Source organism: Pasteurella sp. WM03 (assembly GCF_004570945.1).
Taxonomy (GTDB): domain Bacteria; phylum Pseudomonadota; class Gammaproteobacteria; order Enterobacterales; family Pasteurellaceae; genus Rodentibacter.
This window is the reverse complement of record NZ_SPPO01000004.1, coordinates 1-57,671: the sequence shown is the minus strand read 5'-3', so window position 1 is coordinate 57,671 and position 57,671 is coordinate 1. Positions and strand designations below refer to the sequence as shown.

General features: G+C 40.9%; 60 protein-coding genes and 2 tRNA genes (1 of these 62 running past the window's edge). 47 read left to right on the top strand and 15 right to left on the bottom strand.

Translation table 11 applies throughout. From position 1 onward, the window contains the following. On the top strand, nt 1–1,069 hold the 3' portion of the coding sequence (gene citG, locus E4T92_RS05555) for a triphosphoribosyl-dephospho-CoA synthase CitG (RefSeq protein WP_135093758.1). It extends 320 nt beyond the left edge of the window; only the last 1,069 of its 1,389 coding nucleotides appear in the window; its start codon lies beyond the left edge, outside the window; it ends in the stop codon at nt 1,067–1,069. Between the two features lie 12 nt (nt 1,070–1,081). Continuing rightward, nucleotides 1,082–2,521, top strand: a complete 1,440-nt coding sequence (locus tag E4T92_RS05550; protein ID WP_135093757.1) for an anion permease — start codon at nt 1,082–1,084, stop codon at nt 2,519–2,521. A 237-nt stretch (nt 2,522–2,758) separates the two neighbouring features. Here the strand turns inward: E4T92_RS05550 and manA are convergent, their stop codons facing one another. The 5 genes from manA to rsgA all read right to left on the bottom strand — a co-directional run bounded on the left by manA (nt 2,759) and on the right by rsgA (nt 7,884). Then, a complete protein-coding gene (gene manA / locus E4T92_RS05545) occupies nt 2,759–3,958 on the bottom strand; it encodes a mannose-6-phosphate isomerase, class I (protein WP_135093756.1) in 1,200 nt (399 codons plus the stop codon). 55 nt (nt 3,959–4,013) lie between these two features. Beyond that, entirely contained in the window at nt 4,014–4,514 is a 501-nt protein-coding gene (crr, locus tag E4T92_RS05540) for a PTS glucose transporter subunit IIA (RefSeq protein WP_077542163.1), read from the bottom strand. A 59-nt stretch (nt 4,515–4,573) separates the two neighbouring features. Beyond that, nucleotides 4,574–6,301: a phosphoenolpyruvate-protein phosphotransferase PtsI gene (ptsI, locus tag E4T92_RS05535; protein ID WP_135093755.1), complete on the bottom strand. Its 1,728-nt coding sequence runs from the start codon at nt 6,299–6,301 to the stop codon at nt 4,574–4,576. 102 nt (nt 6,302–6,403) lie between these two features. Then, a complete protein-coding gene (gene ptsH, locus E4T92_RS05530; protein ID WP_077414172.1) occupies nt 6,404–6,661 on the bottom strand; it encodes a phosphocarrier protein Hpr in 258 nt (85 codons plus the stop codon). 182 nt (nt 6,662–6,843) lie between these two features. Next, entirely contained in the window at nt 6,844–7,884 is a 1,041-nt protein-coding gene (gene rsgA, locus E4T92_RS05525; RefSeq protein WP_135093754.1) for a small ribosomal subunit biogenesis GTPase RsgA, read from the bottom strand. Between the two features lie 70 nt (nt 7,885–7,954). Between rsgA and orn the strand changes: the two genes are divergently transcribed. The 8 genes from orn (at nt 7,955) to glnE (ending at nt 16,690) form a co-directional block, all read left to right on the top strand. Continuing rightward, complete coding sequence (gene orn / locus E4T92_RS05520; RefSeq protein ID WP_135093753.1) at nt 7,955–8,503, top strand: oligoribonuclease; 549 nt, start codon at nt 7,955–7,957, stop codon at nt 8,501–8,503. Nucleotides 8,504–8,596: 93 nt separating this feature from the next. Next, nucleotides 8,597–8,672 (top strand) — tRNA-Gly (locus E4T92_RS05515). A 16-nt stretch (nt 8,673–8,688) separates the two neighbouring features. After that, a tRNA-Gly gene (locus tag E4T92_RS05510) sits at nt 8,689–8,764 on the top strand. Between the two features lie 161 nt (nt 8,765–8,925). Then, a complete protein-coding gene (tsaE, locus tag E4T92_RS05505) occupies nt 8,926–9,396 on the top strand; it encodes a tRNA (adenosine(37)-N6)-threonylcarbamoyltransferase complex ATPase subunit type 1 TsaE (RefSeq protein ID WP_135093752.1) in 471 nt (156 codons plus the stop codon). A 20-nt stretch (nt 9,397–9,416) separates the two neighbouring features. Then, the gene (locus E4T92_RS05500; protein ID WP_135093751.1) at nt 9,417–10,916 is read left to right on the top strand and encodes an N-acetylmuramoyl-L-alanine amidase; all 1,500 of its coding nucleotides are present in this window, start codon (nt 9,417–9,419) and stop codon (nt 10,914–10,916) included. Further along, complete coding sequence (mutL, locus tag E4T92_RS05495; RefSeq protein ID WP_135093750.1) at nt 10,906–12,810, top strand: DNA mismatch repair endonuclease MutL; 1,905 nt, start codon at nt 10,906–10,908, stop codon at nt 12,808–12,810. The genes E4T92_RS05500 and mutL overlap by 11 nt, the downstream gene beginning before the upstream one ends. Continuing rightward, nucleotides 12,811–13,746, top strand: coding sequence for a tRNA (adenosine(37)-N6)-dimethylallyltransferase MiaA (gene miaA / locus E4T92_RS05490; RefSeq protein WP_135093749.1), 936 nt, complete (start codon nt 12,811–12,813; stop codon nt 13,744–13,746). Between the two features lies 1 nt (nt 13,747). Beyond that, on the top strand, nt 13,748–16,690 hold the full coding sequence (glnE, locus tag E4T92_RS05485) for a bifunctional [glutamate--ammonia ligase]-adenylyl-L-tyrosine phosphorylase/[glutamate--ammonia-ligase] adenylyltransferase (protein ID WP_135093748.1): 2,943 nt from the start codon (nt 13,748–13,750) through the stop codon (nt 16,688–16,690). Between the two features lie 24 nt (nt 16,691–16,714). Here glnE and E4T92_RS05480 read toward each other — a convergent pair whose 3' ends face one another. Further along, nucleotides 16,715–17,668 (bottom strand): sigma 54-interacting transcriptional regulator, encoded by a 954-nt coding sequence (locus tag E4T92_RS05480; RefSeq protein ID WP_135093747.1) that lies wholly within the window; start codon nt 17,666–17,668, stop codon nt 16,715–16,717. Between the two features lie 121 nt (nt 17,669–17,789). Then, nucleotides 17,790–19,238: a murein DD-endopeptidase MepM gene (gene mepM / locus E4T92_RS05475; RefSeq protein ID WP_077542153.1), complete on the bottom strand. Its 1,449-nt coding sequence runs from the start codon at nt 19,236–19,238 to the stop codon at nt 17,790–17,792. A 190-nt stretch (nt 19,239–19,428) separates the two neighbouring features. Between mepM and znuC the strand changes: the two genes are divergently transcribed. The 6 genes from znuC to E4T92_RS05445 all read left to right on the top strand — a co-directional run bounded on the left by znuC (nt 19,429) and on the right by E4T92_RS05445 (nt 25,071). Then, entirely contained in the window at nt 19,429–20,223 is a 795-nt protein-coding gene (gene znuC, locus E4T92_RS05470) for a zinc ABC transporter ATP-binding protein ZnuC (RefSeq protein ID WP_135093746.1), read from the top strand. A gap of 9 nt (nt 20,224–20,232) precedes the next feature. Next, on the top strand, nt 20,233–21,018 hold the full coding sequence (gene znuB, locus E4T92_RS05465; RefSeq protein WP_135093745.1) for a zinc ABC transporter permease subunit ZnuB: 786 nt from the start codon (nt 20,233–20,235) through the stop codon (nt 21,016–21,018). A gap of 88 nt (nt 21,019–21,106) precedes the next feature. Then, nucleotides 21,107–22,054 (top strand): acetyl-CoA carboxylase carboxyl transferase subunit alpha, encoded by a 948-nt coding sequence (gene accA, locus E4T92_RS05460; protein ID WP_077542150.1) that lies wholly within the window; start codon nt 21,107–21,109, stop codon nt 22,052–22,054. Between the two features lie 167 nt (nt 22,055–22,221). Beyond that, on the top strand, nt 22,222–23,088 hold the full coding sequence (gene pdxY / locus E4T92_RS05455) for a pyridoxal kinase (protein ID WP_135093744.1): 867 nt from the start codon (nt 22,222–22,224) through the stop codon (nt 23,086–23,088). Further along, a complete protein-coding gene (gene tilS / locus E4T92_RS05450; protein WP_135093743.1) occupies nt 23,088–24,362 on the top strand; it encodes a tRNA lysidine(34) synthetase TilS in 1,275 nt (424 codons plus the stop codon). Before pdxY ends, tilS begins: the two co-directional genes overlap by 1 nt. A gap of 91 nt (nt 24,363–24,453) precedes the next feature. Continuing rightward, complete coding sequence (locus E4T92_RS05445; RefSeq protein ID WP_077542147.1) at nt 24,454–25,071, top strand: MarC family protein; 618 nt, start codon at nt 24,454–24,456, stop codon at nt 25,069–25,071. Nucleotides 25,072–25,538: 467 nt separating this feature from the next. Here the strand turns inward: E4T92_RS05445 and mutH are convergent, their stop codons facing one another. The 3 genes from mutH to E4T92_RS05430 form a co-directional block, all read right to left on the bottom strand. Then, nucleotides 25,539–26,201: a DNA mismatch repair endonuclease MutH gene (gene mutH, locus E4T92_RS05440; protein ID WP_077542146.1), complete on the bottom strand. Its 663-nt coding sequence runs from the start codon at nt 26,199–26,201 to the stop codon at nt 25,539–25,541. Beyond that, nucleotides 26,198–26,737, bottom strand: coding sequence for a methylated-DNA--[protein]-cysteine S-methyltransferase (locus E4T92_RS05435; RefSeq protein WP_135093742.1), 540 nt, complete (start codon nt 26,735–26,737; stop codon nt 26,198–26,200). The genes mutH and E4T92_RS05435 overlap by 4 nt, the downstream gene beginning before the upstream one ends. 70 nt (nt 26,738–26,807) lie before the next feature. Further along, nucleotides 26,808–28,115, bottom strand: coding sequence for an outer membrane protein transport protein (locus tag E4T92_RS05430; RefSeq protein WP_135093741.1), 1,308 nt, complete (start codon nt 28,113–28,115; stop codon nt 26,808–26,810). Nucleotides 28,116–28,315: 200 nt separating this feature from the next. On the opposite strand from E4T92_RS05430, the gene E4T92_RS05425 reads away from it, so the two are divergent. The 3 genes from E4T92_RS05425 to purN all read left to right on the top strand — a co-directional run bounded on the left by E4T92_RS05425 (nt 28,316) and on the right by purN (nt 30,477). Continuing rightward, a complete protein-coding gene (locus tag E4T92_RS05425) occupies nt 28,316–28,603 on the top strand; it encodes a YfcZ/YiiS family protein (RefSeq protein ID WP_135093740.1) in 288 nt (95 codons plus the stop codon). Between the two features lie 139 nt (nt 28,604–28,742). Then, nucleotides 28,743–29,780, top strand: a complete 1,038-nt coding sequence (gene purM, locus E4T92_RS05420) for a phosphoribosylformylglycinamidine cyclo-ligase (RefSeq protein ID WP_077542142.1) — start codon at nt 28,743–28,745, stop codon at nt 29,778–29,780. A gap of 58 nt (nt 29,781–29,838) precedes the next feature. Continuing rightward, complete coding sequence (gene purN / locus E4T92_RS05415; protein ID WP_135093739.1) at nt 29,839–30,477, top strand: phosphoribosylglycinamide formyltransferase; 639 nt, start codon at nt 29,839–29,841, stop codon at nt 30,475–30,477. A gap of 57 nt (nt 30,478–30,534) precedes the next feature. On the opposite strand, the gene E4T92_RS05410 is transcribed toward purN, so the two are convergent. Next, nucleotides 30,535–31,200: an OmpW family protein gene (locus E4T92_RS05410; protein ID WP_135093738.1), complete on the bottom strand. Its 666-nt coding sequence runs from the start codon at nt 31,198–31,200 to the stop codon at nt 30,535–30,537. Between the two features lie 278 nt (nt 31,201–31,478). Here E4T92_RS05410 and E4T92_RS05405 point away from each other — a divergent pair, with 278 nt between their 5' ends. The 7 genes from E4T92_RS05405 (at nt 31,479) to mtgA (ending at nt 36,937) form a co-directional block, all read left to right on the top strand. Further along, complete coding sequence (locus E4T92_RS05405) at nt 31,479–32,228, top strand: hypothetical protein (protein ID WP_135093737.1); 750 nt, start codon at nt 31,479–31,481, stop codon at nt 32,226–32,228. Further along, nucleotides 32,229–32,789 carry a septation protein A gene (locus E4T92_RS05400; RefSeq protein ID WP_135093736.1) on the top strand — a complete coding sequence of 187 codons (561 nt, stop codon included), beginning with the start codon at nt 32,229–32,231 and terminating at the stop codon, nt 32,787–32,789. It begins immediately after the preceding gene. After that, complete coding sequence (yciA, locus tag E4T92_RS05395) at nt 32,789–33,259, top strand: acyl-CoA thioester hydrolase YciA (protein ID WP_135093735.1); 471 nt, start codon at nt 32,789–32,791, stop codon at nt 33,257–33,259. Before E4T92_RS05400 ends, yciA begins: the two co-directional genes overlap by 1 nt. Before the next feature lie 11 nt (nt 33,260–33,270). Beyond that, on the top strand, nt 33,271–33,567 hold the full coding sequence (locus tag E4T92_RS05390; protein WP_077542136.1) for a YciI family protein: 297 nt from the start codon (nt 33,271–33,273) through the stop codon (nt 33,565–33,567). A gap of 130 nt (nt 33,568–33,697) precedes the next feature. Beyond that, on the top strand, nt 33,698–35,869 hold the full coding sequence (locus tag E4T92_RS05385; RefSeq protein ID WP_135093734.1) for a transglycosylase SLT domain-containing protein: 2,172 nt from the start codon (nt 33,698–33,700) through the stop codon (nt 35,867–35,869). Between the two features lie 32 nt (nt 35,870–35,901). Beyond that, nucleotides 35,902–36,207 (top strand): trp operon repressor, encoded by a 306-nt coding sequence (trpR, locus tag E4T92_RS05380; RefSeq protein ID WP_135093733.1) that lies wholly within the window; start codon nt 35,902–35,904, stop codon nt 36,205–36,207. Next, the gene (gene mtgA / locus E4T92_RS05375) at nt 36,194–36,937 is read left to right on the top strand and encodes a monofunctional biosynthetic peptidoglycan transglycosylase (protein ID WP_135093861.1); all 744 of its coding nucleotides are present in this window, start codon (nt 36,194–36,196) and stop codon (nt 36,935–36,937) included. The genes trpR and mtgA overlap by 14 nt, the downstream gene beginning before the upstream one ends. A 240-nt stretch (nt 36,938–37,177) precedes the next feature. Here mtgA and E4T92_RS05370 read toward each other — a convergent pair whose 3' ends face one another. The 3 genes from E4T92_RS05370 to E4T92_RS05360 all read right to left on the bottom strand — a co-directional run bounded on the left by E4T92_RS05370 (nt 37,178) and on the right by E4T92_RS05360 (nt 42,060). Then, complete coding sequence (locus tag E4T92_RS05370) at nt 37,178–38,599, bottom strand: sucrose-specific PTS transporter subunit IIBC (RefSeq protein ID WP_135093732.1); 1,422 nt, start codon at nt 38,597–38,599, stop codon at nt 37,178–37,180. Between the two features lie 677 nt (nt 38,600–39,276). Then, nucleotides 39,277–40,284, bottom strand: coding sequence for a phage portal protein (locus E4T92_RS05365; RefSeq protein WP_135093731.1), 1,008 nt, complete (start codon nt 40,282–40,284; stop codon nt 39,277–39,279). A 9-nt stretch (nt 40,285–40,293) separates the two neighbouring features. Continuing rightward, nucleotides 40,294–42,060, bottom strand: coding sequence for a terminase family protein (locus tag E4T92_RS05360; protein ID WP_135093730.1), 1,767 nt, complete (start codon nt 42,058–42,060; stop codon nt 40,294–40,296). Between the two features lie 281 nt (nt 42,061–42,341). Between E4T92_RS05360 and E4T92_RS05355 the strand changes: the two genes are divergently transcribed. The 13 genes from E4T92_RS05355 (at nt 42,342) to E4T92_RS05295 (ending at nt 49,263) form a co-directional block, all read left to right on the top strand. After that, nucleotides 42,342–42,971: a BRO family protein gene (locus E4T92_RS05355; protein ID WP_135093729.1), complete on the top strand. Its 630-nt coding sequence runs from the start codon at nt 42,342–42,344 to the stop codon at nt 42,969–42,971. 186 nt (nt 42,972–43,157) lie between these two features. Next, a complete protein-coding gene (locus E4T92_RS05350; protein WP_135093728.1) occupies nt 43,158–43,985 on the top strand; it encodes a GPO family capsid scaffolding protein in 828 nt (275 codons plus the stop codon). Between the two features lie 21 nt (nt 43,986–44,006). Beyond that, nucleotides 44,007–45,062 (top strand): phage major capsid protein, P2 family, encoded by a 1,056-nt coding sequence (locus E4T92_RS05345; RefSeq protein WP_135093727.1) that lies wholly within the window; start codon nt 44,007–44,009, stop codon nt 45,060–45,062. Nucleotides 45,063–45,066: 4 nt separating this feature from the next. Next, nucleotides 45,067–45,717, top strand: a complete 651-nt coding sequence (gpM, locus tag E4T92_RS05340) for a phage terminase small subunit (protein ID WP_135093726.1) — start codon at nt 45,067–45,069, stop codon at nt 45,715–45,717. Between the two features lie 434 nt (nt 45,718–46,151). Further along, the gene (locus tag E4T92_RS05335; protein WP_135093725.1) at nt 46,152–46,661 is read left to right on the top strand and encodes a head completion/stabilization protein; all 510 of its coding nucleotides are present in this window, start codon (nt 46,152–46,154) and stop codon (nt 46,659–46,661) included. Then, on the top strand, nt 46,661–46,870 hold the full coding sequence (locus E4T92_RS05330) for a tail protein X (protein ID WP_077540699.1): 210 nt from the start codon (nt 46,661–46,663) through the stop codon (nt 46,868–46,870). The genes E4T92_RS05335 and E4T92_RS05330 overlap by 1 nt, the downstream gene beginning before the upstream one ends. A 2-nt stretch (nt 46,871–46,872) precedes the next feature. Further along, the gene (locus tag E4T92_RS05325) at nt 46,873–47,100 is read left to right on the top strand and encodes a phage holin (protein WP_077540697.1); all 228 of its coding nucleotides are present in this window, start codon (nt 46,873–46,875) and stop codon (nt 47,098–47,100) included. Continuing rightward, nucleotides 47,081–47,599, top strand: coding sequence for a lysozyme (locus E4T92_RS05320; RefSeq protein ID WP_077540695.1), 519 nt, complete (start codon nt 47,081–47,083; stop codon nt 47,597–47,599). Before E4T92_RS05325 ends, E4T92_RS05320 begins: the two co-directional genes overlap by 20 nt. Continuing rightward, on the top strand, nt 47,584–47,934 hold the full coding sequence (locus E4T92_RS05315; RefSeq protein ID WP_135093724.1) for a chemotaxis protein: 351 nt from the start codon (nt 47,584–47,586) through the stop codon (nt 47,932–47,934). Before E4T92_RS05320 ends, E4T92_RS05315 begins: the two co-directional genes overlap by 16 nt. After that, on the top strand, nt 47,849–48,118 hold the full coding sequence (lysC, locus tag E4T92_RS11215; protein ID WP_135093723.1) for an Rz1-like lysis system protein LysC: 270 nt from the start codon (nt 47,849–47,851) through the stop codon (nt 48,116–48,118). Before E4T92_RS05315 ends, lysC begins: the two co-directional genes overlap by 86 nt. Beyond that, the gene (locus tag E4T92_RS05305) at nt 48,111–48,323 is read left to right on the top strand and encodes a TraR/DksA C4-type zinc finger protein (RefSeq protein WP_077540689.1); all 213 of its coding nucleotides are present in this window, start codon (nt 48,111–48,113) and stop codon (nt 48,321–48,323) included. Before lysC ends, E4T92_RS05305 begins: the two co-directional genes overlap by 8 nt. Nucleotides 48,324–48,337: 14 nt before the next feature. Continuing rightward, complete coding sequence (locus tag E4T92_RS05300) at nt 48,338–48,805, top strand: phage tail protein (RefSeq protein WP_135093722.1); 468 nt, start codon at nt 48,338–48,340, stop codon at nt 48,803–48,805. After that, the gene (locus tag E4T92_RS05295; RefSeq protein ID WP_135093721.1) at nt 48,805–49,263 is read left to right on the top strand and encodes a phage virion morphogenesis protein; all 459 of its coding nucleotides are present in this window, start codon (nt 48,805–48,807) and stop codon (nt 49,261–49,263) included. The genes E4T92_RS05300 and E4T92_RS05295 overlap by 1 nt, the downstream gene beginning before the upstream one ends. Before the next feature lie 5 nt (nt 49,264–49,268). On the opposite strand, the gene E4T92_RS05290 is transcribed toward E4T92_RS05295, so the two are convergent. After that, nucleotides 49,269–49,739, bottom strand: a complete 471-nt coding sequence (locus tag E4T92_RS05290; RefSeq protein ID WP_135093720.1) for a hypothetical protein — start codon at nt 49,737–49,739, stop codon at nt 49,269–49,271. 72 nt (nt 49,740–49,811) lie between these two features. Between E4T92_RS05290 and E4T92_RS05285 the strand changes: the two genes are divergently transcribed. From E4T92_RS05285 to E4T92_RS05250, 8 genes are all read left to right on the top strand, one after another. After that, nucleotides 49,812–52,721, top strand: coding sequence for a phage tail tape measure protein (locus E4T92_RS05285; protein WP_135093719.1), 2,910 nt, complete (start codon nt 49,812–49,814; stop codon nt 52,719–52,721). A gap of 82 nt (nt 52,722–52,803) precedes the next feature. Beyond that, nucleotides 52,804–53,187: a type II toxin-antitoxin system RelE/ParE family toxin gene (locus E4T92_RS05280; RefSeq protein ID WP_135093718.1), complete on the top strand. Its 384-nt coding sequence runs from the start codon at nt 52,804–52,806 to the stop codon at nt 53,185–53,187. After that, a complete protein-coding gene (locus E4T92_RS05275) occupies nt 53,180–53,482 on the top strand; it encodes a DNA-binding transcriptional regulator (protein ID WP_077496867.1) in 303 nt (100 codons plus the stop codon). Before E4T92_RS05280 ends, E4T92_RS05275 begins: the two co-directional genes overlap by 8 nt. A gap of 137 nt (nt 53,483–53,619) precedes the next feature. After that, a complete protein-coding gene (locus tag E4T92_RS05270; protein ID WP_135093717.1) occupies nt 53,620–54,213 on the top strand; it encodes a phage baseplate assembly protein V in 594 nt (197 codons plus the stop codon). A gap of 2 nt (nt 54,214–54,215) precedes the next feature. Then, nucleotides 54,216–54,554 (top strand): GPW/gp25 family protein, encoded by a 339-nt coding sequence (locus E4T92_RS05265; protein ID WP_135093716.1) that lies wholly within the window; start codon nt 54,216–54,218, stop codon nt 54,552–54,554. Next, nucleotides 54,551–55,465, top strand: a complete 915-nt coding sequence (locus E4T92_RS05260) for a baseplate J/gp47 family protein (RefSeq protein WP_135093715.1) — start codon at nt 54,551–54,553, stop codon at nt 55,463–55,465. The genes E4T92_RS05265 and E4T92_RS05260 overlap by 4 nt, the downstream gene beginning before the upstream one ends. Continuing rightward, on the top strand, nt 55,455–55,994 hold the full coding sequence (locus E4T92_RS05255; RefSeq protein ID WP_135093714.1) for a phage tail protein I: 540 nt from the start codon (nt 55,455–55,457) through the stop codon (nt 55,992–55,994). Before E4T92_RS05260 ends, E4T92_RS05255 begins: the two co-directional genes overlap by 11 nt. A gap of 2 nt (nt 55,995–55,996) precedes the next feature. Then, the coding region (locus tag E4T92_RS05250; RefSeq protein ID WP_194199155.1) for a phage tail protein at nt 55,997–57,671 on the top strand (1,675 nt) is incomplete at its 3' end.

Genomic DNA, 57,671 nt, shown 5'->3' with positions numbered 1-57,671 from the left:
ACGAGCAATGATTGAGCTCGAAGAGAGTAGCTCTCTTGCCCGTCTTTGGGATTTAGATGTCTGGGATGCAGAAGGGCGTCTATTCAGTCGAGCAGATTTTAACAAAGCTCCCCGTACCTGTTTGATATGTGGTGAGAATGCTAAAAACTGCACACGTAGCCGAAAACATCACATTAATGATATCCTTTTAGAGATGCAACACCGTACACTGGCTCACTATTTTGCCGAGCAAATTAGCGAAAAAGTTTACCAGGCTTTGTTGCAAGAAGCGCGGCTATCACCGAAACCAGGATTGGTCGATGCCCTTACAAATGGCGCTCATCAAGATATGGATTTACACACCTTTGAACACAGTGCATTAGCTTTAAAACCTTTTTTTGTGGACTTTGTGTTGAAAGGGATAGAAACCGCTGCGTTACCGGAAAACCAAGTGTTATCGCATATTCGCCCTATTGGTCTATTAGCAGAACAAGCAATGTTTCGGGCAACACAGAATATCAATACACACAAAGGTGCAATTTTTTCTTTCGGATTAATTTGTGCCGCAATCGGTCGATTGGCGAAATTGGCTTACTCTAATCCCGATGGTCTAATTTTTAGTGTTGAGACTATTTGTTCTCTCAGTGCAAAATTCGCTCAAGATCTCACGAAAGAACTTGAACATTACCCAGACCACTTGCCTATTACTGCCGGTGTACGTTTATACCGTAAATACGGTTTAACAGGTGCTCGTGGTGAAGCAGAAAGTGGTTTTCAACAAATTCAAATGTTGTTGCCATTGTTGGATGAGTATCACCAACTTGATTGGGAACATCGTTTGTTAATTGCTTTGTTGCATTTAATGGCGGAAAACCCTGATACCAATGTGGTTCATCGTGGTGGGTTGGAAGCCTTACAATTCGTGCAACAAAGTGCGATTGATTTACTTGAAAATCAATCACTTGTGTTAGATAAAACAAAACTGGCACAAGCCTTACTGAAATTTGATTCTGCCTGTATTGCCAAAAACTTAAGTCCGGGCGGAAGTGCTGATTTATTAGCACTGTCGATTTTCTTTTTATTTTTTTAGAGGTAACTAAAAATGGCATTATCCAAAAATGCAAAATTAGTGATCTTAGCGGCGATTCCGTTGATCACCTTTTTACTGCCGGCTCCTGAGGGACTCTCTCTCATTGCATGGCGTTTGCTTGGCGTGTACATTGCAACAATCGTTGGGCTTGTTCTTAAACCTTATGGTGAGCCGATTATTTTACTTGCCGCTATTGCTGTTTCCGGCGCAATTATCGGTAATACCGAAGGTGCAAAAGAATTTGTCAAAGCCGGCGATATTCTTAATGGCTACAAATCCGGTACAACTTGGCTGATTTTTACCGCTTTCACGCTAAGCTCGGCTTTTGTTATTACGGGATTAGGTAAACGTATTGCCTACCATATGATCGGCGCAATGGGAAGTACCACGCTACGCTTAGGCTACGTGACTATGTTTTTGGATTTACTCCTTTCTCCGGCAACCCCTTCTAACACGGCACGTTCCGGTGGAATTATCTTCCCAATCATCAATAGCGTGGCGGTCGCATTAGGTTCAGATCCGGAAAAAAGCCCGAAAAAAGCCGGTCGCTATTTAATGATGAACGTATATATGGTGGTAAAAACAACCTCATATATTTTCTTAACCGCAATGGCGCCCAATGCCCTCGCCCTTTCATTAATGGCACCAATTTTAGGTTTCAATATTGACTGGTTACATTGGTTCTTAGCCGCCTCTGTACCGGGTTTACTCTGCTTATTTATCATTCCATTAATCTGCTATTGGGTATCCCCGCCAGAAATGAAAGAAGTAGATAATAAAGCCATTGCGAAAAAAGGTCTGGAAGAATTAGGCCCAATGTCTTTCCGTGAAAAAGCCCTTATTGTGTTATTCATCATCGCATTATTCGGCTGGATTTTCTCCTCTGCACTTAATGTCAATGCAACTATCGTGGCATTAATCGTGATGGTGTGCTGTGTGGTGCTAAGTATCGTTTCTTGGGATGATATTTTAAAAAATAAAGGCGGCTGGAATACCTTAATTTGGTACGGCGGTATTATTGGGATGTCCGGTTTACTTGAAAAAGCCAAATTCTTTGAATGGTTAGCCGACTCCTTGAAAACTCTCCTCCAGTTTGAAGGACAAGGCACATTAGCCTTAATCGTTATCCTCACTTTAAGTGTCGCAGTACGTTATCTCTTCGCTTCGGGCGGCGCTTACGTTGCCGCAATGGTACCTGTATTTGCGACAGTTGGACACGTCGCCGGCGCACCGGCAGAATTACTCGCCCTTGGTTTGTTATTCGCTAACTCTTATGGCGGTTCGGTTACCCATTACGGTGGCGGCCCGGGCCCAATCGCATTTGGTGCAGGCTATAACGACATTAAATCTTGGTGGATTGCCGGCGCAATTATCGCATTTGGTAGCTTAATTGTTCACTTAACCATCGGTATGGCATGGTGGGAATTATTAATGAATCTCGGTTGGTTATAATCTAGACTTCATAGGTTAAAAGTGCGGTTAAAATCAACCGCACTTTTTTATTTTTGGGGCATTATGTAGCAAATGCACAAAAGTAGAAATTTCAATGATATTTAGTGACACGCCACATGTGTCCGTTATAAAATCAAATCATTTCAATAAGTTAAAATTCAGACACACAATATATCCCGACAAGATAACCTAAAAATTAGGTTTGTTCAGCTCTATATAATATCGCATATTATAGAATCAAGGTAACTTAGCTACGACTGCATATCCTTCATCTAAACCTTCTATTTCATAAAAAGCATCAGCGCTAATAAACGCCGACTCTCCTGACTTAAGAGCAAATACGCTAGTTTCTGAGCGTAAATTGAGTTGTCCTTTCATCACCATTAAAATTCCTGCACTCTGAATTTTTAAACGATGGGTTTCACCACATTCATATTGAATATTTTGCAAGGCAAAATCTTTTGCCGGTGTGGAATAAGTAAAGACACGTGCATCATGAGGAGCAGCAGAGATTATTTGTGGTTCTACTTCACGACAATCCACCACTTTCAATAGCTCCGAAATATCTACGTATTTTGGCGTTAATCCGCCACGAATGACATTATCGGAACATGCCATCAATTCAATATTTTGCCCACGTAGATAAGCGTGTGGGATACCTGCTTCTTGATAAATCCCCTCGCCTTTTTTAAGGTGAACAATGTTGAAAAGATAAAAACAGAGTAAACCAGCATCAAGTTTTTCCAGAGGAATCTCCATTGCTTCCATAGTATAAAGCAGCCAATAATCGGGATTATTTAGCCTGAGTTCATTTGCACTATAAGCTTCACGCTTTTTATCAATAATAGGGGCAAGCCATTGATATAATTGGGCTTGATCCGCTTGCATGACATCTGCGTAAAATGAATGTAGATCCTGATTACCTAATTTTTCTGCTAGCGGTGCAAGAGAAGGATGCTCATTAAGTGAAGAAAGAATTTTTTCTTTCGCCTTAAATCCGTGTAACAACCAAAAATCGGACAATGCAATCATCATTTCCGGTTTGTGATTATTATCTTTATAAGTCCGTTTTGAATCTTTTAGATCAATACCCTTCTCATTTTCCTTTGCGAAACCGATTTCTGCCTGTTGTTTTGTTGGGTGCAACTGGATAGAAAGTGGCTTTTCCACATCAAGAATCTTCAATAGGTAGGGTAACTCTTCACCAAAAATTTCTCGACTTTTCTCACCAAGTGCGGTCGGATTTTGTTGTAAAAATTCAGTCAAAGGTAAGTTTTTGCCCTCAACCTCAATTATGGAAGGTGCAGAAGTATGCGCCCCAAGCCACCATTCTGCATAATGTTGATTTTCTTCTACTGAAATATTTAATAATTGTGGAATGTAATACTGTCCGCCCCAGACATAATGCTGTAAAACGCCGGTTAATTTATAAATCATTTTCTCTCCAAACAAAAAATCCGCACAACGGCGGACTTTTTCATTCTATATAAAATTATTTTTTAAGTTTTAAAACCACAGATTCACCCGCAACAACCTCACCTGCTTTTTTCTCAATACTTGAGATTTCATCCATATTAGAAATCACAACCGGTGTTAATACCGATTTTGCTTTTGCTTCAAGCAGTTCAAGATCGAATTCAATGACTGTATCGCCACGTTTTACAGATTGCCCCTCTTGTGCAACACGAGTAAAACCTTCACCTTTTAATTCAACGGTATCAATACCAAAGTGAACAAATAATTCCACCCCTTCTTTTGATTCCATTGAAAAGGCGTGGTTAGTCTCAAAAATCTTACCAATCACACCATCAACCGGTGCAACAATTTTGTTGCCTGTTGGGCGAATAGCTACGCCATCACCCACAATTTTTTCAGAAAACACAACATCCGGTACATCTTCGATATTGACAATTTCACCGGAAAGCGGTGCATAAATCTCAACTTCGACCGATTTGTTCTCTTTGGAACCGAATAACTTGTCAAATAAACCCATTTTAATCTCCTATCCATTAAATATGGTTGATATTTTAGCTGAAAATACTGATTTTGTATCTAGTTCAGTGCTTTTGCTGACAAAAATTCTTCAATTAATTGTTCAATCTCCGAAGCAGTTGGTTTCTGCAATGCTTTATTTGCAAGTTCTTTTGCATCTTGGAAATTCACGCTACGGATAAGTTTTTTAATACGAGGTACAGAAATCGCACTCATACTAAATTCATCTAACCCCATACCTAACAGGAGCAAGGTTGCACGCTCATCACCGGCTAACTCACCACACATCCCCGTCCATTTACCTTCTGCATGAGAAGCATCAATAACCTGTTTAATTAAACTAAGTACGGACGGTTGCATTGGGTTGTAAAGATGAGAAATTAATTCGTTACCACGGTCAACCGCAAGGGTATATTGCGTTAAGTCATTCGTACCAATACTAAAGAAATCAACCTCTTTCGCTAAGAATTTCGCATTTACCGCAGCAGATGGGGTTTCCACCATCACACCAATTTGGATATTTTCATCAAAGGCTTTGCCTTCTATACGTAATTCTGCTTTCAGCGTTTCAATCACCGATTTTAATTCACGAATTTCTTCTACCGAAATAATCATCGGGAACATCACCGCTAATTTGCCAAATGCAGAGGCACGCAACACAGCACGTAACTGAGCATGGAGAATTTCACGGCGATCCAGTGCAATACGAATTGCCCGCCATCCTAAGAACGGGTTCATTTCTTTTGGAAGATCTAGGTATGGTAAATCTTTATCACCACCGATATCCATCGTACGAAGCACAACCAAACGCCCCTCCATTGCCTCTACAACTTCTTTGTAAGCAATAAATTGTTCTTCTTCCGTTGGTAGTTGATCGCGATCCATAAAGAGGAACTCTGTACGGTATAAGCCTACGCCTTCTGCTCCGTTACGATTTGCTCCATCACAATCACGAATGGTACCAATATTTGCCACCACTTCAACTTTATGCCCGTCTAATGTCACGGCAGGCAGATCTTTTAATTTTGCCAATTCGGCTTTTTCTTCTGCTAATTTTGCTTCTAAGGACTTTAATTCATCGATTTGGGCTTGGGTTGGATTAATATAGACTTTGTTATTTACGGCATCAAGAATCAGGAAATCCCCGGTATTCACTTTTTCAGTCACGTTGTTAGTTCCAACAATAGCCGGTAATTCCAAGGAACGTGCCATAATTGAAGTGTGGGAAGTACGACCACCAATATCTGTAATAAAACCAAGGACTTTGTCGAGGTTTAATTGTGCTGTCTCCGATGGTGTTAAATCGTAAGCAACAAGAATAGATTCTTCGTTAATATCACCTAAATCAACAATATGCATACCTAGAATATTCTTGACCAAACGGTTACCAATATCACGAATATCACCGGCGCGTTCTTTCAGATATTCATCGTCAATTTCAGACAACATTGCCACTTGTTGGTCAATGATTTTACTTGCCGCGACACCGGCATTCACTTTATGTGAACGCAAATAGTCAATAATCTCTTCTTCAAGTTCTTCATCTTCAAGAATCATTAAATGACCTTCAAAAATCGCCGCTTTTTCTTCGCCTAATGAAGCAAAAGCGCGATCTCTGATTGAATTTAATTGCTCAACGGCAGCACTACGGCCTTCATAAAAACGCGCAACTTCAGCGTCAACTTGGTCATCGGTAATTTTTGTAGTATCAAGAACAATTTTTTCTTCTTTAAGAACTAATGCTTTACCAAAAACAATACCGGGGGATGCAGGAATACCTGAAATCATGTTTACCTTCCGAAATGTGAATAGGAGTTAAACAAAAAATAGCCACAAAATACCGCACTTACCGGAGTAACTTTAAAACGGATTTTATGGCTATACTCAAAATTATTCTAAAGTAGGAATTAACGCAACTAAATGCTCAACAGCTTGTTGTTCATCTTCACCTTCTGCTGAGATGGTAATAACTGTTCCTTGTGTTAAACCTAAAGTTTGTAACTTAAACAAGCTTTTAGCACTCGCACTTTTTCCTGCTGATGTGACAGTAATATCAGAAGCAAAGGCTTTTGCCTCTTTTACAAACTGTGCAGCCGGGCGTGTGTGTAAACCATTAGGGGCTGTAATTTCTACATCTTTTGAAAACATAATGTTACCTCTATTATTTTAGTCATTGTTTAATTTTAAAACGGTTAAATCCAAACTTTTGATTTGCCGATAGTATCCTTGTTAAACACGAAATAATCAAGGAAAAAGGCAAAAAAAGTTGAGCTAAGTCATAAAAAAATCACGTGATTTCTTGAGTAAATCAAATTAATCTTAACGTTTAGCTAGGTTACTGAAAAATGCCGCTGTGATTTTGTTTCAGATAAACTTTCGATCAGTTTGTGATAATTCTCATAACGCACCGCCGAAATTCTCCCTTCTTCAACCGCTTCCCTCAACGCACAGCCGGGGTCGGTCAAATGCTTACAATCACGGAATTTACAAGTGCCTAATACGTATTTAAACTCACGGTATCCTCTCGTAATTTGATCGATATCTAAATGCCATAGTCCAAATTCCCGAATCCCTGGTGAATCAATTAAACTCCCCCCTTGAGGCAAATGATAAAGACGGGACGAGGTTGTCGTATGTTGCCCTAAACCTGAAGTTTCACTTACCTCTCCAACTTGGGCATTCACAGTGGGAAAAATATGATTGATAAGACTTGATTTCCCCACACCGGATTGCCCCACAAAAATGGAAGTTCCTTCACTTAAAAGTGCGGTCAATTTTTCCATATTCTTTCCATTTTGGGCGGAAATAATTAAGGTTTGATAACCAATCTCACGATAAATTTGTAATTGCGTCTCCACCTCTTTTTCTTGTGCCGATGTCAGGAGATCAGCTTTATTCACCACAATGATCGGTTCAATGCCCGCCGTTTCACATACAACAAGATAACGATCAATAATATTGAGTGAAAGTGTTGGCAATACCGCTGACACAATAATGATACGATCAATATTCGCCGCAATCGGTTTCAAGCCATCATAATAATCTGGACGCGTAATCTCGTTCACTCTCGGATGAATTGCTTCTATTACCCCGCTAACCCCCTGTAATTGCCCGTTTCCTTTCCGCCAAACAACTCTATCCCCCACCACCAAACTTGAAAGGGTTCGGCGTAAATTACATCGGAAAATTTCCCCCTGTGAATTCTCCACATCTGCGTGTACAGAATAACGGGTAACCACAATCCCTTCTTGCGACTCCCCTAACATCTCATCTTGCCATTCAATGTCTTTTTTTTGATGGCGATGAAGAGTACGAGCGTGGTTGGATTCAATTCTGCGAGACTGGTTTTGAGTTAGTTTACGTTTAGCCATAAAAGTGCGGTCGTTTTTTACTGTGATTTTGATAAAATGGAGAAAATTTTCACATAGGATACCTTATATTATGCAATTAGATAAACAAAATCTAATCTGGATTGATTTAGAAATGACAGGATTAGATCCGGAAAAAGAGCGCATTATTGAAATCGCGACGATTATCACAGACAAAAACCTAAATATTCTTGCGGAAGGACCGGTGCTTGCTATTCATCAAAGCGATGAATTATTAGGGAAAATGTCTGAATGGTGCGTGAAAACCCATACAGCAAACGGCTTAGTGGATCGGGTAAAAGCCAGTAAACTTACCGAACGGGCGGCGGAATTACAAACCTTAGATTTCTTAAAACGTTGGGTTCCCAAAGGGGCTTCCCCCATTTGCGGCAACAGTATTGCACAGGATAAACGTTTTCTTTACCAATATATGCCGGATTTAGCCGATTATTTCCATTATCGCCATTTGGATGTCAGCACATTAAAAGAACTTGCTGCTCGTTGGAAACCTGAAATTTTAGAGGGTTTTAAAAAGGAGAATACCCATTTAGCCCTAGATGATATTCGAGAATCCATTAAAGAACTCGCCTATTATCGTGATCATTTCATTCAATTAGATTGATGAAAACTTAGTCAGGTAAGCCATTTTGAAAAATTTGCCCTTGCAAGACATCGAAATATTCGTATAATGCCACCCCATTCACTGATGTGAACTGCGGGAATAGCTCAGTTGGTAGAGCACGACCTTGCCAAGGTCGGGGTCGCGAGTTCGAGCCTCGTTTCCCGCTCCATTCATTTATATCCCCAGCGGGAATAGCTCAGTTGGTAGAGCACAACCTTGCCAAGGTTGGGGTCGCGAGTTCGAGCCTCGTTTCCCGCTCCAGATTTTATCCATCTCTGAAGAAGGTGATGGATTTTTTGTTTCTAAACCAAATGGAACATTTCCCAAAAAAACAACCTCTAATATGGCTAAAATCCCCTTAGCGAAAAACTCAAAAGTGCGGTAGAATTTCGGCTAGTTTTTAACTTCAAGAATCACAGCCAATGAATGAATTAACCCAATATATTCCTGATGAATCCACTATGCTTCGCTTTGGTAAAAAATTGGCAGAAACTATTGTTCAATGCCAAGCCGATCGAGCGGTGATGTTATACTTTAATGGCGATTTAGGCGCAGGAAAGACAACCCTTACCCGTGGTATGGTTCAAGGGTTGGGGCATAAAGGCAATGTAAAAAGCCCGACTTATACCTTAGTGGAAGAATACAACATTGCCGGAAAAATGATTTATCATTTTGATTTATATCGTCTTGCCGATCCTGAAGAATTAGAATTTATGGGGATTCGGGATTACTTCACCAAAGATGCCATTTGCCTGATTGAATGGGCAGAAAAAGGCGAAGGCATTTTGCCACCAGCTGACTTATTAGTGAATATTGATTATTACGATGATGCGCGAAACATCACATTAATCGCACAAAATGCGTTAGGCGAACAAATTCTTCAACAACTATAAGCTTTTATCTGTTTACAACAATGAATACAAAATTTTCATTTTTTTTAGGAATAATACTCTCTCTTTTTTCTTCCACCGTTTTCTCTGCTCAATGGACGATCGCCATTGATCCCGGTCATGGTGGTAAAGACCCCGGTGCAATCGGACGCAATCTCGGCATTTACGAAAAAAATGTTACCTTATCTATTGCTCGTGAACTTAAAGCCTTACTGGATAAAGATCCCAATTTCCGTGGTGTCCTCACCCGCAATGGGGATTACTACATTTCTGTGCCGGATCGCTCAGAAATCGCCCGCAAATTCAAAGCCAATTATTTAGTTTCTATCCACGCTGATTCCTCCCTCAACCCAAATCAACGGGGGGCGTCCGTTTGGGTACTATCCAATCGCCGGGCAAATGATGAAATGGGGCAATGGTTGGAAGATGATGAAAAACGCTCCGAATTATTGGGGGGGGCCGGAAAGGTTCTCTCTCATAATAACGACAAATATTTAGATCAAACTGTGCTGGATCTCCAATTTGGGCATAGCCAACGTACCGGCTATGAAATCGGTAGAAGTATCTTACGCCGTTTTGCCAAAGTCACGCCACTAAGCCGAAGCACGCCACAACACGCCAGCCTTGGCGTATTGCGTTCACCTGATATTCCTTCCGTCTTGGTGGAAACCGGCTTCCTCTCAAATGCTGAGGAGGAGCAAAAACTCAATTCCCCGACCTATCGTCGCCGTATCGCTTATATGATTTATGAGGGCTTAGTAGCATACCGAAATGGCAATTTGAAATCTCTTGTTTCCTTTGAAAATGATAGTAAAGAGAAGGAAGCAAAAACCAACCGCACTTCGTTGACGAAAGAGAGTTTAATTCACCACAAAGTAAAAAATGGTGAAAGCCTTGGCAGTCTTGCCAACAAATATGAGGTGAAAATGGCAGATATTGTGGCACTCAATAATTTGAAACGAAAAGAATTATGGGTGGGAGAGACCATTAAAATTCCGGATAACGGAAAACATAAAAAACCGGAAGAAACCGGTTCTGCCGATAAAAAAATAAACGAGAAAAGCACCGATAAAACTGACCGCACTTCAGAAGTAAAAGACAGCGGTATTCGCCATAAAGTAAAAAATGGCGAAAGTATTGGCAGTCTTGCGAATAAATATGATGTCAAAGTGGCAGATATCATTGCCCTTAACCAATTGAAACGCAAAGAATTATGGATTGGGGAAACTATCAAAATCCCAAATAACGGTAGAAATCAAAAAATTGTTGAAACCCTAAAAACAGAAAAAATAAAATCAACGGATAAAAAAACTGATAAAGACGAAAAGAAAAACATTAACACTAATGGAAAAAAAGCGGCTATTCCGCTCTATCACACCATTAAAAAAGATCAGACAATTTATGCGGTTTCACGGGAGTATAACATTCCGGTTAGTCAAATTTTGAAACTCAACCCGACATTAAAAAACGGTAAAGTCGTGACTGGTCAAAAAATTAAACTAAGGGAAAATAATGGCAATTAAAATTCTTTCCCCCCAACTTGCCAACCAAATTGCTGCCGGTGAAGTGGTAGAACGTCCTGCTTCGGTGGTGAAAGAATTGGTAGAAAATAGTCTAGATGCCGGCGCCAATAAAATCCAAGTGGATATTGAAAATGGCGGTGCAACACTTATCCGAATTCGTGATAACGGCAGCGGTATCCCGAAAGAGGAGCTAAGCTTAGCCCTTGCCCGTCACGCCACCAGTAAAATTGCGGATTTGGAAGATCTTGAGTCCATTTTAAGTTTAGGCTTTCGTGGCGAGGCGCTGGCGAGTATCAGCTCCGTTTCCCGTTTAACCCTCACCTCTCGCACCGCTGAACAAAACGAGGCTTGGCAGGTGTATGCCCAAGGACGTGAGATGGAAACCACTATCAAACCGGCATCCCATCCTGTTGGTACTACGGTAGAAGTGGCGAATTTATTTTTCAACACCCCTGCCCGCCGTAAATTCTTACGCACCGATAAAACCGAATTTGCCCATATTGATGAGGTCATTCGCCGCATTGCACTAGCAAAATTTAATATCGCTTTTACCCTCACCCATAATGGCAAAGTCATTCGTCAATATCGCCCGGCATCAGATCTTAACCAACAACTCAAACGGGTTTCGGCAATTTGTGGTGATGAATTTGTCAAAAATGCCCTACGTATTGATTGGAAACACAACGATCTCCATCTTTCCGGCTGGATTGCCACCCCAAACTTTAGCCGTTCACAAAATGATTTAAGTTATTGCTATATCAATGGACGAATGGTGCGTGACAAAGTCATTACCCATGCAATTCGCCAAGCTTATGCCGAACATTTACCCAATGAAAGCTACCCTGCGTTTGTGCTGTTTATAGACCTCAATCCTCATGAAGTTGATGTGAATGTTCATCCAACAAAACACGAGGTGCGTTTTCATCAACAACGCCTCATTCACGATTTTATTTATGAAGGCATCAGCCACGCATTGGAAAGCCAACACACCATTCCACTCACCGACACAAAAGAAAGTGCGCTTGAACACCCGCAAGAAAATGCCGTGAGAGAGCCGATTCCTACTTATCACCGGGATTGTTCCCCTAAGCCCAATCGTGCAGCAGCCGGACAAAATATCTTCGCACCGAATTTTTCTATGGAAAAAGGCGAGCAAAACCCAACACAAAATCCACCGCACTTTTCTTCCCAATCTGTTCGTTCGGTAAGTCAAGGATACCGTGATTATCGGGAAAATTATCGTGCCGAACAGCCGGGCAAAATTGAACAAAAGCTCTATGGCGAACTACTTGGTGTACCAAAACATCACAAAAAAACGGACATTTCGACACAATCTGAAATCATTGTATCTACAGAAATAAGTGAAAGTCCGTCACATTTACGTGCCTTATCTCTCATTGAAAACCAAGCACTGTTACTCCAACAAAACCAAAATTATTTTTTACTTTCCTTGGAAAAATTACAGCATTTGCAATGGAAACTCGCTTTACAACAAACACAGATTGAGCAGCAACCTTTGCTAATTCCCATTGTATTTCGTTTAACGGAAAGCCAATTTAGCGAATGGGAAATAAAGGCAACGGATTTTGCACAAGCAGGCTTTGAATTTATCGAAAACAAAGCACAATTACGCTTAACCCTTAACCGAGTCCCCGTGATTTTACGCACTCAAAATTTACAAAAATGTGTGATGAGCTTACTCAATAATTCAGAAAATGCCACCCCATTTTTAACCGCACTTTGTGCCCAGTTAGAAAGTAAAACCTTTAGCGTACTCGCCGATGCAGTCAAATTATTAAGTGATTCGGAACGCTTAATCAATAACACCAATCGAGATAAATTTAATCAATTACTTAAGCCGATTAATTGGCAACCTTTACTAGATGAACTCTAAATGAAACCAACCGCAATTTTTTTAATGGGCCCCACCGCCTCCGGTAAAACGGATTTAGCCATTCAACTGCGTCAACAATTGCCGGTAGAGGTGATTAGCGTAGATTCCGCATTAATTTATAAAGGAATGGATATTGGCACGGCAAAGCCTTCCAAAGAAGAATTGGCTTTAGCTCCCCATCGGCTCATCGACATTTTAGATCCGGCTGAAAGCTATTCAGCAATGAATTTTCGTGATGATGCACTACGAGAAATGGCAAACATTACCGCACAAGGAAAAATCCCTCTTCTTGTAGGGGGAACGATGCTCTATTACAAAGCCTTGCTTGAGGGGCTTTCCCCTTTACCTTCCGCCGATGAGGCAATCCGTGCTGAGATTGAACAAAAAGCTGCCCGGCAAGGTTGGGCGATGTTGCATAATGAACTGGCAAAAATTGACCCAATTTCCGCACAACGTATTAATCCCAATGATTCACAACGAATTAATCGTGCACTGGAAGTGTTCTATATAACAGGAAAGTCCCTCACCGAGCTAACCGAACAAAAAGGGGAAGCCTTACCCTATGACATTATTCAATTTGCCATTGCCCCTGAAGATCGCCATATTTTGCATAATCGAATTGAACAACGTTTCCATAAAATGATTGAATTGGGTTTTCAAGAAGAAGTGGAAAAACTCTTTGCTCGTGGTGATTTAAACGTCAATTTACCAGCCATTCGTTGCGTTGGTTACCGCCAAATGTGGGAATATTTACAAGGTGATTATGATCACGATGAAATGATCTTCCGTGGTATCTGTGCCACCCGCCAGCTTGCTAAACGTCAAATTACTTGGCTGCGGGGCTGGAAAACACCGCTTCAATGGCTAGATAGTTTACAACCCGATCAAGCCAAAGAAAAGGTGTTACGCCAAATCACACACATAAAAGGTGAGTAAAATGTCCGCACTTTCTTCTCTTATAGAACAAAAACTTACCTCACTTGGCACTATTCTGTGCCAATCTTTTCCTGAAATGGATTCGGATAGTATTTCTCAACAAATTCAGCAATATCAACAAGATAAAAACCACCCAATCGGAAAATTAGGCTATGCGGTGGCGATGTCGGATTTTGTGGAAAAAGTCTTGCAAAAACAACCGCACTTACTCGCACAATGGTGGGAAAAAAGCCCGACTTTTGCCGATTGTGAGCAATATTCAGCACGTTTAAACAATCAATTATCCGGCATTTCCCATGAGGCTGAATTTTATAAAGCCCTGCGTGTTTTTCGTAATGCAGAAATGGCGAAGTTAAGTTTTTGCCAAAGTCTCAATCTTGCCACTGTCGAAGAAATTTTTATCCATCTTTCACAGCTGGCTGAAAGCCTTATTATTGGTGCACGTGATTGGCTTTATCATCAAGCCTGTACAGAAATGGGGACACCACTGGATGAACAAGGTAAACCACAACAGCTTTATATTCTAGGCATGGGGAAACTCGGCGGATTTGAACTTAATTTTTCTTCCGACATTGATTTGATTTTTACTTATCCTACTCAAGGAGAAACTCACATTGCGGGGAGCAATGCGAGAAAATCCGTGGATAATTCAAAATTTTTTACTCGTCTGGGACAACGTTTAATCAGTGCATTGGATGATTTCACGGTGGATGGTTTTGTTTATCGCACAGATATGCGCCTACGCCCTTTTGGTGAAAGTGGTGCGTTAGCATTAAGTTTTACTGCGATGGAGCAATACTATCAGGATCAAGGTCGGGATTGGGAACGCTATGCCATGATCAAAGGACGCATTTTAGGCACGCAAGTCAATGATCCTAATGTGGCGTACTTAGAAAAAATGCTACGCCCTTTTGTTTATCGCCGCTATATTGATTTCAGTGTCATTCAATCCCTACGTGAAATGAAAGGAAAAATTGAACGGGAAGTTCGCCGACGTGGGCTAAAAGATAATATCAAACTGGGGGCAGGCGGAATCCGTGAAGTGGAATTCATCGCCCAAGTTTTTCAATTAATTCGTGGCGGTCGGGAAGTTGCTTTACAACAACGTAGTTTGCTTAACATCTTGCCTGAAATTACCAAATTAGGGCTTATCACTCAAACACAATATCAGCATTTACGGGAAAGTTATGTTTTCTTACGTCGGGTTGAAAATAGCTTACAAGCTATAAATGATCAACAAACCCAAACCCTACCAACTAATGAAATAGATCAATTACGCTTAATTGAGGCTTGCCGACATTTCACTTGCTTAGATGGACACAATCATCAAATTGAATGCACCTATGCGATAGAAAACTGGCAAGATTTCTACCGCACTTTGCAACAAATGCAAGAAAAGGTGCGTGCGGTTTTTAACCAACTTATCGGTGAGGAAACGGAAGAAAAGGCGGAAACAGAAAATCAATGGCAAGATTTTCTTGAAGCGGATTTTGATGAAATCGTGCAAATGCTGGAAGAAAGCCATGTTCAATCGGAATACATCAATGAAATCTTAGATAAATTATCGCAATTTAAAGAAAGCCTGAAACGCCGTATTATTGGAAACCGTGGACGGGAGGTGCTAACACAATTAATGCCAACGGTGTTTTCGCTCATTTTTAAACAAGAAAGCTACCGCACGTTGTTACCACGAATGCTACACCTGATTGAGAAAATTTCCAGCCGCACGACCTATTTAGAACTCCTACTCGAACATCCACAAGCGTTACGCCAAGTGATCGAGCTTTGTGCAAAATCTCAACTCATTGCAAATCAGCTTGCACAACACCCTATTCTGCTAGATGAATTCCTCAATACAGAGAACCTGCGTCATCCCTTACCTTTCACTGAATATGCCGATGAACTCCAACAATATCTATTGCGGCTCCCCCAAGATGATGAAGAACAATTTATAAACGCATTACGCCAATTTAAACAAGCGACCTTATTGAGAGTTGCCGCTGCCGATATTTTAGGTGCCCTCCCCGTGATGAAAGTCAGCGATCACCTCACTTACTTAGCAGAAGCCATTATTCAATCGGTAGTAAATTTAGCGTGGAAACAGGTTTCCGCCCGTTTCGGTATTCCTCAACATTTACAAAATGGCGAAAAAAACTTCTTGGTTGTAGGCTATGGAAAACTCGGGGGGATCGAATTAGGCTATAAATCCGATCTCGATCTCGTTTTTCTCTATGAGGCTGTGGAAGGTCAAACCGTGGGTGGAAAAAAAATCATTGATAGCAATCAGTTTTACCTCAAACTTGCCCAAAAAATCGTGAGCATTTTTAGCCTGAATACCAGTGCCGGCATACTTTATGATGTCGATATGCGCCTACGTCCATCCGGTGATGCTGGCTTACTCGGTTGTAGTCTTTCCGCCTTTGAAAACTATCAACTGAATGAAGCTTGGACTTGGGAAAAACAAGCCTTAGTACGAGCCCGCCCGGTTTTCGGCGAGCAATCATTACGGGAAAAATTTGAGGCTATTCGCCAACAGGTACTTTCCACCCCGAGGGATATGGCAACGCTAAAACATGATGTCTCAGCAATGCGTGAAAAAATGTTTACCCATTTATCCCATTCTCAAGAAAATGAATTTAATATTAAAACAGATCGTGGCGGTATCACGGATATTGAATTTATTGCACAATATTTAATGCTTGCCTATGCCCCTCAGACCCCTGAATTAACCAAATGGTCTGACAATGTCAGAATTTTTGAGTCAATGGCCGACTCGGGCATTATTCAGCAAGCTGATGCAATTCAGCTCAAACAATGCTACGTGCATTTAAGAAATAAAATTCATCATCTCAATTTGCTTGGTAAGAATGCTGTCGTACCAAATGATGAATTCATTAATGAAAGAGCATTTATCAAGATATTCTGGGAAAATTTATTTAAATAAGAATCACATAGTCCCAGAACAACTTTACTTACCAATCTCATACTGCTTTAATTTATTTGCAATAGCAGTATGGGATACCCCCAAGCGTTGAGCTAGTTTTCGAGTGCTAGGATACTCTTTATAAAACGCACGTAAAACTTTTGCCTCATATTGACCGATAATTTCCTCAAGGGTTTGATTTTCAAATTCATCTACTGAAATAACCACACCTTTCGGCATAGTGAGATTTAAACTTGCCACACTTAAATGATTTTCTTCCGATAAAGAACAAGCACGATATAACGTATTATAGAGTTCCCGCACATTACCTTGCCAATCATATTTCTCAAGATAAGAGAGAAAATCATCATCAAAAGTCGGTAATTGAATTTTTAACGTATCACTAATTTCCTGTAAAAAACCTTCGACTAAAGGTGGGATATCCGCCCTCCGTTCACGCAATGGTGGAACATTAATCGCCAACACATTGAGACGATGAAATAAATCCGCACGTACTTTCCCCTGTTCAACCAACTGATAGAGAGGCACTTGAGAAGTACAAATCACCCTCACATTCGCATAATGTTCCTTCTCTTCCCCCACTCGGCGGAATGACCCATCTGTTAAAAAACGCAGTAATTTTGCTTGTAAATTAAGTGATAACTCAGCAATTCCATCTAGCAACACCGTGCCTTCATTTGCGTACTCAAAAAAACCAATGGTTTCACTTTCCCCCACTTTCCGACCAAACATCTCACTTTCTGCATCTTCATCCGGCAACCCGGCACAATTTACCGCAATAAATTTTTTATCACGGCGTAAACTTTGATAATGGCAAGCTTTCGCCAATAAATCTTTTCCTGTGCCGGTTTCACCTTGAATCAATAAGGGCACATCAAACATCGCAAAACGTTGCGCATTTTCTACCGCACTTTTCATCATCTCACTTTGTGTCACAAAGCAAGCAAAAGGATGTTGAGGATCGAATTTAAACGTCATTGAAGGTCGTAAAAAATGAATTGAAATTGGTCGCTATAATAAATTGTTTACAGAATGGTGTAAAGATTATTTTACAGACAATAAAAAAGTGCGGTTAAAATCAGCCGCACTTTTTCTAAAATTATAATCTTAGCATCCTTATCGCTTCTTTTGCTCTAATAAGGAATTGTTTACGTTCCGCTGTTGCCATACCACTACTTGTTCCCGGTAATTTCACCGTGAGCGGGTTCACCGGGCGACCATTGATATGAAACTCATAATGCAAATGTGGTCCTGTTGAAATACCGGTATTGCCGGAAAGTGCGATACGCTCACCTTTTTTCACCGTTTGTCCTGCCCGCACCAATGGACGGCTTAAATGCATATAAACAGTTTGATATTCACGGCCATGGCGCAAAACAATATAGCGTCCTGCCCCTCCGGCTTGGTAAGCGACCTTTTCCACCAGCGCATCTGCCGGAGCAATCACCGGTGTACCTTGTGGCACTGAGAAATCGACACCTTTATGCGGACGAACACGCCCCGTAACAGGATGTCGGCGACTTGGATTAAATGGTGAAGAGATTCTAGCTTGACGTTGCAAAGGATAACGAGCAAACCCCTTGCCTAGAGTTTCTCCTTGTTGATTATAATAACGACCATTTGAAGCTTGAATGGCATAATAACTTTTGCCGTTAGCGATAATATGAATACCTTCAACATTACCTTGACCGGTCAATTTTTCACCGAGATATTCCCTTGAAACCAATACCGCAAACTGCGTGCCTTTTTTGAGTTTTTGCAAACTCACTTGCCATTGTAATGCGGAACTTAATTGTGAGATTTGGCGGGAATCCAACCCTAACCCACGTAAACTCGCTGCAAATGAACCATTCACTTGGCCTTTCAATACTTCTTTTTTCCAAACACTTTGTTTTTCTAGGATTTGACGTTTAAACTTGCCTTCCGAAACATACTCATAGATCCGCTCTTCTTTCTCGGAAACCAGCCAATTTAAGTATTCCAATTGATCATTTTTATCTAAAATCCAATAGAACTGCTGTCCTGCGCGCAGATTTTTTAATTCCGGATAAGAGGCAATTAATTCTTTTGCAGTTTCATCGCCTAAACCGGAAAGTCCTAATACATCACTTAATGTATCGCCACGTACTACCGTATGACTAAATTGATCTGTAATACGCAGTGCCTCATCAGCAGCATCAAGTAAACGGCTTAACGCATCCTGTGCTTCTTGTGGAAGCTCATCTAGATCATCAAATTCAGGTTTGACCTCTTCAACTTCATCATCTTGTGCTTGTAGTTCATCATCATAAGAGGTCGCATCTTCAGCCGATGTGTTTTCAGATAAAGATGAGGTTTTGACGTTTTCTTCCGGTATGAGGGATTGATATTGCACATCATCAACCATTTCGGGCTCAAGATTACTTTGAACAGAAGCCTCTGATTCAACATCATCTTTTAAGCCCAACATGACGCCGCTAAAAATTAACGCTAACGAGACAAAAAAAATCACCGCTTTGATACGGGATTTTCTTTTTCTTCTATCTCGGGCTAATTTAACATGTTGCAAAATAGGTTACCTAAATGAAAATAATATCGTCTTTCAGACTACAAATTATTAAAGAGGTTCATTCTACCTTAAAAACCACAAAAAGAGTGATGAAATATTCGTCATAAAGTGAGAACATCTTGAGAAATAGACTAAAATCAGCTAAGGTTAGCCACCAAATTTGACTCTGATCAGTATTTAGCCGAGTACTATGCAAATTCATTCCATTCAACATGATCCGCTCTCACCATTAATTGAACTCAAAAATATTAATGTCGTGTTTGAACAAAAAACAGCGTTAAAAAATATCAACTTAAGGATTTTCCCCAACGCTATTATTACCCTTGTCGGCCCAAATGGTGGCGGAAAATCAACATTGCTGAAAACCTTACTAAAATTACAGCCGCCGACCTCCGGCGAAGTCATTTATGGAAAAAATGTATGTATTGGCTATGTGCCACAAAAAATTCATTTAGATCATAGCCTACCCCTCACGGTAGAACGCTTTCTGACCTTAAAAAAAGGGGTAAAAACGCACGAAATTTCAACCGCACTTGAGCAACTTTCTATTACGCATTTACGCAAAAATAATATGCAGAAACTGTCCGGTGGGGAAATGCAGCGAGTGTTACTTGCCCGTGCCATCTTAAACAAGCCGAATTTATTAGTATTGGACGAACCTACCCAAGGCGTGGATATCACCGGTCAAGCAGAGCTGTATCAACTTATCCGCCAAACACAACAAAAACTCAATTGTGCGGTTTTAATGGTCTCTCATGATTTACATATTGTGATGGCAGATAGCAATGAGGTGCTTTGTATTAACCAACATATTTGTTGTGCCGGCACACCTGAAACGCTCTCAAATGATCCTACCTTTATCCGTTTATGGGGCAATCAATTTTCTCAAAATGTGGGATTTTACACGCACCATCATAATCATCACCATAACCTACATGGCGACGTGTGCGACTGTAACGACTCATCAACACATTGTCAAAATTAAGGATACTGAATGTTTGAAATTCTTTTTCCGGCATTTTTAACCGGTATTTTATTATCATTGATCACCGCACCTCTTGGTGTGTTTGTGGTATGGCGTAAAATGGCATACTTTGGCGATACGCTTTCCCATTCTGCCTTGCTTGGCGTTGCCTTAGGTATTTTTCTACACGTAAACCCTTACTTAGCGATTGTCGTGCTAACATTAATATTAGCCATCTTGATGGTATGGTTAGAAAACAATACGCCATTTTCGATTGATACATTATTAGGCATTATTGCACACAGCTGCTTATCACTCGGTGTCGTCACTGTTGGATTATTAAAAAATGTGCGAGTAGATTTAATGAATTATCTATTCGGCGATTTACTGGCAATTAATTACTCAGATTTAATCTACATAGGCATCGGAGTCATTATCGTCGTAACAACATTATTGTATTTTTGGCAAGCCTTGCTTTCGACGACGGTATCACCCGAGCTCGCCCAAGTAGAAGGGATTAATATCAAGAAAATGCGTTTTATTGTGATGATCTTAACCGCTCTTACTATTGCCTTGAGTATGAAATTTGTCGGGGCATTAATTATCACCTCTCTTTTAATTATTCCGGCGGCTACTGCCCGTCGTTTCGCTAAAACACCGGAATCAATGGTGGGCTTTGCAGTGATAATTAGTATCCTTTCTATTGTTGGCGGTCTAATGCTCTCTGCATTTTATGATACGGCAGTCGGGCCTTCTGTTGTTATTTGCTCGGCATTTTTATTTATGTTGTCGTTATTAAAAAGAACGAGTTTGTAAGCTCCCCCAACCAGTGAAAACTATTTGCGCCCTCTGTTAATTCTTGATAAAGTGCGGTGGATTTTTACGGTGTTTTTAGGATAAGAAAATGACCCAAGAATATTTAGATTTTGAATTACCTATTGCAGAGCTGGAAGCCAAAATCGAAGCGTTACGCACTGCCTCTGATGATAAAGTAGACTTAACTGACGAAATTACACGCTTACAAAAGAAAAGCGATGAATTAACGAAAAAAACCTTCGCCAACCTTGATGCTTGGCAAGTTTCACGTATGGCACGTCACCCAAACCGTCCTTATACCCTTGATTATATTGAGCATATTTTTACCGAATTTGAGGAACTTGCCGGTGATCGCGCTTTTGCAGATGATAAAGCCATTGTGGGCGGATTAGCGCGTTTAGATGGTCGCCCTGTGATGGTTATCGGTCACCAAAAAGGTCGTACGGTGAAAGATAAAGTCAAACGCAATTTTGGAATGCCCGCACCGGAAGGCTACCGCAAAGCCTTGCGTTTAATGGAAATGGCAGAGCGTTTTAAACTCCCAATCATCACTTTTATTGATACTCCCGGAGCCTATCCCGGCATTGGAGCAGAAGAACGAGGCCAAGCCGAAGCTATTGCCCGTAACTTACGTGAAATGTCGCAATTAACCGTTCCGGTCATCTGTACGGTGATTGGCGAAGGCGGCTCAGGCGGTGCCTTGGCAATCGGCGTGGGCGACAAAGTGAATATGTTACAATATTCCACCTATTCCGTTATTTCACCGGAAGGTTGTGCGTCTATTTTATGGAAAAGTGCAGAAAAAGCCTCAACCGCAGCAGAAGTGATGGGTTTAACCGCCTCACGTTTAAAAGAACTGAATTTAATTGATAATATTGTAGCGGAACCATTAGGCGGTGCTCATCGTAATTATGCCTTGATGGCTGAAAATTTGAAAAAACGATTAAACGAAGATTTGGCTGAACTTGATGGCTTAAATAAAGAGGAATTATTAACCAGACGCTACCAGCGTTTAATGTCTTATGGCTATTGCTAAATTGAATCTAAAAAAGAGCGGTTATTTTTCGCTCTTTTTTTCGCTTAAAATTATCGAATACCAAATTTAACCCTATTATTTTAGTCTTACATCAAATAACGTTTCCTCCATCTTGCAAATTGATGTTGGGTTCAATAGACAAAATGGCATTTAAAAAGGAGATAAATATGAAAAACGTACTTTCCATTCAATCCCACGTGGTGTATGGCTTTGCCGGAAATAAGTCCGCCACTTTTCCAATGCAATTATTAGGTATTGATGTATGGGCACTCAATACCGTGCAATTTTCCAATCACACACAATACGGGAAATGGACAGGGATGGTGATTCCACAGGAGCAAATCCGTGAAATCGTCACCGGCTTAGATAATATCGAAAAATTGAAAGAGTGCGATGCATTACTTTCCGGTTATTTAGGCTCACCGGAACAAGTGGATCAAATCCTCTATGCCTTAGAACAAATTAAAAAACACAACCCTAATGCCCTTTATTTATGCGATCCCGTCATGCCGAATCCGGAAAAAATTTGTGTGGTGGCAAATGGCGTTCGAGAAGCACTGATTGAGAAAGCGATTCCTGTTGCGGATATTATGACACCAAACCTTAATGAGCTACGCCAACTCAGCGATTTCCCCATCAATTCTTTTGACGATGTATTAAAAGCAGTGCGGGCCTTATTAAATAAAGGTGTGAAAAAAGTCCTAGTGAAACATTTAGGTAAGGTAGGGAAAATCAATGATCCTGACACCTTTGAAATCATTATGGCAACACAGGAAGGCATTTGGCATTTAAGTCGCCCGCTGTATCAATTTAATTTTGAACCTGTGGGGGTAGGCGATTTAATTGCCGGTACATTCCTCGCCAATTTACTCAATGGCAAATCAGATGTGGAAGCCTTTGAAGCAATGAATAATGAGGTCGCTGGCGTGATGAAAACCACCTTCGAGCTCAATTCTTACGAATTACAAACTATTGCGGCACGTTTTGAAATTCTTAATCCGAGCGCCCAATACAAAGCAGAAAAAATTGCCTAATGGATTTGTTTTCGGCTTTTGAACAACAACTTAAACAAACCACCGCTCAACACTATCTTATCGCCTTGAGTGGTGGTTTGGATTCGACTGCCCTCCTTGCTTTATTTGCAAAACACCGTGAAAATCGACCGCACTTTAATCTTCGAGCCATTCATATCCACCATGGTTTAAGTCCAAATGCCGATAGCTGGGTTAAACATTGTCAATCTTTATGTAAGCAGTTTCATATCCCGTTAGTGGTCGAATATGTTCAAGTGGATAAAACTAAAGGTATTGAAGCAAGTGCGCGTGAGGCTCGTTATCAAGCAATTCAGCGACATATTCAAGCCAATGAAGTACTTGCGACCGCCCATCATTTAAACGATCAAACAGAAACCTTTTTCCTCGCATTAAAACGTGGCAGCGGTTTACAAGGGTTAGGTGCAATGCAAAATCAAAGCGAATTATTCGGTATGACGATTTTTCGCCCATTACTTTCTTTTCCCCGAGAACAACTAGAACGCTATGCACGAACTGAAAATTTGGCTTGGATTCACGATGAAAGTAACGAGGATAATCATTATGAGCGGAATTTTTTACGTAATGAAATTCTGCCAAAACTCCGTGAACGTTGGACACATTTTGATCGCACTGTTCAACGCACTGCACAGCATTGCTTTGAGCAACAGCAGCTAATTAACGAACTCTTGCAAGAAACTTTTCTTGAGCATTGCAAAGTGCCAACGGAATTTCAACTTCACCATTTCAATCAATATTCATCGCCAAAACAGACCGCACTTTTACGAATGTGGTTTTCTCAAAATCAATGGGAAATGCCAAGTAAACGCCAACTTGAACAGTTGATAAGTGATGTTGTATTAGCAAAAGAAGGAGCGAATCCGCAGTTTCATTTAGGAAAACAGGTTGTTCGCCGCTATCAGTCCGGTTTGTACCTCACTCCCGATTTTGCAGATTTAATAGATATTCAGCTTGAAATGCGAGATACACCTCTTCTGCTTCCCGATAATCTTGGCGAACTTTATTTACACCGAACCGCTCAGTCTTTTATTTTTTCTTGGCAACAGCATACTGTTATATTGCCTCCAACAGATTTACCAATTCAAATCCGTTTCACCTATTCAGGAAAAATTAAATATCACCCTAAACGCCCAAGAGAAGATATCAAGAAAGTTTGGCAAGAATTGGGCGTTCCGCCTTGGCAACGACGTCGTATCCCACTGATTTTTTATGGAGATCAACTAAAAAGTGCGGTTGGTTTCTTTAATGTTTTTTGAATATCCTGAAAAATAACCAAAACACACCGCACTTTGTTGTCTTTATCTGATAGAATAAGTCAGGTTTGTTGTTTTTATAAAAGGAAAATAAATGTTTGATTCTTTGATTGTTCAGTTTGTTGTACTTTGGGCTGTAATTGATCCCATTGGCTCGATTCCCGTTTATCTTTCTAAAACAATTGGTTTTTCCCTTGAGGAACGCCGAAAAATTGCACGTAATGCCGTGATTATTTCTGCCGGTATTTTGCTTTTCTTTTTAGTCGGCGGACAAATTCTTTTTGAAGCCATGCAAGTGCCACTACCTGCTTTCCAAATTGCGGGAGGATTGGTTCTTTTCCTCTTTGCACTAACAATGATTTTTGGTGAAAGTAAACCGGAACAAGAAATTAAAATGAGAGCAAATATTACCGAAATTGCCGTTTACCCCCTTGCCGTGCCGTCAATCGCCTCACCGGGTGCGATGATGGCGATTGTGCTTTTAACAGATAACCACCGTTTTAATTTTACCGAACAATTTATTACCGCAGGAATTATGTTAGCGGTATTGCTAATCACCTATATTTTACTACTTGCAGCTAATCGCATTCAGCACTTTATTGGAAATTCCGGTGCGGCAATTATCAGCCGTGTAATGGGATTAATTTTGGCTACGGTGGCGGTGAATAATGTATTAATCGGATTGAAGGACTTTTTTACTCAGGTGGCATAAAGAATTTAAATAAAATTGATATTGGAAAAAGGTTTCTGTAGTAGAAACCTTTTTCTTTTAGGGATATTAATATCGGGTTTCGCCGATGGCGACCTACTTTCTTTTACTCGTGTAAAAGAAAGTAGGCAAAGAAAACACTCCCCAGTTAAATCGCTGCTCTTTACTTTATTGTCATTTTCTTAACGCTAAATTTGTAAACTCGCTACGCTAAAACAATAAAAATTTAGCTAAAAATGCCAAGTCGTAAAGGCGATTTATATGGGGCACTGTTTCATTCAAATATTAAAAAAGTGCGGTTGATTTTGAGATTGTTTTTCTTTAATTAACCATCACTGACAATAGAAAATTTTCGTCTGTTTGAGCAGCCTGTGGCGAGTTCAGAAAATTTCTGTTAATCCAATTTAATTGAACAAAGGAAACAAGGAAAAAGAGTCGTGCAGAAAAAAGTAAGCTACCATCGGAAAAACTCATCGTTCTAAAAACTCCCTTAATATCCCCGCCGTAAACTCCTTGCGTAAATAAAAGCCTAACGGCAATGTTTCCACCACTTCACCATTTTTTCCAATGCCTTTCGTGATGGCTCTACTATTTGCACCTTTTGGTCGTAGCTGCATCACTTCCCCGATACGGGCTGTAATTTCATTTAGTCTTCCCAAAGTGATATATTCCATCAATTCTTCCCAATCTTGCTTTAATCGGTGTTCTTGTTCAGGATTAGGTTTCCATAAAATCGGTGTGCCAATATGACGTTCACGCAAAGCGATGTCTCTGCAGCCTTCAATGGGGATCCACAACACACAAGATAATTTATGACGGACATGAGAATTTTCCCATTGCACACCGGAATTTTGTATTAACGGAGCGAGGCTAACAAAGGTGGTTTCCAACGGAAAACCCTGTTCATTAATCGGTAAGGTTTTGAGTTCCACGCCAAGATGGGCAAAATCTTGTTCGGCTTTACTGCCGGCTGTCGCCCCTAATGCGGTTTCCAAAAGCATTCCCACCCAGCCTTTATCACGTTTCAAATCAGGAGGAACAGGAATACCTAAATCATCGGCAAGCTCACCAAAAGTCAAACCGGCGATGGATTGTGCCCGCTCAAGAAGTTGCGTTAATGTATGTGGAATCATTCGTGATATTTCTTGAAAAAACGGGGTTTCGTGTCTTCAGTGCCTTTATCAATATAAGGAATATTTTCCAATTGGAGTAAAAAACGTTTTGCCGCCAGTCCGCCACCAAAACCGGTGAGAGTTTTATCTTTGCCTAAAATACGGTGGCATGGAATGATAATACTAATTGGGTTACTGCCAACTGCACCGCCCACAGCTCGCACCGCTTTCGGGTTATCAATCATTTTTGCCAATTCACCATAACTTGAGATTTCACCATAACTAATTTTTCGCAATGCCTGCCAAATGGCTTGCTGAAATGGTGTTCCCTCCGTTTTTAAGGGAATATCCGCAAATGTCTCTATTTCGCCGTTAAAATAACGATCGAATGCCAACCGCACTTTTTGGAAAAGTGGCAAATTATTTTCTTCAACCCATTTAGGATTCGGCTCAAACTGCTCTTTTTCAAAATCAATATGCGTGATATGTTCACCGTCAGATAGAACCAAAAGTTTCCCCACTGGGGAAAGATAATAGGTGTAGTAAAGTGCGGTCATTTTCTGCCTCATTTTTAACATAAAAAAAGCGTACCGAAGTACGCTTTATTATGCGGAATTTTTAACTAAATTAGAAACGATAATTTACATTTAAACCGTAAAGATTAGCACTGGATTTGCTCGTATAATTTACTGCAAAAGGAATATTTTCTTGCTGTTCTTTAAATGTAATTTTCTTACCTTTTAAATGTGCATAGGCAACATCAATTGATAAATCAGGTGTCACTTTATAGGTTGCCCCTAAACTATACCAAGTCCGATCTGTATCTGGGATCGAAGCGGAATGATACGAATCAGCGGCTGTTTCATCGTAGGCAATCCCACTACGTAAAGTCAGTTTATCTGTCGCATCATAGGAACCCCCTAGAGCAATACGGGAATTGCCACGGAAATATTCGTCTTTTTGTAATGCGGTTACCCCATCATTAGTATAATTTGCTTTCAACTCTTTAAAGCGTTTCCAATGGGTATATTTATAGCTGTAATGGAACGCAAATTTATCTGTAACTTTATGGTAACCGGAAATTTCCCAATAGCCCGGTAAATCAAGATCCAATTTTGCCGTGTCTGTACGATTTAACGTACGATTAAAAGCAGAGTGATCTTTATAACCTACTGTAATCGGTGAGTGATAAGCTACACCTAAGCGGTTACGCTCATTAAATTCATAGACCAAACCGGCATTCCAACCAAATCCCCATTCATTATCCTGCAAACGTGTCACCACATCGCTGTTATCCAATACTTTCACTGCACGACCGGCTTGAGCACTTGCCCGAGCATTAATCAAATCAGCCCCGACACCTGCAGTACGTTCTAATTTAGCCTTGGTATATAACGCATTAATACCTAAACCAAAACTCAGCCCTTCTGAAATGCGATAAGCACCACTAAGGTTTAAATTAATCGCCGTTAAATCCGTTTTCCCACCAAAGACACCTGCTGTATAATCCGAATCAAATTCTGTTTTTAAACCAAAAGGAACATTCATTCCTCCACCAATAGAAAATTTCTCATTAACGGGATAAACAAAATAAGCATTTGGGACAAAGGCAGAAGGTACAACATTATTTTGATCTGCATTTTTATTAGCCAATAATCCACTAATTTGTGGTGAGTTTGACGCAAATTCCCCTTTTAAATTAACCTTAGCATCAACATAAACACCCCCAAAAGAAATTTCAGGGCGTTTAAATAACGTCATCAATGCAGGGTTCGTTGCCACCACTGAGGCATTATCCGCTATCGCGGCTTCACCGGCATAGGCACGTCCTAAACCGGAGGTAGAAACTTCCGCTAATTGGAATGCAGCGGCATTTGCACCACCGGCGGCAAATAACATTGCAGTTGTTAATAAGGATTGGTTAAATTTTTTCATTGAAAACCCTTTTTTATTTATGATTTATGTAAAAAAACTGGGGAATTCTAAAACTCCATTCCATCAAGTGCAAATTCATTTTGTTTACTTTTACAGAGTTCCGACCAGTGATGTTTTTCAATTTAACGTGCGGTGAGTTTTCATCTGCTTTTTAAAAGTGATAAAATAACGCTAATTTAATTTTAAAATAAGGACAAAATATGAGCGTAAAATGCAAAGCAGAAGAATCATTGACTTGTAGCTGTGTGGATGTGGGCGCCATTATTGACGGTTCCGACCGTACCGTTAACATTGAGCAAATTTATGCAAATCAAGCAGAAGCGGAACAATCCCTGGCCCGTCTCACGGAGAAAGCACGTAAAACAGAAAGTGAGCCTTGTGAAATAGTGAGTGAAATATTGCCTATTGAAGGCGGCGTACAATTAAATGCAAGTTTTACCTTCTGTTGCCAAGCCGAAGCCATGATTTTTGAATTAGCGAATCGCTAAAAACTTTATTCAAAAAAGACCGCACTTTTATAAAGTTATAAAGTGCGGTCTTTTTTTCATATAAAATTTATCGCAAACGTTTGCCTAAACTGATACAATCCGCGCTGATTTTTCATTTAATTAACATGGGAAAAACATTGTGAGTAAACCATCATTAAGTTACAAAGACGCCGGCGTTGATATTAATGCGGGTAATGAACTTGTCGAACGAATCAAACCACATGTAAAACGCACGACACGTCCTGAAGTGATCGGTGGCTTGGGCGGATTCGGCGCATTGTGTGCCATTCCAAGCAAATATAAAGAGCCTATTTTGGTTTCAGGAACTGACGGAGTTGGAACAAAATTACGCTTAGCCATTGATTTGAAAAAACACGATACCATTGGTGTTGATCTCGTGGCAATGTGCGTCAATGATTTGGTGGTACAAGGTGCCGAGCCTTTGTTTTTCTTAGATTATTATGCGACCGGAAAATTAGACGTTGATGTAGCAGCGGACGTGGTAAAAGGCATTGCTGAGGGGTGCGTGCAATCAGGTTGCTCACTCGTTGGGGGAGAAACCGCTGAAATGCCAGGAATGTATCACGAAGGTGATTATGATTTAGCAGGTTTCTGTGTTGGCGTCGTTGAAAAATCCGAAATTATTGACGGCAGTCAGGTACGTAGCGGTGATGCCTTAATTGCGCTAGGTTCCAGTGGGCCTCATTCAAACGGTTATTCTTTAATCCGTAAAGTCATTGATGTTTCCGGTGTCAATCCGGCAACCGAACAATTAGCCGGTAAACCATTAAGCGAACAAGTACTTGCACCAACCAAAATTTACGTGAAATCTATTTTATCTCTGATTAAACAAGCGGATGTTCACGCGATTGCCCATCTCACCGGCGGAGGTTTTTGGGAAAACATTCCACGCGTATTACCGAAAAATACCAAAGCCGTGATTAATGAAAAAAGTTGGGAATGGCAGCCAATTTTTAAATGGTTGCAAGAACAAGGCAATATTTCTACTTATGAAATGTACCGTACCTTTAACTGTGGCGTGGGAATGGTGATTGCCCTTCCGCAAGATCAAGTGGAAACCGCATTGGCACTTTTAAAACAAGCCGGTGAAAATGCTTGGCTTATCGGACATATTGAACAGGCGTCAGATGGCGAAGAGCAAGTCGTGATTCAATAACCCCTTTTTGAGGCGAATGAAAATTCGCCTTTCTTTTCTCTCTCTTTTTAGGATCTTTATGAAAAAAATTGCCGTTCTGATTTCAGGACAAGGAAATAATCTACAAGCTATTATTGATGCTTGTGAAAAAGGTTTTATCCCCGCCAAAATTGCGTGTGTGATCAGCAATAAAAATGATGCCTTTGGGCTTGAACGGGCTAAAAGTGCGGTCATTCCTACAAGTGTTTTTTTGCGCCAAGATTTTATGAATAATCAGGAAATGGATCGCAAAATTGGAGATTATTTGGAAAGTTTTGACGTTGACCTGATCGTGCTTGCCGGCTATATGAAGATTCTTACGCCTGAGTTTACCCAACGTTTCCAAGGAAAAATTTTAAATATTCACCCTTCCCTACTACCGAAATATGCGGGGCTCAATACCTACCAACGTGCCTTAGAAGCGGGCGATACGGAGCACGGTACAACCGTTCATTTTGTGAATGAAGAAATGGATGGCGGCGCAATCATTTTACAAGCCAAAGTACCGATTTTCCCTGATGACAATGTGGAAGAGATTGAATTACGCACAAGAGAGCAGGAATATCGTATTTACCCCGTGGTGATTAAATGGTTTATTGAAGACCGCTTAACTCTAAAAGAAGGTATAGCCTATTTAGACGGAAAGCCATTGCCCAAACAGGGTTATGCTTGTGAATAAAAAGAAAAGCGATGAAATTATCATCGCTTTTTTTGTTAAATAGAGGACAATTTATAATTAGAAGCGATACGCTAAACCTGCGAAGAACACGAATGGATCAAGTTTGAGTTTTACTTCATGTTCGTAACCCGCTGTCACAGCCGGCACTTTAAATTTAGCCGTTGTTTTAATACGGGTATACCACATTGCCGTATTCAAATATAAGCTATCCGTTAATTTAATATCAATACCCGCATTAACAACCGGTGCAAAAGAATGTTTTTTCACATTAACATCGGTAATTAACGGATTGGTTGATTTTGCATTAAAGAAACGAGTGTAGTTTAAACCAACCCCAAGATACGGACGAGAACCGGCATCTTTATCTAAGAAATAATATTGTAAATATAAGCTAGGAGGTAATTGTTTTACTTTCACTACATCACCAAGATTTCCAGCCGCCCCTAATGCAGGTACATTCGCTTTCACTTTGTGTGAGAATGGTGTTGCCGCTAACAACTCTAAACCAATATTGTCAGTGAACATATAAGTACCGGTTAAACCTAACTGAGCATTGTCACTCACCTCTAAATTAACCTGCGTATTGGTTTTGGTTGTAGACTCAGAATTAGCTGACACAAACACACCACCGGCACGCACAACCACATCCCCGGCTTGATGAGCATTTGCAACGCCGGCAAATAATGCTGCGGTTAAACCTAACGCGAGTGCTGTTTTTTTCATATTGAACTCCTTAAGTATAATGTTTAATTTATAACCATAAAAAGACTATGGCTATTTGCGACTTGTAATATACTCCATATTGAGTATCAATTCTGTGATCTACTTCAAGTTTTTTACAATTAATAAAATTATTTATATAAAATGACCGCACTTTTTCCCTAAAGCCAGAAATAGCAAAATTTGCCCCATATCAAAAAAGCGGATTTTTTAGATAAGATAAATGGCAGAATGGGATAAACAAGGTATAATTGCCCTATTTTTTGACACGAGAAGATCGAATGAAAATTAACTTTACGCAAGTTTTACAAGATAGTTGGAATTTTTTCCGTAATCAGCAAAAAATTATGTTTCAATTTGTATCCATTCTATTTATGGTACAAATACTCAGCGTATTACTAAGTCCCTCAATTGTTTCAGAAAATACTGTAATTAGTACAGATACTCTGCCACAATTAATGGGAAAAAATGCACAAAGTATTGCTCTTTCTTTTTTACTCACCCAATTAGCAACGACTTTTATTGCCTCTTGGGGAATCATAGCTATCCATCAAATCAGTCAACAAAATTACCGTACATTAGGACAAAGTTTTCAAGCTACACTCCCACGCTTTATCGGTGTCGTCATCTTAAATTTAATTGTGATTGCCCCAATGTTACTCGGCTTATTTGAAATGATCGCCGCTGTTTTAACTAAAACATCACCATCAATTATTTCACTGGCCGCAGTTATCTTTGGTATAGGATTTTTTATCCGTTTAAATTTATCGACAACCCATTATTTAACGACACAAGATAGCATTGGGCAAAGCCTAAGAAAAATTTGGTTACAAGGAAAGAATCAAAAAATAGCCTTATTAATTTATGCTTTACTTGTCTATTTTGTTACGCCTATTTTAATCTTTCAACTCTCCACAATTTTCAACAACCTTGTTTTTAGTGTTGTAGTGAGTATTTTTGCTGCCGCATTAAATATTTTAATGCTCGTGGTAACCTATCGTTTTTACAGTTTATTTATGAAGGAGTCATAAGTGAAACAACTACTTGAATTTATTCCACTTATTTTATTTTTTGTCACTTACAAACTGAGTGGCGTACGTGATGCAGCAATCGTATTAGTGGTAGCAACCCTTGTGCAAATGGCGCTATTAAAATGGAAGTATGGCAAAATTCAAAAACAACAAAAAATCATGGCGGGCGCGGTCGTCTTTTTTGGACTTTTAACTGCTTATTTCAATGAATTACGTTATTTACAGTGGAAAGTCACCATCGTCAATGCACTTTTTGCCATTATATTGCTTGTGGCACAATTCCAGTTCAATACACCTTTGGTGAAAAAATTACTGGGTAAAGAAATTAAGTTGCCGGATCAAGCTTGGAATACTCTCAACCTCGGCTGGGCAATCTTCTTTATTATATGTATGTTGGTAAATATTTATATTAGCCACAATATGTCGGAAGAAGCTTGGGTTGATTTTAAATCCTTCGGTTTGATTGGTATGACAATTATTGCGACCATTATTTCCGGTGCCTATATTTACAAGTTTTTACCCAAAGATGAACAAAATAACCATAAAAACGGAGGGAACTAATGTCCTCAAATTTTATTGATAAAAACGGTCGCCAATCAAAAGGCGTACTTTTACTACGCACCCTTGCCATGCCGTCCGATACCAATGCAAATGGTGATATTTTTGGTGGTTGGATTATGTCACAAATGGATATGGGTGGTGCTATCTTAGCCAAGGAAATCGCTCATGGGCGAGTCGTCACCGTCGCAGTGGAAAGTATGAATTTCATTAAGCCGATCTCAGTCGGTGATGTGGTATGCTGCTACGGCCAATGCCTAAAAATTGGGCGTTCTTCTATTCAAATAAAAGTAGAAGTCTGGGTGAAAAAAGTCGCCAGTGAACCGATTGGTGAACGCTATTGTGTAACCGATGCGGTTTTTACTTTTGTTGCAGTGGACAACAAAGGCAAATCTCGCATGATTCCACGGGAAGGCAATGAGGAGCTGGAAAAAGCCCTTGCTTCCATTCAAGAAAATGAAAACAATACCTAAAGGAGAAAACCATGTATTACGTTATTTTTGCCCAAGATATTCCCGGCACGCTTGACAAACGTCTTGCTGTTCGTGAACAACATTTAGCCCGTTTAAAACAATTGCAAGCAGAAGATCGCCTACTTACCGCCGGTCCAAACCCGGCTATTGACGATGAAAATCCCGGCGATGCCGGATTCAGTGGCTCTACCGTAATTGCTAAATTTGACAGCCTACTCGCTGCAAAAGATTGGGCATCACAAGATCCCTATGTCACGGCTGGCGTTTATGGTGAAGTGATAGTTAAACCCTTTAAAAAAGTCTTCTAAATACTGGGAACCATCAATTAAAAAGCGAATCTAAAGGTTCGCTTTTTTGTTAATGGGAGCATATAGTTTAACTACCTATATTGTTGAACCCACTCAACCTAACAAGGAATACGCCTATCACAGGAATGCTATGAAAAAACTCTCTCTTATTTCTTTTGCAATTTTAACCGCACTTTCTCAACCTATTAGCGCGAATACAAATACGGATAAAACCGAAAACACACAAACCATTACTCTCGCAGAAGAACAGTTAAAGTGGCAGGAAACCCAACACCAAAAGGCATTAAAACACGTTGAACAACGGGCAACTTTTTTACAGTTAGAAACTTTACTGAAAAGTGCGGTAAAAAATCAGCAAGTTTTTGAAAACCGCTCCATTTTTTTGTCATTAATTCATGCTTTGGAAGGCTATCCGCTACAAAACGATGCTTGGTTTGCCTACTTTGACAGTCAAATAAAATCAGTAACGCAAAACACACCTTCAACGGAAATAATGGCGCTAAAAAAAGAGATTGAGGATTATATTGCTAAACATCCTCATCATTTTCTCCACTCCCGTTTAGAACAAAACATTCTTACGCTGCTGAATCACAGTGATGCCGACCAATTAGTGGATTATGCCAAAAAGATCAAACCAAGTAGCTTGGCAATGCAAATTGCCGTATTAAATAGAGAATATCAGCTTGCTCAAAAATCGTCAGAATCAAATAAAAATCATCAACCTACTCAAGAAACGGATATATTGAACCGTTTTGAAATACTCTGGCTCAATAATGGCGAGATCGCAAACGAGTCTGAACTATGGAAAAAATGGTATGCCAATGGTGGCAGAACAACAGACAAGATTTATCAAAAAGTAGAAAATTTATTCGCCCAAAATGATATCAAAGGCTTAGCATTACTGAAAGGAGAATTGAATCATCTCAATAATATAAAAGAAGATCCAATCATTCTGGCAGACCTACAAGGCTACGCCGATTTACTAAAAAATCCGGTAAATTTAAGAAAATTTGCGGAGACATTGCCTGATAGTGAAAATGACAAAATTCGTCACCAATTTGCGATCGTACAAGGATTTTCACGTTATGTACGTACCCTTCCTGAAAATATGGATAATCCGGATTTTGCCCCTTATTTGCAATGGGCGAAAAATTGGCAATTAAGCGACACGCAAATTCGTGATTGGAAAATTGCGTTTATCAGCCGCTTTTTTGATAATGAAACACCGGCTTTTCAACAATGGCGTGATGCAGAAATCTTGACGTTAAATGCCGATAATCTGATTGAACGCCGTTTGCGAATGGCGATTTGGCAAAAAACCAGTCTAGTGCCTTGGCTAAATGCCCTTTCAAAAGAAGTAAAAGAAAAACAAGAATGGCGTTATTGGCTCGCAAAAAGTGAGCCACAAAAAACACGAGAAATGTTAACCGCACTTTCCAAAGAACGTGGTTTTTACCCAATGTTAGCCAAAGCCATACTTAACCCTCAAAATCGTGGTACAGATTATCGTGTTGAACTGAGCCAATCAACACCGGATGAAAAACTCATCAAAGAGTATGCCACCGAATTAGCTGAAATTGCCGAACTGAGGCAATTAAATCGTCTTGGCTCAGCAAAACAACGCTGGCGTTTCTTGTTAGAAAATCTTTCCGCCAAATCAAAACAAGATCAACAAATTGCCTTGAGCGAATATGCCAATCAGCAAGGTTGGTTTGATTTAGGCGTGGACGGTTCGATCATCGCTAAAGCATGGAATCATATTGCCTTACGCCTGCCAAATGCCTATCAAAGTTATTTTGATATTGCTTTAACGCCCGTTTCGGCAAAAAGTGGTAGCGCTATAAACAAAACCTTTGCTATGGCAATAGCACGTCAAGAAAGTGCTTGGAATCCAATGGCACAATCTTCCGCCAATGCACGAGGGCTAATGCAGCTTTTACCCGGCACCGCCAAAGCAACCGCAGATAACAATCAATTACCTTATCAGGCAGAAAACGATCTATTCAAACCGTTCAATAATATTTTGCTTGGCACAGCCCATTTGAATGAACTCAATGCGAAATACCCGAATAATCGCATTCTCATTGCCGCGGCTTACAACGCCGGAGCAAGTCGGGTAGAAAAATGGTTGGCAAGAGCGGCAGGAAAATTGACGATGGATGAATTTATCGCCTCAATTCCCTTTTTTGAAACCCGTGGTTATGTACAGAATGTGTTAGCCTATGATTTTTACTACCAATTATTACAGCATAAAGAAAATCCACAAACCTTTAGCCAAGAAGAATTTGATCGGCTATACTAAGCGCACTAGTTTAATAGTATAGGATAATACTCATGTATATCAGTCGCAATTTAGATCAATGGAATGCTTTCCTTACCATGCTACAAACGGCTTTTGAACAAGGTAAAGCACAAGATTTTTTAACCTTGCTTCTCACCGCTGATGAGCGTGATGCCGTGGGATTACGTTTACAAATTGTTTCACAGCTATTAGACAAAAATTTATCTCAACGTGAAATTCAACAAAATCTGAATACCAGTGCCGCAACTATTACACGTGGTTCAAATATGATCAAAACGATGGATCCTGACTTTATAGAATGGGTAAAACAACATCTTGATGGCGCTGAAGAAAACTAAGCAAGGTTTAACCGCACTTTTACGGTTATTCAGTCTCAAATGGTGGAAGAAAAATTGGCAACGTATTGTAATCCGATTTTTCTTCGCCATTTTTGCTTTTATCCTACTTTTTCGCTTTGTTCCCGTGCCTTTTTCTTCTTATATGCTTCAACAACAAGTAGGACATTGGTTACAAGGCGATTTCCATTATCAGGCAAAATCAACATGGGTAAATCTTGAGAAAATTTCGCCACATATGCAACTTGCAGTGATTGCAGCGGAAGATCAAAAATTCCCTTCCCATTATGGTTTTGATTTCTCAGCGATTCAAAAAGCATTCAAACACAACGGAAAATCAACACATCAAATTCGAGGGGGATCAACCATTTCTCAACAAACTGCCAAAAATTTAATGCTGTGGCACGGGCAAAGTTGGCTACGTAAAGGATTAGAAGTACCGGCGACGATGTTATTAGAGCTAGGTTGGCCAAAAAAACGAATTTTAGAAGTGTATTTAAATATTGCGGAATTTGGTGAGGGGATCTTTGGTGTTGAAGCGGCAAGTCACTTTTACTTTAATAAATCCGCAAAAAATTTGACACAATCCGAAGCTGCGTTGCTGGCAGCCGTTTTGCCAAATCCTATCATTTATAAAGTTAAAAAGCCGAGTACATTAGTACGTAAAAAACAACAATGGATTATCAGACAAATGAGAAATCTGGGAATAAATTATTTAAAACAACTAGATTAACGGTTATGTAGGAACACACTGCTTGTGTCCGCTTATAACATATTGAAATACGGACACACTCAGTGTGTCCCTACGCCAAAAACAGATTTGTGCAATTGATAGATAAATATTGTAGATTAAAAAAGTGCGGTCACAAAAAACAACGTTTTTTGAACGTTGGCTTTGCCAACAGCCCCGATAGGGGGAAACAACGAGTAAGCAAGTTTGTGAATAATTTAAACCGCACTTTTCTATTAGAAATTAAGCTTTTACGTTTGCACGTTTTACCATCACAAAAGATAGAGTAAATGCCACAATAAAGGAAATTGCCATACCAATACTGTACATCGCCAAACTATCCGGTTTGATTGATGGCACGCCTAAGAAACCGGCAGCCCCTAACGCAATAGCTTTCACATTGAAGAATGCGATGAATGCACTCGCCAAACCTGAACCGATCATTGCCGCAAAGAAGGCTTGACGATAACGTAAGTTCACCCCGAACATTGCCGGCTCAGTAATCCCTAATAAAGCAGAAATCCCTGAAGGCACCGCCAAACCACGCACTTTTGAATCTTTTAATGCTAATGCGACCCCTAAACAGGCTGCCCCTTGTGCAATGTTAGACATTGCCGCAATTGGGAAAATAAACGTACCACCTGTATGTGCAACATCAGCTAATAGTTGGGTTTCTACCGCAATAAAGGTTTGGTGCATACCTGTGATAACAATAGGTGCATAGAATGTACCAAAAATTGCACCGCCTACAAAACCAAGAGTATCATACAACCAGGTTAAACCTGCTGAAATTAATGAACCTGCCTCACGACCAAGTGGACCAATCACTGTGAATGCCAAGAAACCGGCAATGAAGAGAGAAAACAATGGCGTGACAAGATTATCCAGATAGGATGGCACAAATTTACGGAATGTTTTTTCCAATGTTGCTAATACCCAAGCAGAAATGATGGTTGGGATCACGGTGCCTTGATAACCGACCTTTTCAATTTCAAGTCCAAATACATTCCAATATTTAATATTACCTTCCATCAAGGTTTTCGCATAGTTCCAACCGTCAGCCAACGCAGGATGAACCAAGAGCATCCCCAGCGCCGCTCCTAAGAACGGATTACCACCAAATTTACGGGTTGCGGAAAATCCTAGCAAGACAGGTAAAAAGACAAAAGGTGCATTGGCAATCGTATTGATAAAATCAACTAAATCAGACACTTCAGGGTATTTACTGACAACTGAATCCCCTTCCCAAAAGAAACCGACAGAGGTTAACATTGAATGGATACCCATCAACAAACCGCCAGCCACAATCGCCGGAATAATCGGGACGAAAATATCCGCCAATCCTTTCACCAAACGTTGTAATAAACCTTGGTTACCAGCAGCCGCCTCCGCAACCTCAGCTTTACTCACATCACCAATCCCCAATTGCTTGGTTAATTGTTCGTGAACTTTATTCACCGTACCGGAACCGAAAATAATTTGATATTGACCGGCAACAGAAAACTGCCCTTTTACTCCGTCAATATTGTCAATACCTTCTTTATCAACTTTGCTTTCATCGTTCAAAACGATACGCAAGCGTGTTGCACAATGTGCAGCTGTGGCGATATTACCTTTACCGCCCAACTTTTCTATCACTTGTTCAGCAATTTTGGGAAAGTTCATAGATTTCTCCTATATAAATGGTAACAAAATAAAACTGGCGGATTGTAACCAAATTCACAAATAATAACTAGCGAAAAAATAAAAAACCGGCTTGAAAGCCGGTTTTAAATTTGGTGCTCTGGGCGTGAAGATAATTATTATATTTTTCAAACCCTTACTCAAATCTTGGTGCAAATTTTAATGAACCAAATATTTTTTAAATTTCTTTATTAAAAAATATAGAGACTTGAACTCGTACGTTTAAAACCAATCGAAAAATGATCTTTTCTACGCTATTTTACGTAAAAGATCTAAATTAAACAATTTTCGAGGCTTTATATCCGAGAAGGCTTGAAAAATCAATCAAAAACTGCGTTTTTCTGCGTTGGTTTGCGTTGAAAGATCTAAATAAAAGGATCTAAAAGGCACTATATCTGAAAAGGCTTGAATAAGGATCTCAATTTGCGTTGAAATCCATACATTTAGTGCGCGGGCGTGGCGAGGGTTTGACTGCGATTTTTCGTGCGTGAAAGTGGTTAAAAATCAGGGAAAAATAAGGTTTTCGCCTTTGTGTTATGGGGTTGTTTGATATAATAAACTGGGGCGGAATTAAATAAGTCAGAGAAAAAAACAGCTTTGTTCTGGCAATAAAAAACCCGTGGTAAGCACGGGCGTTTTTATTTTAAAAGGATCTGTTTTTATTCAAACAGTTTGTATTCTCTGAAAGTGATGACTTCTTTTCCTACAATCGCATTAATTTCTTTTAACCGCTCTTGTAGCGGAATAATCTCATTGACGAAAAACACTTTAGTCGCCTTTTCAACATCACCAAAACCACCGGTATTATTCGGAATAATCCCCATCAGTTGCGGCGGCACTCGGTGGGCTGCAAGCACATCATCACGGCTCGTGTTTTTGATATTAAGAAATTCATCTTTTGCCACCGCATCGGAAAGCGGAATGACTTGTATGCCATCTTTTTTTCCGTCTGGAATATTGATAAATAAATTTTTAAAATTCCCCGTTCCCTTGGTTTGTCGGATTTGTTCTTTGATAGCCTCAACACTGTCTTTGTTTTGCGTTGGGTCGGTCATATAAATAATCGCCCCTGCGTGTGCGCCGTTGAGATAATATTTACGGCGGAATAATGTCGCACTCTCATTTAAAAAGGCGGATTGTAATGCCGCCAAATATTCCGGCACGCCATAAATTTCTTGATTCACATCAGGATTAACCAAATTGAAAACCGAACCTTTTGCAAACTCGTGTTCATCAAATCCATTCACCACCTGATAAAATACACCCTGCTCTACACCCACCCGCATATATTTTGCCAGTGGTGCATTTAATGCGATCACCTCACCAAAAGGATTACGTTTAATTTCAACGTAGGCATTACCAAAAACCAAATAATCCTGCACCAATTTTTCTAACTGGGTGCGGGGTAAAAGTGCGGTCGTTTTGCAAGTAGAAAGCAAAATGTTTTTCTTCACGGTGATTGCACTTTGGTGATGGGACGAAGCATTAATAGCCTTGGCGAGATAACTCAAATTAATCGGTGGATTGTAATATTTTTGATACATCAACACCGGCTCAAAATAATTTAAAATTTCCGAACGGTCTAAAACTGGAATCGGTTCGCCAAAACTAAATGCTTCCGCTTTTGGATGATAAAGTGCGGTCATTTTTTTACGTGATTTTTTCATTTATTTGTCCTATTCAAAAGTAAAAATAGTGGCTTGATTGCCGGCAATATCACCGCCAAAGCCGTAAGGTACGTTCAAAATGCAGTTCATAATCGCCCACGATAAATCGCCGTGGCTTGCCTCTTCCGAACGGTCGGAAACGTAAGTCATTCGGCCCGTGCCGGTTGTGCGTTTTTTCACTGTCATAAAACTGGTGATAATTTCTTTGCCGTCAAATTTTAGACGGCGTTTCTGAATGAGATTTTGCGTTTTCAGCACCATTTCATTTTTCAGGTCGGCGTTATAATCTAGTCCTTGCGCCATCGGGTAAAATTTTCTCACTTCTTGATACACGCCCGACCCCATTCCCGTTTTATCAATCACAATACGGGTGACGTTATAATCATCACAAAATTGTTTGATTCGATTTGCTTGCGCTTCATAATCCATACCGTGAAAGGTTTGCCAATGCAACACACGATAGTCGCCCCCTTCCACTTTAGGCGGGGCAACAATAGCGAGTGCCGCGCGGTCGCCGGTAAATGCGGGGTCATAACCGAGCCACACCTCACGATTGCCAAAGGGCCGTTTCCATTCGGGTTTATAATCCGTCCACTCTTCCCAGCTATCCACTTGGCATAGTTGTAAATCGGCAAACTTGAAGGCAGAGCTATCATCATCGGCAAATTGACACAAAAACAACTGCTCAAATTCTTCCTTACTGTTTTCTGCAATCAAATCATCAATATTGAACAGATTGCACCCGCCTTCCATCGCATCGTAAATGCTCACAATCTGTTTCCATTGACGATCCGCACAGAGCTTGCCGGCACGTAAATTCTCGTGGGAAATATCAATCTCCACTTTTTCTAATTTCGCACGGTTGCGATTAAAGGCTTTGCCGGAAAAGAACGCATAAGCGGGGTGTGCAATGGTAGTGGGTGTAGAAAAGTAAGTTTGACGATACATCTTTTGTGCCGCCATACCCGATGCCACTTTACGCATCACATCAAATTTCGGCACCCAAAACACTTCATCAAAATACAAATTGCCGTGATAGGATTGGGCGGTTGCTGAATTTGTCCCCAAAAAAATCAGCTCCGCCCCATTCGGCAGTTTGATGGTTTCCCCTTTTAAATCCACGTCTGCCGTCTGCTTGGCATAATTAACAATGTAAGAACGGAACTGCAATGCCTGTTTTTTACTGGCGGAAAGAAAGATTTGATTATGGCCCGTTGTCAAGGCATCAACAAAGGCTTCATGAGCAAAATAATAAGTCGCCCCAATCTGACGACTTTTCAAAATATTGCGGATTCGATGTTCCTTCGCCTTGTGCCACACCCGCTGATAATTAAACATTCCCTCAAGAAAGCCATTAATCAACAATTCCTCTTGTTCTTGGTCTATCGCATTCTGTTCTGTTTTCTTACGTTCGCCTTTATTGCGATTAGCCAGTTTCGGATTCAAATCCACTTCATTGCCTTCGCCAAAGGAATATTTTTTCACCCGTGCCATACGTTCCATTTGGCGACCGAGTAAATCAATTTCTTTGTAATCTGCCCCACTCTTATTTTCTTTCAGAATGAGCAAATTCAACCGGCTTTCAAGCGTCAATTCAACACGCCCGACAGGGGCGAAATCGTCCCATTTTTCACGCTCTTTCCAACTGGAAATTGTCGATATTGGAATGTTTAACTGACGTGATATTTCCGCAATTTTATAACCACTGAAATACATCACTTGCGCTTGGCGTTTGGTGTCTGCTGTGGTTTCTTGATTATGTTCCAGTTTATCCATATACAAATCTTAATCTGTTAAATTCTAGTTCTTGACATACGCCTATTTCAAGGGTAGGATTTGTTCCAAGGTCTCAAAAGCCTTATAACGAACGGTCATTCACCCCGTCAGCGTGATTTTTTTGTATCCGCAAAAAGTGCGGTCAAAAAACAACAATTTTATTCAATGGTCGAGAGTGCGAGGAATACAACACCGTAAGGGAATAACTCCGCTCGATTCGTTACGAGTTTTGAGCTCTCGACCGCCCAATTTTTGGGATTTCCATCAAAAGGAATAACGAAATGACAACTCAGATTTCTACTTTCAATTTCAAATCTTTTCTAGTTCGTATTCAATCATTCAACAATGAACCGTATTTCTGCCTATCCGATGTTTGCGAAGTATTAGGTGTAAATCGTAGAAGTGCTGAATCATTCCGCTTGAATGAGAAGGGGTACAATAAAATTGCAACCCTTACAAACGGTGGAAAACAAGAACTCACCTTTATCAACGAACCCAACCTCTACCGCATTATTTTCCGTTCCAACAAAGCTGAAGCAGTGGAGTTTCAAAACTGGGTATTTGAAGAAGTACTACCGCAAATCCGCAAAACGGGGAAATACCACATCAGCCAAGCAACCTTACCAATGCCACCCCCCACTTACACACAATCTTTTTCCCAACAAGATATTAATAACCTAGTGTGGTTGCTGTTCTCTCATGAAAAAATGCGTTTCTTACTGGAAAATCTATATAAACCACTCGCATTGTTAGATTCACCATTTGCGCCAAAAGTGTATGGCTGTGTCACAGAATACAAACGGATTTATAAAATCGCTAAACCGCAGATTAAAAAATTGTTGGATAGCCTCCAAAGGGACAATCCGGAACAATGGCGACATCTCAACCGTTATCTGAACAACGAAATCTAATTCAAATTTAACCGCTCTTTTGCCATCACACTGGAGCGGTTTTTTCTTGCCTGCCATAGTAGAAAGGATAAGTGCGGTCGTCTTTCAGGGCGTTTTGTGAAAGCTAAAGCAACAATGGCAAGCACTCGCACGGGCGTGAAAAGTCTTTCAGAATGGGCGCAACATCAACCTTTGAAAGGATAACCCATGCCAAAAAAATCAAAATGGTTTGTCGTTGCAACAGAAGGCGCAACCACAGACGGTCGCACCATCAATCGCACTTGGATTGAACAAATGGCGGCAAATTACGACCCGAAAAAATATGGTGCACGTATCAATCTTGAACATCTTAAATTCCGTTATATGTGGAAAGATGAGCCGCATTCCAAATGCTACGGTGATGTCATCGGATTAAAAACCGAAGAAAACGAAGAAGGTAAATTGCAGTTATTGGCTCAAATCGACCCAACGGAAGATTTAATCAAGCTCAATAAAGAACGCCAAAAAATCTACACTTCTATTGAGTGTGATCCTAATTTTGCAGATACCGGTGAAGCCTATTTAGTTGGATTAGCAGTGACAGACAATCCGGCAAGTCTTGGTACGGAAATGTTGAAATTTTCTGCCGGTGCAACAGCCAACCCACTCAACAACCGCAAAGAAAAAGATGACAACCTTTTCACCGCGGCTGTTGAAACCGAATTAGAATTTGTGGAAGAAACGGAAAAATCCCCGTCTATTCTTGAAAAAATCAAAGGATTATTCGCTAAAAAAGAAAAATCCGATGATGAACGTTTTGCCGTGCATGAACAATCCATCGAATTGCTTGCCGAGCAAACCAAAGAAAACTTGGAAAAATTGACCGCACTTTCTGCCGAATTTGAAAAACAAAAAGCGGAATTTGCCACAATGCAAGAAACCCAAAAAGCGATTCAAAGCAAGTTTACCCAACTTGAACAAACGCCATCCGCCGACTATACCGAACGCCCTTTAGTGGCGGGAGAAAAAGCTGAAGCAGACGGACGTTTCTTCTAATCATCACCACAGGAAGCCAAAATGAATAAATTTACCAAAACTAAATTAGCCCATTATTTCGCCGGTGTCGCAACAGACAATGGTGAATCCGTAGAATTTGTCGCGAGCGGCGGTCAATTTACCGTTGAGCCAACCATTCAACAAAAACTCGAGAATGCCGTATTGGAAAACTCCGATTTTCTAAAACGCATTAATGTGGTGATGGTCACCGAAATGAAGGGGGCGACCTTGCGTTTAGGCGTATTAGGCCCGATTGCAAGCCGCACCGATACCAACAAAAAAGAACGTGAAACAAGAGATATTCACAGTCTTGAAGAAAACACCTACTCTTGTGAGCAAACCAACTTTGACACCCATTTAAACTATGCCACCTTGGATAGTTGGTCGAAATTTCCTGATTTTGCCGCCCGTATTGGCAATCTCAAAGCCGAACGCATTGCACACGACCGTATTATGATCGGGTTTAACGGCTCAAGTGTTGCAACCACAACAGACCTTACCGCCAACCCATTATTGCAAGATGTCAATGTCGGCTGGTTACATCAAATTGAAACCAAAGCCACAGCCCGTGTGATGACGGAAGAAACTAAAGGCAGCGGCAAAATCGAAATCGGCACCGGTAAAACTTACAAAAATCTTGATGCCTTTGTGTTCGCCCTCAAAGAAGACTTTATTCCCGCACAATACCGTGACGACACTAAATTAGTAGCGATTATGGGTAGCGATTTATTAGCAGATAAATACTTCCCATTAATCAACCAAGAAAAACCAAGCGAACAAGTCGCCGGTGATACGGTCATCAGTCAAAAACGGGTGGGCGGTTTACAGGCGGTGTCTGTGCCGTATTTCCCGAAAGGCACGGTGCTGATTACCGCATTGGATAACTTGTCAATCTACGTCCAAGAAGGCAAAGTGCGCCGTCACTTTAAAGATAAGCCGGAACGCAACCGAGTGGAAGACTATTTATCTTCAAATGAAGCGTACGTGGTCGAAAACTATGAAGCAGTGGCACTAGCGAAAAACATCCGAATTGTTGATGCACCGGCGACTGAAACCACTAACGGCACAACGGAATAAGCCAATGCGCCCAACTAAACGTCATTTTCTGGAAACCTCTGCCGCTTTAGCTAATGCGGCAGAAACCGAAGATTTAAGCCAATTTAGCGAATACGACAAAATGCTCCGCTTGCTTGCTCGCCACAAAAAGGATTTGAAACAAATCCAATCCACGGTGCGTAAAGCAGCCTTTAAAAAACGCATTTTGCCGGATTATCTGCCTTGGCTTGAAGGGGCATTATCTGCCGGCACAGGCAAACAAGATAATGTGGTGATGACGTGGTGTGTCTGGGCGATTGACTGTGGCGAATATCACCTTGCCTTAACCATTGCCGACTATGCCGTTTTTCACGATTTGCGACTGCCTGACCCCTTCAGCCGAACCTTAGGCACGCTTATTGCTGAAGAATTTGCCGATGCAGCCAAAGCGGCACAAGCGGCAAATCAACCTTTTGAAGTAGCATATTTGGAACAGGCAAACCGCATTACCGCCGATTGCGATATGCCGGACGAAAGCCGTGCAAGATTATTGCGAGAATTGGGATTGCTTACTGCAGTAAAAAATCCCGAACAAGCCTTGCAATACCTTGAATCAGCCCTCGGTTTAGATCAAAAAATCGGCGTAAAAGGTGAAATCAAAAAATTAAGAAAACAGCTTGAAAAGGCTGAATCTTAATTTAAAGGAATTTAGACAAGATTCTTTTTAAACATTTGGAAACCATTGACCAATTCAACAAGGTCAAATACATAAAAATCATCATTGAAAGAAAATGAATTTGTTGCGTGTTAATTGAATATCCAAATATCTCAAATGTTTTTGTATCACCTCGTGCGATAAATTCAAGTAAAGCAATACAAAAGCTACCTAAATAATTAATAGCAACAATTAATCTCTCTTTCAACGTGGAAAATCCTATGAATAAAAAATCTTACGACAGTTTAATTCTTAAATTGTATTTAGCAAGCGCATTTATTGTGCTTTACGGAATGATTTTCCGATAACCCAAGCAAACCACGCAGCCGCGGGGCGGATTCAAAGTGCGGTCAAATTTTCTTAAATTTACACCGCATTTGATGAATCCCCACCCCGCTTTTTTATAGGTAAACACAATGTCAGACGGTGCAATCTCCATCAAACTCGTCCCCGATTATGAAATGGGCGCAGTGCAAAAACAGGTCGAAACCTACCCTAACACCGATGATTTCATCAGCAATGAACCTTTCTTCCCTGATTTGTCGATGTCGCAATGTCGAAATCAAATGCGACTTGACGGCACTGTTACTGAATTTCGCCTAAAAGATGCCTTGATTGAGGCAATGGCGTCCGTTAATGAAGAATTAACCGAATTTCAACAGGAAAATGCGAAATACGCTCATTTGAAAAATATTCCTGCGCCGGTTATCAATGAAGAAAGCATCTTAGTGCAACGTTATCAACGTGCCGTGATTTGCCTTGCCGTTGCCAATTTATACGAACGCTACGCCAGCTACGACAGCACCCATGAGGGCGAAAAGAAAATGGAACAACTTAAAGAGATCATCGACCAACTCCGCCGAGATGCCCGTTTTGCTATTAGCGATATGTTGAAACGCCGAAGAATTGATGTGGAGCTGATCTGATGAAAGTTCTCGCACAACAAAATGACAATCTCGATGCCATTGTTTATCGGCACTTAGGCAAAAGCCAAGGCTATTTAGAAATCGCATGCGAACTGAATCCGCATTTAATGCACTTGCCAATAATCCCTATCGGCACAGAAGTGAATTTGCCCGATCCTGACGCCGAAAAAATCAGCGTGGCACAAGATACGCTGCAACTTTGGAGCTAAAAATGAAAGATATTCAAAGCCACGCACCTTATGTATCAAGCGGGTTTACCGCATTTATGGGATTTATCAGCAATATGTTCAGCAATGTTACGCTTGCCGATGTCGGCGTTATCGTCGGGATTATCGTCACCATCGCCACATGGGTGGTGAATTGGTATTACAAGAAAAAAGATTTTGAATTAAGAAAATTAGAAGTAGAAGGAAAACTCCATGATAAGAAAAAGCGCTAAATGGGCATGTGGTATCGCCGCCATTGTTGGTTTAACCGTGGCTTTACACGGCAATGAGATCCGCACCTCGGAAAAAGGATTATTACTCATTGGCAATGCCGAAGGCTGCCAACGAAAGCCCTATCACTGCCCTGCTGATGTCCTAACCTTTGGCATTGGCACAACGGAAGCCGTAGAAAAAATTATTCCCAACAAAATTTACACTGACAAAGAAATCGCCAATGCTTTTGCCAAAGGCGTACAACAAGCGGAAAAATGCGTCAACACTTATGCCAACGGGCAAGCCATGCCCCAAGGGGCATTTGATGCCTTAACCTCGATCACCTTCAATGTTGGATGTGGCAAACTCAAAAACAGCACGCTTTTTAAAATGGCAAGAAAAGGTTACAGCAAAGCTATGTGCGGTCAGTTTGAACGTTGGATTTATGCAAATGGAAAACCGCTAAAAGGTTTAATTGAACGCCGACAACAGGAGAAAGCCCTATGTTTAACTTCTTAAGTTCAAAAGAAAAATGGGTGTTATTAGTTGGCCCGTTGCTGCTCTTACTGCTCATCTTGTTTCAAGGTTGGCAAGCCAATCACTGGCACGCTGAAATGGTGAAAGAAGAACAGCTCAAAGCCAAATGGCAAGCCTCTTACATGGCATTAAATGAACACGTGCAACAGTTTGCCGAACAGCAAAAGCAACTGACCCAAGCCGTTAATGCCCTAAAACATCAACAAACCCAACAAACACAGGATCTAAAAAATGCACTTAAACAACATCAAACTTGGGCTGACAGCCCTATTCCTGACAGCGTGCGCGGCGTGCTCAACCGCCCCACAAATCATTAAACAGCCGATACTCTGCCCGCAAACGGCAGAGTGCGGTCAATTTTCGCCACAAATTCGCACCAACGGCGAACTGGCGGAAGCCTACCAACAGGCACAGCACCGTTTAAACCTGTGCGTGGTTGAAAATCACAGCCTGAAAAAATGTATTGATGATTTTAATCAAAAGGAAAAAGCCAATGACTGATCAATTTGACCGTGCACAACAACTTGAAGAAATGGCACGTGAAATCGCCCTGAAAAAACACCGCACGTTTAAGGCAGTCAGCCGCCTTTACTGTGAAGATTGCGATGCCCCCATTCCCGAAAAACGCCGCCAAACCATTCAGGGTGTCACCCGTTGCGTGATATGCCAAGAACAGGAAGAAAAACGGCAACGGAATTATAGATAAGGGAATGTTAGAAAATGAAAAAGCCCAACCAACTGCGCAAAATCCTTGAGCAAAGTTTGCCCGACTTTGTTGATAATCCCGACCGCTTACAGCTTTACACGGATGGCGGGCAAATCATCGCTACCGGTAGCCACTCATTCAGTTTTGAATATCGCTACACGCTCAATGTCATTGTCACCGATTATGCCGGTGACATTGCCACGCTCATTGTGCCGATGATTGCCTATCTACGCACCAATCAACCGGAAATCTTTGAAAATCCCCAACTGCGTGAAAATGCCTTTAAGTTTCAAGTGGATTACAACAATAACGACACCGCAGACATCAGTTTTGAAATCAAACTCACCGAGCGTGTGATCTCAAAAAAAGAGGGCGACAGCGTGCAACTGAATTACGCCAAAGAACCGGTGCTTGATGATCCTCGCATTGTGAAAGTGTATTTGCAAAATTGGGATAATTTGATTTTTGAGGGTAAAGCCTAATGGCAACAGTGCAAGAAATTCAAGGGAAATTGACCGCACTTGTCAATAATCTGTCGCCACAGGCTCGAAGACAACTGGCACGCAACATCGGGCAAGCCTTGCGAAAAAGCCAATCGGCACGCATTGCACGGCAACAAAATCCCGATGGTTCGGCATTTGCCCCCCGTAAACCACGTAAAAATTTTAGACAAAAACAAGGACGAATCAAGCGCAAAGCCATGTTTGCCAAGCTCCGCACCGCCAAGCATTTAAAAGTGCGGTCGAATGGTAATGAAGTTTCGGTGGGATTTAACGGTTCAAGTGCAGCCATTGCAGCAGTGCATCAATATGGGCTGAAATCAAGCCCATCAAAAAACAAGGATTTTAAAGTGCAATACGCCCAACGGGAATTGTTGGGCTTTGGTGAAAATGATTTGGAAATAATTGAAGAGTTGGTAATCAAACAGCTGGGAATTTAATTGCCCTATTCCCTTTCTGAATAAAAATATTGATGCATTTCTGCCCGTTCTCGCATTTTTTTTAGGATTTTTTCTTCCTCTTTACTGCGAATTTCCGCTTGGATGGCATCATAATTGTTATAAATATAAATCCCAAGAATAGCAAAAATAAGAGCAAAAGCGCCGTACCAAACAAAAGGATTTTCTGCAATAGCGTAAATTAATATAAAAGGCAATGCAATGATAGCCAACAATATCAAGACGAAAAGGGGAGCAAATAGAAAAAATGCAATCCATTGACCGACAGATTGAATCTGCTCAATATTTCGTTTAAACCAAGGCTTTAGCGGGGTAAATAAAATACTCAAGACTGCAAGCACAAAATATAACGCAATAAGGGTTGGCAATATTTCAAGTAAAAAAGAGCCGCCAATCACAATTAAGCCGACTACAAGGTAGAAAGGTATAGCAATGAGAAAAAGTAATAGTGCAATCATATTATCCCCCCTTTAAGTTATATTTGATTATTAAGTTAAATTTCTATTTTTGTCAATAAAAAGTGAGCTATTATGAACAATTTACAATTATCGGTGATATTAAATGCCATAGATAAAATGACTATGCCATTGAAAAATGCCAATAAACAGGTTTCCGAACTCTCTCAAAAATTGAAAGAAAACAAAAACATCCGCAATCAATTAACCAAACAAGAAAGAGCCAATGAAGCCGCCATTAAACAATACGCCTCTACGCTCAATCCGCTTAAAAATAGGTTGGGCGAGCTCAATCAAGAGGTAGCGAAAGCACAACAAAAAGCCAAACATTACGCCCAACAATTAGCCAATGCGAAAAATCCTACGGATGAGTTTAAGGCAAAGGTTCTTGATGCACAAAATGCGGTTAAAAAGTTGAAAACCGAACAAGGGCAAGCTGCAATAAATCTACGTCAAGCACGCCAAGCACTTAATTCTGCCGGCTTATCTTCACAAACTTTAGGACAACGCCAAGATGAGTTACGCCAAAAATTAAAAAATGCCAACCAACAAATTCACCAACAAGCCCATGCGTTAAAAACGCTCAATGCAAAACAAGCAGCCTATAATCAATATCGTGGGAAAGTAGAAAATTTAAAAAATATCAGCGGCAAAGCACAAATGGTGGGGGCACAATCCATGGCTGCGGGAGCAACGATTTTGAATCCGATAAAAAGCACTGTGCAAAGCTACGTAGAATTTGAAGATGCAATGCTGGGCGTAGCGCGTCAAGTTCCGGGCTTGAAAGATGAATTTGGAAACTTTACTCCTGAATTTGAGGAATGGAAGCAAAAAATTCAAGATTTATCGCAAGAGTTACCATTAACCACGGTAGAAATTGCCAATATGGTTGAATCCGCTGCAAGAATGGATATACCTAAAGAAGAATTGGCAGATTTTGTCAGACTCAATACCGAAATGGCGACCGCTTTTGATGCCGCGAACCCTTCAGAATTAGTAGATCAATTCGGCAAAGTGAGCAAAAACTTTAAACTCACCCAAGCGCAAACAAAAGAACTTGCCGATACCATTAACTACCTTGATGATAATGCCATTTCAAAAGGAACAGGTATTATTGGTTATATGAACCGAGTAGCCGGAATTGCCGCAGTTGCCAAAATCAGCTCAAAAAATATGGCGGCTTTAGGTTCTACATTGCAAACGCTGGGGGCGGCAGAAGAAGACAGTGCCACTGCCGTAACCACGATATTTACTCGTTTAGGTGTTGCAGGTAATCATAAAGAAGTAGATACAGGACTGGCAAAACTAGGACTGAATCCGAAGAAAATTGCACAAGGTATGGCAAAAGATGCACAAGCGACATTAATGCTCATTGTAGAAAAAATAAAAAATCTAAAAGATAATGAAAAAACCGATGTGATAAAAAACCTTGTGGGGATTCCTCATATTAAAACCATTTCCAAGTTAGTTGAAAATACCGAAGAATGGAAACGGCAAATTGAATTAGCTAATAGTGAACTCGCCAAAGACTCAATGCATCGTGAATTTGAAACACGAATGAAGGGATTATCTTCACAATGGCAATTATTCAAAAATAGTCTGTTTAATCTTTCAACCACGATTGGGGGAACGCTCGCCCCCACATTAACCGAATTGATGACTAAAATTGGTGGCGTAATTAATAAATTCCAAAGTTGGATTAAAGAAAACCCCAAACTGGCAAAAAATATCCTACTGATTACTGCTGCAATAGGGAGTAGCCTAACGGTATTTGGCGCATTAAGTATGGCATTAAGTTTTGTCCTATATCCGGTCGCAAGATTAGGGCTTGGTTTGTTTAATTTAAAGAAAATTTTTCCTGAAACCTCATCAAGAATGGGCAGTATGATTAAAATATTAATGAGTTGGAAAAAAACCTTTAATATGCTCGGTGCCGGTATTATTCAATTTTTGACTAAATTGAAATCTCTTTCAACTTGGCTAAATATGTTCAAAGGGATATTTCGCCTTGCGTTTTCACCAATTAGAATGATTCTTGTGAGCCTAGGCTCTGCAATCAGCTTTCTATTCTCACCGATTAGCTTATTGGTCGCCGCCCTTATCGCTGCGGGTGTGATTATTTATCGAAATTGGGAAAAAGTGCGGGCATTTTTTGGTGGCTTTTGGGAAGGATTAAAATCCGGTCTCGCCCCTGTCATTGAAAAATTCAAACCATTGGGCGATCTGTTTGGTGTTGTGGTCGGTTGGATTGAAAAAGCCGTGAAATGGTTTATGGATTTGCTTTCGCCGGTTCAAAGCACCCAAACCGAACTAGATAGCGCACGCAGTGCTGGCGAAAAATTCGGGAACGGTATGGCAAAAGCGATTGAATTGATTCTTACCCCGCTTACATTATTGATGGACGGCATTAAATGGCTTACCGAAAATATGCCAAGTTGGGATAGTATTAAAAATAGTGTTTCAAACGCTTGGGATAGCACTAAAAATGCGGCTGGGAGTGCTTGGCAATCCACAAAAGAAACTGCCGGCAACATTTGGGGAAAAGTAAAAGAAGCTACTGGCTTTGGTTCTGACGGCAATCAACCACCAGTTCAAAAATGGTCTGGCGGTTATGTTGGAAACGGTGGCAAATATCAACCCATGGGAATTGTTCACGGCGGCGAATATGTGATGACAAAAGAGGCGACCTCACGCCTTGGCATTCACACCCTAAACGCCCTCAATTATGGCAAACAAGCCTTAATTGCAGGCGGGTTGGGTGTGAGCGTTGCTACGGCCGCACCGGTGCAAGTAGATCACCGACCGCCCATTTCTGTTCGCCCCGTTACGGCTCAAGTTGCACAGCCGATGAATGTAAACATCACTATCAATGCGGCAAAAGGTATGGATGAACGAATGATTGCACAGCAAGTCGCAAAAGAATTTCAGCGTATCCAAACCCAACAACAAGCACGCACACGAAATAGTTTACGTGATCGGGTTTAACCAAAGGGCGAAAGCCCTTTTTTGTTGAATTGGGCTTATTAATTTGCTAATATACTCTTAAAGATGACAGAATGAACCACTAATGAGAATTTTTAAAACCAAAGCCTTTGATAAATTCGCACAAAAAAACCATATTTTAGATAACGAGCTACTCAAAGCGATCATGCGGGCAGAACAAGGTTTAATTGATGCCGATTTAGGAGGCAATATTATTAAGCAACGTCTCGCAAGAGAAGGTCAAGGGCGCAGTGGTGGTTTCCGTTCCTTTATCTTTTATCGTATTAATGAAAATAACTATTTTGTTGCCGGAATTAGTAAAAATGTGCGTGATAATATTTCATCTCAAGAACTTACCGCACTGAAAGAATTAGCCAAAGTTTATGCAACATTTACACCGCAACAAATTGAGTTACAAATCCAAAACGGGTTACTTATTGAAGTGTTACCGGAGGTAAAAAATGAGTGAATTATTAGCGATGATCCATGAAAATGCGGCAGATTTACACGAAGCCGGATTAATGGACAAAAAAACCATGAAAAAATTTGATGAATTATGTATAACGCCTGTGCCAACATTTACACCGGACGAAATCAAAGCTATTCGAGAAAAAGAGCGTGTTTCACAAACAGTCTTTGCTCATTATCTTAACGTGAGTAAAAATATGATTTCCGAATGGGAAAGAGGGGTAAAAAAACCTACCGGCACAGCGTTAAAACTTTTAACATTAGTCCAACATAAAGGCATTGAAATTCTTGCCTAACGGTTGCAATTCCTGATACTGAAAGCAAGCTAACCAGGCTTGCTTTTTTGTTACCCCAAAATTCACACTTCCCCACCCTCGCATTTATCCCCTATCTCGCCAACAATAACGCTATTTATTACAACCGAAAAAGCGTTATGTCCGCCGAATTCAACCGCCGATTAGATAACCTGATTCGCTTTGGCACCATTGCCGAAGTAGATTATGCAACAGCCCGTGTGAGGGTAAAGAGCGGTCAAATTCTGACGGATTTTTTACCTTTTATTACGCTCCGTGCCGGCACGACAAAAACGTGGTCACCTCCGACAGTGGACGAGCAATGTGTGATTTTAGCGGCAAGCGGTGAATTTACCACCGCTTGCGTATTGGTTGGGCTTTATACGCAAAACAGCCCAAGCCATTCACCCGATTTACACGTAATTCAATTCACCGATGATGCAACCATTGAATACAACCAAGCAAGCGGGAGATTGAATGTTGTCGGGATTAAATCTGCCTTTATCAATGCCAGTGAACAAATAGATATTTTCTGCCCTACGGTGAATATCAAAGGCAATGTCAATATTAACGGCTCACTCTCAACTAGCGGTACAAGCACCACAAAAGGCAATATCAGCACACAAGGCAGTGTAACGGCAGGTGGTGATATTAAAGGCGGCGCAATCAGCCTACAAAATCACGTACACATCGCCCAAGGCGAAAGAGCAAGAACCACAAACGCAAAAGTTTAATGATGAATAGATTCACAGGCGAACGCTTAACTGATGAAAGTTCGCACATCAAACAATCCATCGCCGATATTTTACTCACGCCCATTGGCTCACGTATTCAACGGCGGGAATATGGCAGTTTAATTCCAATGTTGATTGACCGACCAATCAACAGCGTGTTGTTGCTACAACTTTCCGCTTGTGCCGTTACTGCTATCAACCGCTGGGAACCCCGTGTACAAATTACCCAATTTAAACCACAACTGACAGAACGTGGCATTACCGCAAGTTATGTGGTGCGTTATCGCAAAAATAATCAAGAAATTCGCAACGAACAACTCTTACTTGGTGGCAAACAATGAGTGAACTTGTCGATTTATCCAAACTTGAAGCCCCAAAAGTGCTTGAAGATTTAAACTTTGAAACCTTGCTTGCCGAACGCAAAGCGGAATTTATCGCCCTTTACCCGCCGGAAGAACAACCCTTTTGGCAGGCTCGATTAAATCTTGAAACCGAACCCATTACCAAATTATTACAAGAAGCCGTGTATTTACAGTTATTGGAACGCGCCCGCATTAACCAGGCGGCACAAGCCACGATGTTGGCGTATGCCACGGGTTCGGATCTTGATGTCATTGCCGCCAACTTCAATGTACAACGACAAATCATTCAAGCAGAAGACAACAGCGTAACACCAAAAATACCGGCTATTTTAGAAGATGACACCTCGCTACGTTTGCGTACTCAACTAGCTTTTGAGGGGCTTTCTGTTGCTGGTCCTCGTTCCGCTTATGTCTTTCACGCCCTTTCCGCACACCCCGAAATCGCCGATGTGTCTGTCATTTCCCCAGAACCGGCACAAGTGACCGTCACGATTTTAAGCCGCATCGGGCAAGGCACGGCAAGTGAAAGCGTATTAAATGCCGTGCGTAAAAAACTCAATGATGAAAATATCCGCCCTATTGGTGATCGTGTGACTGTGCAAAGTGCGGTGATCCACGCTTATAGCATCCGAGCCAAATTACACTTATACCGTGGGCCGGAATATGAACCAATCAAAGCCGAGGCATTGAAAAAACTCACTGCCTACACGGAAGAAAAACGAAGACTTGGGCGTGATATTAGCCTTTCCGGTATTTATGCCGCTTTGCATTTAGAAGGCGTGCAACGTGTGGAGTTATTAAGTCCCACAACCGACATAGTGCTGCCAAGTTCAAAATCCGCTTATTGCACCAACATTAATCTCGAGGTAGTGAGCAGTGATGATTACTAGTCACTTATTGCCGATTGGCTCAACCCCACTGGAAAAACGGGCGGCGGAAATTCTCAAAAGTGCGGTTGAAAATCCCATTATTATTGCGGATTTAATCAACCCTGATCGCTGCCCTGTTGAATTGCTCCCCTATCTTGCGTGGACATTTTCCGTGGATAAATGGGACGAACACTGGACAGAAAACGTCAAGCGAACAGCGATTAAACAATCGTATTTTGTACATAAACACAAAGGCACGATCGCCGCCGTCAAACGGGTGATTGAACCCATCGGCTATTTAGTTGAGCTGAAAGAATGGTTTAACACTCAACCGCAAGGAATCCCCGGCACATTTAGCCTAACCGTGGAAGTGCCAGAAAGTGGCCTAAGTGAACAAACCTACAATGAATTAGTGCGACTGGTGAATGATGTCAAACCTGTCTCACGCCACTTAACCCAACTTGCTATCGCCATTTCGCCAACAGGTGCACTGAACACCTTTATCGGACAACAAGAAGGCGAGATCATCACTATCTACCCACAAGGATAACTATGGCTTCACAATATTTTGCAATTTTAACCGATTATGGTACGACCGCTTTTGCCAAAGCCTTAAGCAGCAAACAGCCGTTACAACTCACCACCTTTGCCGTGGGTGATGGTAACGGACGAGCGGTCACCCCAACAGCCAATCGCACCGCACTTGCACGGGAAAAACACCGTGCGCCGGTCAGTGCCGTTTCCCTTGATCCTCGTAACAATAAACAAGTTATCGTGGAATTAACGATTCCTGAAAATATTGGCGGTTTCTACATTCGTGAAATGGGTGTATTTGATAACCACAATAAACTCATTGCTTATGCCAACTGCCCTGAAAGTTTTAAACCGCTTGAAAGTAGTGGCAGCGGCAAAATTCAAGTGTTACGGATGATCTTAAAAGTCGCCTCATCAAATGCGGTCACATTAAGTGTCGATCACAGCGTAATTTTTGTCACCCGCCAACAACTCACGCCGAAAACGATCACCGCCACAACACAAAACGGCTTTGATGAAAGCGGGCATAGCCACGAAATTGCCAAAGCCAGCACCACCCAAATGGGGATAACCCAACATACCAACAATTACAACGGCGACAGCGAAACGCTTTCACTTTCGCAAAAAGGGGCAAAAGCAATCAAAGCCTTGATTGATAGCGTGACTCGTAACTTGAGTCACTACATCCCCAACAGCAAAAAATCGGATGCCATTGATAGCACGAGCAGTGACACCATCGCAACCTCATTTGCGGTAAAAAAATTAGATGACAAAATCAGAAGACTTAATTTTTATAAGATCAATGTAAAAGGCAGTGCTACGCCGGTGACATTTGATTTGTCGAACCGCGAGCATTGGATAGCGGAAATCGGTATGGTGTACCGAGGCAACGGGCATTATCAGCTAAACTTGCATAATAATGCCACAAGCACGATAACCAATTTACCGCTTAATGATAAAAGTGCGGTGCAGTTAGATATATCCGTTATGGGCGCTTATACCCTTATCCGCTGTCATTATGTTTATCTCAACCGAACTTTTGAATCAAAGGCAGATTGGAATCAAGCAACGCTGAATTTGTCTTGGCATGAAAACTTAAAACTCGACAGAAACGGCAAAGTCCCTCGTGATACCGTCTTTGCCCGTAGTCTCGAAAGTAATTATCGTGTCGTTATCCGTCGTAACGAGGCACGCTTTACGCCGTATATGCACATGATAGATCAATCTGTCGATATGGCGGCAGATAGTGTCCAACAAAAAGGCATCGCAGAAATCATCTCCCGAGTGGGAGAGGGCGACGGTGTACCTAAGTCAATGCTCAAGACGATATTGCTTGCAGATAAAAATATCAGCTTTGAAGTGGGTGGCTGGAATGCAGCACAACAATATCAATATTTTCTGAAAGGGTTTAGCCGGACAGGTAATGTGGTTATCGGCAGTGCGGCTGATGATGGCACTGCCCGATTACAAGTTGGCGGAGACATCAACGTAAAAGGGTCGCTAGTTGTCACGAATTCAAGTTGGGCAAAACACAAATTCCCGATAAATAACGGCGGCGAGTGGCGGCTGGAGTTTAACCCTAACTCTGAATCCGACCCACGATTTAATATCGTGTACAAAATGCAGGATAATTCAAGCCGCTATTGTTCATTCCCAAAACTGGAGCGGAATGAAACCGTGGCGTATCGTGCTT

What these genes read in the sequence shown, in the direction of transcription:
- E4T92_RS05550 (WP_135093757.1), top strand. Translation starts at nt 1,082, where the DNA reads ATGGCATTATCCAAAAATGCAAAATTAGTGATCTTAGCGGCGATTCCG.
- manA (WP_135093756.1), bottom strand. Translation starts at nt 3,958, where the DNA reads ATGATTTATAAATTAACCGGCGTTTTACAGCATTATGTCTGGGGCGGA.
- crr (WP_077542163.1), bottom strand. Translation starts at nt 4,514, where the DNA reads ATGGGTTTATTTGACAAGTTATTCGGTTCCAAAGAGAACAAATCGGTC.
- ptsI (WP_135093755.1), bottom strand. Translation starts at nt 6,301, where the DNA reads ATGATTTCAGGTATTCCTGCATCCCCCGGTATTGTTTTTGGTAAAGCA.
- ptsH (WP_077414172.1), bottom strand. Translation starts at nt 6,661, where the DNA reads ATGTTTTCAAAAGATGTAGAAATTACAGCCCCTAATGGTTTACACACA.
- rsgA (WP_135093754.1), bottom strand. Translation starts at nt 7,884, where the DNA reads ATGGCTAAACGTAAACTAACTCAAAACCAGTCTCGCAGAATTGAATCC.
- orn (WP_135093753.1), top strand. Translation starts at nt 7,955, where the DNA reads ATGCAATTAGATAAACAAAATCTAATCTGGATTGATTTAGAAATGACA.
- tsaE (WP_135093752.1), top strand. Translation starts at nt 8,926, where the DNA reads ATGAATGAATTAACCCAATATATTCCTGATGAATCCACTATGCTTCGC.
- E4T92_RS05500 (WP_135093751.1), top strand. Translation starts at nt 9,417, where the DNA reads ATGAATACAAAATTTTCATTTTTTTTAGGAATAATACTCTCTCTTTTT.
- mutL (WP_135093750.1), top strand. Translation starts at nt 10,906, where the DNA reads ATGGCAATTAAAATTCTTTCCCCCCAACTTGCCAACCAAATTGCTGCC.
- miaA (WP_135093749.1), top strand. Translation starts at nt 12,811, where the DNA reads ATGAAACCAACCGCAATTTTTTTAATGGGCCCCACCGCCTCCGGTAAA.
- glnE (WP_135093748.1), top strand. Translation starts at nt 13,748, where the DNA reads ATGTCCGCACTTTCTTCTCTTATAGAACAAAAACTTACCTCACTTGGC.
- E4T92_RS05480 (WP_135093747.1), bottom strand. Translation starts at nt 17,668, where the DNA reads ATGACGTTTAAATTCGATCCTCAACATCCTTTTGCTTGCTTTGTGACA.
- znuC (WP_135093746.1), top strand. Translation starts at nt 19,429, where the DNA reads ATGCAAATTCATTCCATTCAACATGATCCGCTCTCACCATTAATTGAA.
- znuB (WP_135093745.1), top strand. Translation starts at nt 20,233, where the DNA reads ATGTTTGAAATTCTTTTTCCGGCATTTTTAACCGGTATTTTATTATCA.
- accA (WP_077542150.1), top strand. Translation starts at nt 21,107, where the DNA reads ATGACCCAAGAATATTTAGATTTTGAATTACCTATTGCAGAGCTGGAA.
- pdxY (WP_135093744.1), top strand. Translation starts at nt 22,222, where the DNA reads ATGAAAAACGTACTTTCCATTCAATCCCACGTGGTGTATGGCTTTGCC.
- tilS (WP_135093743.1), top strand. Translation starts at nt 23,088, where the DNA reads ATGGATTTGTTTTCGGCTTTTGAACAACAACTTAAACAAACCACCGCT.
- E4T92_RS05445 (WP_077542147.1), top strand. Translation starts at nt 24,454, where the DNA reads ATGTTTGATTCTTTGATTGTTCAGTTTGTTGTACTTTGGGCTGTAATT.
- mutH (WP_077542146.1), bottom strand. Translation starts at nt 26,201, where the DNA reads ATGATTCCACATACATTAACGCAACTTCTTGAGCGGGCACAATCCATC.
- E4T92_RS05435 (WP_135093742.1), bottom strand. Translation starts at nt 26,737, where the DNA reads ATGACCGCACTTTACTACACCTATTATCTTTCCCCAGTGGGGAAACTT.
- E4T92_RS05430 (WP_135093741.1), bottom strand. Translation starts at nt 28,115, where the DNA reads ATGAAAAAATTTAACCAATCCTTATTAACAACTGCAATGTTATTTGCC.
- E4T92_RS05425 (WP_135093740.1), top strand. Translation starts at nt 28,316, where the DNA reads ATGAGCGTAAAATGCAAAGCAGAAGAATCATTGACTTGTAGCTGTGTG.
- purN (WP_135093739.1), top strand. Translation starts at nt 29,839, where the DNA reads ATGAAAAAAATTGCCGTTCTGATTTCAGGACAAGGAAATAATCTACAA.
- E4T92_RS05410 (WP_135093738.1), bottom strand. Translation starts at nt 31,200, where the DNA reads ATGAAAAAAACAGCACTCGCGTTAGGTTTAACCGCAGCATTATTTGCC.
- E4T92_RS05405 (WP_135093737.1), top strand. Translation starts at nt 31,479, where the DNA reads ATGAAAATTAACTTTACGCAAGTTTTACAAGATAGTTGGAATTTTTTC.
- yciA (WP_135093735.1), top strand. Translation starts at nt 32,789, where the DNA reads ATGTCCTCAAATTTTATTGATAAAAACGGTCGCCAATCAAAAGGCGTA.
- E4T92_RS05390 (WP_077542136.1), top strand. Translation starts at nt 33,271, where the DNA reads ATGTATTACGTTATTTTTGCCCAAGATATTCCCGGCACGCTTGACAAA.
- E4T92_RS05385 (WP_135093734.1), top strand. Translation starts at nt 33,698, where the DNA reads ATGAAAAAACTCTCTCTTATTTCTTTTGCAATTTTAACCGCACTTTCT.
- trpR (WP_135093733.1), top strand. Translation starts at nt 35,902, where the DNA reads ATGTATATCAGTCGCAATTTAGATCAATGGAATGCTTTCCTTACCATG.
- E4T92_RS05370 (WP_135093732.1), bottom strand. Translation starts at nt 38,599, where the DNA reads ATGAACTTTCCCAAAATTGCTGAACAAGTGATAGAAAAGTTGGGCGGT.
- E4T92_RS05365 (WP_135093731.1), bottom strand. Translation starts at nt 40,284, where the DNA reads ATGAAAAAATCACGTAAAAAAATGACCGCACTTTATCATCCAAAAGCG.
- E4T92_RS05360 (WP_135093730.1), bottom strand. Translation starts at nt 42,060, where the DNA reads ATGGATAAACTGGAACATAATCAAGAAACCACAGCAGACACCAAACGC.
- E4T92_RS05355 (WP_135093729.1), top strand. Translation starts at nt 42,342, where the DNA reads ATGACAACTCAGATTTCTACTTTCAATTTCAAATCTTTTCTAGTTCGT.
- E4T92_RS05350 (WP_135093728.1), top strand. Translation starts at nt 43,158, where the DNA reads ATGCCAAAAAAATCAAAATGGTTTGTCGTTGCAACAGAAGGCGCAACC.
- E4T92_RS05345 (WP_135093727.1), top strand. Translation starts at nt 44,007, where the DNA reads ATGAATAAATTTACCAAAACTAAATTAGCCCATTATTTCGCCGGTGTC.
- gpM (WP_135093726.1), top strand. Translation starts at nt 45,067, where the DNA reads ATGCGCCCAACTAAACGTCATTTTCTGGAAACCTCTGCCGCTTTAGCT.
- E4T92_RS05335 (WP_135093725.1), top strand. Translation starts at nt 46,152, where the DNA reads ATGTCAGACGGTGCAATCTCCATCAAACTCGTCCCCGATTATGAAATG.
- E4T92_RS05330 (WP_077540699.1), top strand. Translation starts at nt 46,661, where the DNA reads ATGAAAGTTCTCGCACAACAAAATGACAATCTCGATGCCATTGTTTAT.
- E4T92_RS05325 (WP_077540697.1), top strand. Translation starts at nt 46,873, where the DNA reads ATGAAAGATATTCAAAGCCACGCACCTTATGTATCAAGCGGGTTTACC.
- E4T92_RS05320 (WP_077540695.1), top strand. Translation starts at nt 47,081, where the DNA reads ATGATAAGAAAAAGCGCTAAATGGGCATGTGGTATCGCCGCCATTGTT.
- E4T92_RS05315 (WP_135093724.1), top strand. Translation starts at nt 47,584, where the DNA reads ATGTTTAACTTCTTAAGTTCAAAAGAAAAATGGGTGTTATTAGTTGGC.
- lysC (WP_135093723.1), top strand. Translation starts at nt 47,849, where the DNA reads ATGCACTTAAACAACATCAAACTTGGGCTGACAGCCCTATTCCTGACA.
- E4T92_RS05305 (WP_077540689.1), top strand. Translation starts at nt 48,111, where the DNA reads ATGACTGATCAATTTGACCGTGCACAACAACTTGAAGAAATGGCACGT.
- E4T92_RS05300 (WP_135093722.1), top strand. Translation starts at nt 48,338, where the DNA reads ATGAAAAAGCCCAACCAACTGCGCAAAATCCTTGAGCAAAGTTTGCCC.
- E4T92_RS05295 (WP_135093721.1), top strand. Translation starts at nt 48,805, where the DNA reads ATGGCAACAGTGCAAGAAATTCAAGGGAAATTGACCGCACTTGTCAAT.
- E4T92_RS05290 (WP_135093720.1), bottom strand. Translation starts at nt 49,739, where the DNA reads ATGATTGCACTATTACTTTTTCTCATTGCTATACCTTTCTACCTTGTA.
- E4T92_RS05285 (WP_135093719.1), top strand. Translation starts at nt 49,812, where the DNA reads ATGAACAATTTACAATTATCGGTGATATTAAATGCCATAGATAAAATG.
- E4T92_RS05280 (WP_135093718.1), top strand. Translation starts at nt 52,804, where the DNA reads ATGAGAATTTTTAAAACCAAAGCCTTTGATAAATTCGCACAAAAAAAC.
- E4T92_RS05275 (WP_077496867.1), top strand. Translation starts at nt 53,180, where the DNA reads ATGAGTGAATTATTAGCGATGATCCATGAAAATGCGGCAGATTTACAC.
- E4T92_RS05270 (WP_135093717.1), top strand. Translation starts at nt 53,620, where the DNA reads ATGTCCGCCGAATTCAACCGCCGATTAGATAACCTGATTCGCTTTGGC.
- E4T92_RS05265 (WP_135093716.1), top strand. Translation starts at nt 54,216, where the DNA reads ATGAATAGATTCACAGGCGAACGCTTAACTGATGAAAGTTCGCACATC.
- E4T92_RS05260 (WP_135093715.1), top strand. Translation starts at nt 54,551, where the DNA reads ATGAGTGAACTTGTCGATTTATCCAAACTTGAAGCCCCAAAAGTGCTT.
- E4T92_RS05255 (WP_135093714.1), top strand. Translation starts at nt 55,455, where the DNA reads ATGATTACTAGTCACTTATTGCCGATTGGCTCAACCCCACTGGAAAAA.